Annotated in this window: 53 protein-coding genes and 6 tRNA genes (2 of these 59 running past the window's edge); 22 read left to right on the top strand and 37 right to left on the bottom strand. The window is 54.3% G+C overall.

Annotated features, from left to right (window positions below; genetic code table 11):
• From purF to pdxB, 9 genes are all read right to left on the bottom strand, one after another.
• Positions 1 to 1220, bottom strand: partial view of an amidophosphoribosyltransferase gene (purF, locus tag L466_RS14420; RefSeq protein WP_014171028.1) — the 5' portion only. Its footprint begins 298 nt before the window's first position; 1220 of the gene's 1518 nt are visible here — the first part of the coding sequence; it begins with the start codon at positions 1218 to 1220; its stop codon lies beyond the left edge, outside the window.
• 36 nt (positions 1221 to 1256) lie between these two features.
• A complete protein-coding gene (gene cvpA, locus L466_RS14425; RefSeq protein WP_000262116.1) occupies positions 1257 to 1745 on the bottom strand; it encodes a colicin V production protein in 489 nt (162 codons plus the stop codon).
• Between the two features lie 211 nt (positions 1746 to 1956).
• The gene (gene dedD / locus L466_RS14430) at positions 1957 to 2658 is read right to left on the bottom strand and encodes a cell division protein DedD (RefSeq protein ID WP_014171030.1); all 702 of its coding nucleotides are present in this window, start codon (positions 2656 to 2658) and stop codon (positions 1957 to 1959) included.
• On the bottom strand, positions 2648 to 3916 hold the full coding sequence (gene folC / locus L466_RS14435) for a bifunctional tetrahydrofolate synthase/dihydrofolate synthase (protein WP_032680548.1): 1269 nt from the start codon (positions 3914 to 3916) through the stop codon (positions 2648 to 2650). The genes dedD and folC overlap by 11 nt, the downstream gene beginning before the upstream one ends.
• A gap of 67 nt (positions 3917 to 3983) precedes the next feature.
• A complete protein-coding gene (gene accD, locus L466_RS14440; RefSeq protein WP_020883123.1) occupies positions 3984 to 4889 on the bottom strand; it encodes an acetyl-CoA carboxylase, carboxyltransferase subunit beta in 906 nt (301 codons plus the stop codon).
• A gap of 154 nt (positions 4890 to 5043) precedes the next feature.
• Entirely contained in the window at positions 5044 to 5703 is a 660-nt protein-coding gene (locus L466_RS14445; RefSeq protein ID WP_020883122.1) for a DedA family protein, read from the bottom strand.
• A gap of 28 nt (positions 5704 to 5731) precedes the next feature.
• Positions 5732 to 6544, bottom strand: coding sequence for a tRNA pseudouridine(38-40) synthase TruA (gene truA / locus L466_RS14450; protein WP_032680547.1), 813 nt, complete (start codon positions 6542 to 6544; stop codon positions 5732 to 5734).
• Positions 6544 to 7557, bottom strand: coding sequence for an aspartate-semialdehyde dehydrogenase (locus tag L466_RS14455; protein ID WP_014171035.1), 1014 nt, complete (start codon positions 7555 to 7557; stop codon positions 6544 to 6546). The genes truA and L466_RS14455 overlap by 1 nt, the downstream gene beginning before the upstream one ends.
• A 67-nt stretch (positions 7558 to 7624) precedes the next feature.
• Complete coding sequence (pdxB, locus tag L466_RS14460; RefSeq protein ID WP_025203570.1) at positions 7625 to 8761, bottom strand: 4-phosphoerythronate dehydrogenase PdxB; 1137 nt, start codon at positions 8759 to 8761, stop codon at positions 7625 to 7627.
• Between the two features lie 114 nt (positions 8762 to 8875).
• Between pdxB and flk the strand changes: the two genes are divergently transcribed.
• The gene (gene flk, locus L466_RS14465; protein ID WP_032680546.1) at positions 8876 to 9880 is read left to right on the top strand and encodes a flagella biosynthesis regulator Flk; all 1005 of its coding nucleotides are present in this window, start codon (positions 8876 to 8878) and stop codon (positions 9878 to 9880) included.
• A 76-nt stretch (positions 9881 to 9956) separates the two neighbouring features.
• Here the strand turns inward: flk and L466_RS14470 are convergent, their stop codons facing one another.
• Together L466_RS14470 and fabB are read right to left on the bottom strand one after the other, a co-directional pair.
• Positions 9957 to 11135 (bottom strand): MFS transporter, encoded by a 1179-nt coding sequence (locus L466_RS14470; RefSeq protein WP_032680545.1) that lies wholly within the window; start codon positions 11133 to 11135, stop codon positions 9957 to 9959.
• Between the two features lie 206 nt (positions 11136 to 11341).
• Positions 11342 to 12559, bottom strand: a complete 1218-nt coding sequence (fabB, locus tag L466_RS14475; protein WP_014171039.1) for a beta-ketoacyl-ACP synthase I — start codon at positions 12557 to 12559, stop codon at positions 11342 to 11344.
• A gap of 158 nt (positions 12560 to 12717) precedes the next feature.
• Between fabB and mnmC the strand changes: the two genes are divergently transcribed.
• Positions 12718 to 14715, top strand: a complete 1998-nt coding sequence (gene mnmC / locus L466_RS14480) for a bifunctional tRNA (5-methylaminomethyl-2-thiouridine)(34)-methyltransferase MnmC2/FAD-dependent 5-carboxymethylaminomethyl-2-thiouridine(34) oxidoreductase MnmC1 (protein WP_032680543.1) — start codon at positions 12718 to 12720, stop codon at positions 14713 to 14715.
• Positions 14716 to 14765: 50 nt separating this feature from the next.
• Here mnmC and L466_RS14485 read toward each other — a convergent pair whose 3' ends face one another.
• Genes L466_RS14485 through prmB form a run of 6 tightly spaced genes read right to left on the bottom strand, consistent with a single transcriptional unit; the run spans position 14766 to position 19317 of the window.
• Positions 14766 to 15044 (bottom strand): YfcL family protein, encoded by a 279-nt coding sequence (locus tag L466_RS14485; protein ID WP_020883115.1) that lies wholly within the window; start codon positions 15042 to 15044, stop codon positions 14766 to 14768.
• A 13-nt stretch (positions 15045 to 15057) separates the two neighbouring features.
• On the bottom strand, positions 15058 to 15603 hold the full coding sequence (locus L466_RS14490) for an elongation factor P hydroxylase (RefSeq protein WP_020883114.1): 546 nt from the start codon (positions 15601 to 15603) through the stop codon (positions 15058 to 15060).
• The gene (locus L466_RS14495; protein ID WP_014171043.1) at positions 15603 to 16412 is read right to left on the bottom strand and encodes a sulfite exporter TauE/SafE family protein; all 810 of its coding nucleotides are present in this window, start codon (positions 16410 to 16412) and stop codon (positions 15603 to 15605) included. Before L466_RS14495 ends, L466_RS14490 begins: the two co-directional genes overlap by 1 nt.
• Positions 16412 to 17236 (bottom strand): penicillin-insensitive murein endopeptidase, encoded by an 825-nt coding sequence (gene mepA / locus L466_RS14500; RefSeq protein ID WP_014171044.1) that lies wholly within the window; start codon positions 17234 to 17236, stop codon positions 16412 to 16414. The genes L466_RS14495 and mepA overlap by 1 nt, the downstream gene beginning before the upstream one ends.
• Positions 17237 to 17238: 2 nt before the next feature.
• The gene (gene aroC / locus L466_RS14505; RefSeq protein ID WP_032680542.1) at positions 17239 to 18324 is read right to left on the bottom strand and encodes a chorismate synthase; all 1086 of its coding nucleotides are present in this window, start codon (positions 18322 to 18324) and stop codon (positions 17239 to 17241) included.
• A gap of 60 nt (positions 18325 to 18384) precedes the next feature.
• Positions 18385 to 19317, bottom strand: a complete 933-nt coding sequence (prmB, locus tag L466_RS14510) for a 50S ribosomal protein L3 N(5)-glutamine methyltransferase (RefSeq protein WP_014171046.1) — start codon at positions 19315 to 19317, stop codon at positions 18385 to 18387.
• Positions 19318 to 19462: 145 nt separating this feature from the next.
• Between prmB and smrB the strand changes: the two genes are divergently transcribed.
• Positions 19463 to 20014 carry an endonuclease SmrB gene (gene smrB / locus L466_RS14515; protein ID WP_032680541.1) on the top strand — a complete coding sequence of 184 codons (552 nt, stop codon included), beginning with the start codon at positions 19463 to 19465 and terminating at the stop codon, positions 20012 to 20014.
• Between the two features lie 48 nt (positions 20015 to 20062).
• Here the strand turns inward: smrB and sixA are convergent, their stop codons facing one another.
• The 4 genes from sixA to L466_RS14535 form a co-directional block, all read right to left on the bottom strand.
• Positions 20063 to 20548 (bottom strand): phosphohistidine phosphatase SixA, encoded by a 486-nt coding sequence (gene sixA / locus L466_RS14520; RefSeq protein WP_014171048.1) that lies wholly within the window; start codon positions 20546 to 20548, stop codon positions 20063 to 20065.
• Between the two features lie 209 nt (positions 20549 to 20757).
• Complete coding sequence (gene fadJ / locus L466_RS14525) at positions 20758 to 22905, bottom strand: fatty acid oxidation complex subunit alpha FadJ (protein WP_032680540.1); 2148 nt, start codon at positions 22903 to 22905, stop codon at positions 20758 to 20760.
• Positions 22905 to 24215: an acetyl-CoA C-acyltransferase FadI gene (fadI, locus tag L466_RS14530; protein ID WP_032678623.1), complete on the bottom strand. Its 1311-nt coding sequence runs from the start codon at positions 24213 to 24215 to the stop codon at positions 22905 to 22907. Before fadI ends, fadJ begins: the two co-directional genes overlap by 1 nt.
• Before the next feature lie 239 nt (positions 24216 to 24454).
• Complete coding sequence (locus L466_RS14535; protein ID WP_014171053.1) at positions 24455 to 24739, bottom strand: YfcZ/YiiS family protein; 285 nt, start codon at positions 24737 to 24739, stop codon at positions 24455 to 24457.
• A gap of 372 nt (positions 24740 to 25111) precedes the next feature.
• On the opposite strand from L466_RS14535, the gene fadL reads away from it, so the two are divergent.
• On the top strand, positions 25112 to 26440 hold the full coding sequence (fadL, locus tag L466_RS14540; RefSeq protein WP_020883109.1) for a long-chain fatty acid transporter FadL: 1329 nt from the start codon (positions 25112 to 25114) through the stop codon (positions 26438 to 26440).
• Between the two features lie 63 nt (positions 26441 to 26503).
• Here fadL and mlaA read toward each other — a convergent pair whose 3' ends face one another.
• Positions 26504 to 27256 carry a phospholipid-binding lipoprotein MlaA gene (mlaA, locus tag L466_RS14545; protein WP_020883108.1) on the bottom strand — a complete coding sequence of 251 codons (753 nt, stop codon included), beginning with the start codon at positions 27254 to 27256 and terminating at the stop codon, positions 26504 to 26506.
• Positions 27257 to 27571: 315 nt separating this feature from the next.
• Here mlaA and L466_RS14550 point away from each other — a divergent pair, with 315 nt between their 5' ends.
• Both L466_RS14550 and L466_RS14555 read left to right on the top strand, forming a co-directional pair.
• Positions 27572 to 28501, top strand: coding sequence for a formate/nitrite transporter family protein (locus L466_RS14550; protein WP_032680539.1), 930 nt, complete (start codon positions 27572 to 27574; stop codon positions 28499 to 28501).
• A gap of 75 nt (positions 28502 to 28576) precedes the next feature.
• Positions 28577 to 28651: transfer RNA gene (locus L466_RS14555), tRNA-Arg, on the top strand.
• Here the strand turns inward: L466_RS14555 and L466_RS23025 are convergent.
• Positions 28611 to 29285 carry an ECs1377 family protein gene (locus tag L466_RS23025; protein WP_071993119.1) on the bottom strand — a complete coding sequence of 225 codons (675 nt, stop codon included), beginning with the start codon at positions 29283 to 29285 and terminating at the stop codon, positions 28611 to 28613. The genes L466_RS14555 and L466_RS23025 overlap by 41 nt on opposite strands.
• Positions 29286 to 29458: 173 nt before the next feature.
• On the opposite strand from L466_RS23025, the gene L466_RS14560 reads away from it, so the two are divergent.
• The 3 genes from L466_RS14560 (at position 29459) to ypdK (ending at position 31565) form a co-directional block, all read left to right on the top strand.
• On the top strand, positions 29459 to 29935 hold the full coding sequence (locus L466_RS14560) for a WbuC family cupin fold metalloprotein (protein ID WP_032680538.1): 477 nt from the start codon (positions 29459 to 29461) through the stop codon (positions 29933 to 29935).
• Positions 29936 to 30218: 283 nt separating this feature from the next.
• Entirely contained in the window at positions 30219 to 31139 is a 921-nt protein-coding gene (gene lpxP / locus L466_RS14565; RefSeq protein WP_086532242.1) for a kdo(2)-lipid IV(A) palmitoleoyltransferase, read from the top strand.
• Positions 31140 to 31493: 354 nt separating this feature from the next.
• A complete protein-coding gene (gene ypdK, locus L466_RS23615) occupies positions 31494 to 31565 on the top strand; it encodes a membrane protein YpdK (RefSeq protein WP_099458937.1) in 72 nt (23 codons plus the stop codon).
• Positions 31566 to 31617: 52 nt separating this feature from the next.
• Here ypdK and alaC read toward each other — a convergent pair whose 3' ends face one another.
• Positions 31618 to 32856 (bottom strand): alanine transaminase, encoded by a 1239-nt coding sequence (gene alaC, locus L466_RS14570; protein ID WP_014171059.1) that lies wholly within the window; start codon positions 32854 to 32856, stop codon positions 31618 to 31620.
• A gap of 386 nt (positions 32857 to 33242) precedes the next feature.
• Here alaC and L466_RS14575 point away from each other — a divergent pair, with 386 nt between their 5' ends.
• Both L466_RS14575 and L466_RS14580 read left to right on the top strand, forming a co-directional pair.
• A complete protein-coding gene (locus L466_RS14575; protein WP_025203510.1) occupies positions 33243 to 34940 on the top strand; it encodes a sensor histidine kinase in 1698 nt (565 codons plus the stop codon).
• 13 nt (positions 34941 to 34953) lie between these two features.
• A complete protein-coding gene (locus L466_RS14580; RefSeq protein ID WP_025203509.1) occupies positions 34954 to 35685 on the top strand; it encodes a LytR/AlgR family response regulator transcription factor in 732 nt (243 codons plus the stop codon).
• 32 nt (positions 35686 to 35717) lie between these two features.
• On the opposite strand, the gene glk is transcribed toward L466_RS14580, so the two are convergent.
• Positions 35718 to 36683, bottom strand: coding sequence for a glucokinase (gene glk / locus L466_RS14585; RefSeq protein WP_032680536.1), 966 nt, complete (start codon positions 36681 to 36683; stop codon positions 35718 to 35720).
• Between the two features lie 205 nt (positions 36684 to 36888).
• Here glk and L466_RS14590 point away from each other — a divergent pair, with 205 nt between their 5' ends.
• Entirely contained in the window at positions 36889 to 38124 is a 1236-nt protein-coding gene (locus L466_RS14590) for an ion channel protein (RefSeq protein WP_020883101.1), read from the top strand.
• Here L466_RS14590 and ipdC read toward each other — a convergent pair whose 3' ends face one another.
• A complete protein-coding gene (gene ipdC / locus L466_RS14595; RefSeq protein WP_032680535.1) occupies positions 38125 to 39783 on the bottom strand; it encodes an indolepyruvate decarboxylase in 1659 nt (552 codons plus the stop codon).
• A gap of 184 nt (positions 39784 to 39967) precedes the next feature.
• Here ipdC and mgrA point away from each other — a divergent pair, with 184 nt between their 5' ends.
• Complete coding sequence (mgrA, locus tag L466_RS14600; RefSeq protein WP_032680534.1) at positions 39968 to 40966, top strand: L-glyceraldehyde 3-phosphate reductase; 999 nt, start codon at positions 39968 to 39970, stop codon at positions 40964 to 40966.
• 127 nt (positions 40967 to 41093) lie between these two features.
• On the top strand, positions 41094 to 41441 hold the full coding sequence (locus tag L466_RS14605) for a DUF2502 domain-containing protein (RefSeq protein WP_014171067.1): 348 nt from the start codon (positions 41094 to 41096) through the stop codon (positions 41439 to 41441).
• A gap of 75 nt (positions 41442 to 41516) precedes the next feature.
• Here the strand turns inward: L466_RS14605 and L466_RS14610 are convergent, their stop codons facing one another.
• Positions 41517 to 42755 carry an Nramp family divalent metal transporter gene (locus tag L466_RS14610; protein WP_020883097.1) on the bottom strand — a complete coding sequence of 413 codons (1239 nt, stop codon included), beginning with the start codon at positions 42753 to 42755 and terminating at the stop codon, positions 41517 to 41519.
• Between the two features lie 350 nt (positions 42756 to 43105).
• Here L466_RS14610 and L466_RS14615 point away from each other — a divergent pair, with 350 nt between their 5' ends.
• Positions 43106 to 44293: a NupC/NupG family nucleoside CNT transporter gene (locus tag L466_RS14615; protein WP_014171069.1), complete on the top strand. Its 1188-nt coding sequence runs from the start codon at positions 43106 to 43108 to the stop codon at positions 44291 to 44293.
• Positions 44294 to 44337: 44 nt separating this feature from the next.
• On the opposite strand, the gene L466_RS14620 is transcribed toward L466_RS14615, so the two are convergent.
• The 3 genes from L466_RS14620 to L466_RS14630 form a co-directional block, all read right to left on the bottom strand.
• A complete protein-coding gene (locus L466_RS14620; RefSeq protein WP_025203504.1) occupies positions 44338 to 46527 on the bottom strand; it encodes a sensor domain-containing phosphodiesterase in 2190 nt (729 codons plus the stop codon).
• A gap of 213 nt (positions 46528 to 46740) precedes the next feature.
• Positions 46741 to 46816 (bottom strand) — tRNA-Ala (locus tag L466_RS14625).
• Positions 46817 to 46858: 42 nt separating this feature from the next.
• A tRNA-Ala gene (locus L466_RS14630) sits at positions 46859 to 46934 on the bottom strand.
• A 217-nt stretch (positions 46935 to 47151) separates the two neighbouring features.
• Here L466_RS14630 and L466_RS14635 point away from each other — a divergent pair.
• Both L466_RS14635 and L466_RS14640 read left to right on the top strand, forming a co-directional pair.
• The gene (locus L466_RS14635; RefSeq protein WP_032680532.1) at positions 47152 to 47514 is read left to right on the top strand and encodes a YfeC-like transcriptional regulator; all 363 of its coding nucleotides are present in this window, start codon (positions 47152 to 47154) and stop codon (positions 47512 to 47514) included.
• Position 47515: 1 nt separating this feature from the next.
• Positions 47516 to 47908, top strand: coding sequence for a YfeC-like transcriptional regulator (locus L466_RS14640; RefSeq protein ID WP_014171073.1), 393 nt, complete (start codon positions 47516 to 47518; stop codon positions 47906 to 47908).
• 44 nt (positions 47909 to 47952) lie between these two features.
• Here L466_RS14640 and gltX read toward each other — a convergent pair whose 3' ends face one another.
• Complete coding sequence (gene gltX / locus L466_RS14645; protein WP_014171074.1) at positions 47953 to 49368, bottom strand: glutamate--tRNA ligase; 1416 nt, start codon at positions 49366 to 49368, stop codon at positions 47953 to 47955.
• 258 nt (positions 49369 to 49626) lie between these two features.
• On the opposite strand from gltX, the gene L466_RS14650 reads away from it, so the two are divergent.
• The 3 genes from L466_RS14650 (at position 49627) to L466_RS14660 (ending at position 49899) form a co-directional block, all read left to right on the top strand.
• Positions 49627 to 49702, top strand: a tRNA-Val gene (locus L466_RS14650).
• 41 nt (positions 49703 to 49743) lie between these two features.
• Positions 49744 to 49819 (top strand) — tRNA-Val (locus tag L466_RS14655).
• Positions 49820 to 49823: 4 nt separating this feature from the next.
• Positions 49824 to 49899, top strand: a tRNA-Lys gene (locus L466_RS14660).
• Between the two features lie 49 nt (positions 49900 to 49948).
• Here L466_RS14660 and L466_RS14665 read toward each other — a convergent pair.
• The 3 genes from L466_RS14665 to xapA all read right to left on the bottom strand — a co-directional run bounded on the left by L466_RS14665 (position 49949) and on the right by xapA (position 53037).
• Entirely contained in the window at positions 49949 to 50836 is an 888-nt protein-coding gene (locus L466_RS14665) for a LysR family transcriptional regulator (RefSeq protein WP_032680531.1), read from the bottom strand.
• A gap of 68 nt (positions 50837 to 50904) precedes the next feature.
• Positions 50905 to 52161, bottom strand: a complete 1257-nt coding sequence (locus L466_RS14670) for a nucleoside permease (protein WP_032680530.1) — start codon at positions 52159 to 52161, stop codon at positions 50905 to 50907.
• Positions 52162 to 52212: 51 nt separating this feature from the next.
• Positions 52213 to 53037: a xanthosine phosphorylase gene (gene xapA / locus L466_RS14675; protein ID WP_014171078.1), complete on the bottom strand. Its 825-nt coding sequence runs from the start codon at positions 53035 to 53037 to the stop codon at positions 52213 to 52215.
• A 207-nt stretch (positions 53038 to 53244) separates the two neighbouring features.
• Between xapA and L466_RS14680 the strand changes: the two genes are divergently transcribed.
• Positions 53245 to 53586 carry a FlxA-like family protein gene (locus L466_RS14680; protein ID WP_032680529.1) on the top strand — a complete coding sequence of 114 codons (342 nt, stop codon included), beginning with the start codon at positions 53245 to 53247 and terminating at the stop codon, positions 53584 to 53586.
• On the opposite strand, the gene L466_RS14685 is transcribed toward L466_RS14680, so the two are convergent.
• A complete protein-coding gene (locus L466_RS14685) occupies positions 53583 to 54518 on the bottom strand; it encodes a LysR family transcriptional regulator (RefSeq protein WP_014171080.1) in 936 nt (311 codons plus the stop codon). The genes L466_RS14680 and L466_RS14685 overlap by 4 nt on opposite strands.
• A gap of 89 nt (positions 54519 to 54607) precedes the next feature.
• On the opposite strand from L466_RS14685, the gene L466_RS14690 reads away from it, so the two are divergent.
• The gene (locus L466_RS14690) at positions 54608 to 55603 is read left to right on the top strand and encodes a bile acid:sodium symporter family protein (RefSeq protein ID WP_032680528.1); all 996 of its coding nucleotides are present in this window, start codon (positions 54608 to 54610) and stop codon (positions 55601 to 55603) included.
• Here the strand turns inward: L466_RS14690 and L466_RS14695 are convergent.
• Together L466_RS14695 and ligA are read right to left on the bottom strand one after the other, a co-directional pair.
• A complete protein-coding gene (locus L466_RS14695; protein WP_014171082.1) occupies positions 55600 to 55815 on the bottom strand; it encodes a DUF3820 family protein in 216 nt (71 codons plus the stop codon). The two genes, L466_RS14690 and L466_RS14695, sit on opposite strands and share 4 nt — an antisense overlap.
• Position 55816: 1 nt before the next feature.
• Positions 55817 to 57671 carry the 3' portion of an NAD-dependent DNA ligase LigA gene (gene ligA / locus L466_RS14700; protein ID WP_025203500.1) on the bottom strand. It continues 161 nt past the right edge of the window, so only the last 1855 of its 2016 coding nucleotides appear in the window; its start codon lies off the right edge, out of view; the stop codon is at positions 55817 to 55819.

Raw genomic sequence — 57671 nt, 5'->3', positions numbered from 1 at the left:
CCGTACACGTTCGGGAAACGAATTTCCGGTGCGGCTGAGGCCAGATACACTTTCTTCGCACCCGCTTCGCGCGCCATCTCAATAATCTGTTCTGAAGTGGTGCCACGAACGATGGAGTCATCCACCAGCAGTACGTTTTTATCGCGGAACTCAGCGCGGTTTGCGTTCAGTTTACGACGCACGGACTTACGGCGCAGCTGCTGACCCGGCATGATAAAGGTACGACCAACGTAGCGGTTTTTCACAAACCCCTGACGGTATGGCTTGTCCAGAATGCGGGCGATTTCCAGAGCGATATCGCAGGACGTTTCCGGAATAGGAATAACGACGTCGATATCCAGATCGTCCCATTCGCGGGCAATCTTCTCGCCAAGTTTTGTCCCCATGTTCACGCGCGCGCTGTAAACGGAAATCTTGTCGATAAACGAGTCCGGACGGGCGAAGTAAACATATTCAAACAGGCACGGATTGCTCACCGGGTTGTCAGCACACTGGCGGGTGAACAGCTGGCCCTTCTCAGTGATATAGACCGCTTCGCCAGGCGCAACATCACGCAGGAACTCGAAGCCCAGGGTATCCAGCGCCACGCTTTCAGAGGCAACCATGTATTCGGTACGACCATCACCGAGATCGCGCTTACCGAGTACCAGCGGGCGGATGCCGTTTGGATCGCGGAAGGCAACCATCCCGTGGCCGATAATCATCGCCACGCAGGCATACGCACCACGGATCTGGCGGTTAGTCGCGGCAACGGCGGCAAAAATGTTGTCTGCTTCCAGCGGGTAGTGACGGAAGTTATCCAGCTCGCTGGCAAAGATATTGAGCAGAATTTCAGAATCAGAGGTAGTGTTAATGTGGCGACGTTTCTCTTCGAACAACTTCTTACGCAGCTCGTGCGCGTTGGTCAGGTTGCCATTGTGGGCAAGCGTGATGCCATACGGTGAGTTGACGTAGAAAGGCTGAGCCTCAGAGGCGCTGGAACTGCCAGCAGTAGGATAACGAACGTGACCGATCCCCATATTACCTTGCAGACGCTGCATATGGCGGGCTTCAAACACATCATTTACCAGACCATTCGCCTTACGTAAACGGAAGCAGTTGTTTGCATCAATGGTGATGATACCCGCAGCATCCTGCCCACGGTGCTGAAGCACCGTTAACGCGTCATAAATCGACTGGTTTACCGGCATGAAACCGGCGATACCGACAATACCGCACATTCGTCTTTTCCTCGTTAAGCCACATCTCAGAGCGCATTACGCTCTGGGCAAGAAACTCGACGAGCTTTGCAGATAGTCAAAGAACCATCTGATGATGAAACTGAACTCTGGAATGAGCTGCGATTTTTGCCAGTCTTCACTTTTGGAGAACCCGGTAAAGGTATCCAGGAAGAACAGGATCGCGGCCACAATCAGCACGCCTCGTAGTGCGCCGAAACAGATCCCGAGTACCCTGTCTGTTCCTGACAGACCGGTTTTCTCGACCAGCTGACCTATCACGTAATTTACGATAGCGCCGACAATCAGCGTCGCGATAAACAGCACCGCGATAGCTATTCCATTTCGGACCAGTTCATCTTCAAAGCCCGTGAACCAGACAGACAGGTAAGTGTAGTAATGACTGGCAACAAAGAAAGCACAACCCCAGGTTACCAGCGATAACGCTTCACGAACAAAGCCACGGATCAGGCTAACCAGACAGGAAAAACCAATCACCGCAATGATGGCGTAATCAATCCAGACCATATGTGTCCCACGATTTAACGCCCTGTCATCCAGTTCGGGGCGAATTCTAACAGAAAAAGAAAACGTTTGCGTAGGGATTTCCTTCCCGCGCGTAAATAAAAAAGGCGCTGAAAAAATGTTCAACGCCGTGGCTTTTTACGTCTCTGTGGACGTCTGCCGTCACTCTTCCCCCTACCCTCTCCTCATAGAAAGGATAAGGGTGAGGGAGGGGTTAGTTCGCGCTGTAGCTCATCACCACACCGCTCAGGCCGGAGATCTGCTTCAGCTCACCCAGCGATCCTTTAAGCTTATCTTTGGACGCTTCTGGCCCCACGAGAATACGGGTAATTTTACCCTGTACCGGCGTGGAAGGTGAAGTGTAAACACGATATCCCGCACTGCGCAGTTTACCCACCACCTCATTGACCTTATCGGCATTTTTCAGCGCCCCCAGCTGCACGACGTAGGCTTTGCCCGTCGGAGCGGCTTCCTGCTGAGCCGGTTTCGCCGGAGGCGGTGTCTCAGTCGCTGCGGCAAGCTGTTCGCTCGTTTTATCACGCTGCGGTTTCGGCTGCGTTTTTTCGACCGGCTTCGGTTTCTCAGCCGGTTTAGGCTGCACGACCGGAACCGGTACAGGATCGATATCGTTGGTGTTGCTCGCCGCCAGACGAGACGGATCAAGAGACGGCGCAGCCGCATCACCCGCGCGAACCTCTTCCGCTGCGCCTTCCGGCGGCTGAGCAGGAAGGGCCTGTGTCGCCGCAGGCAGCATATCCGGCTCGTCGCGATCGCCCGGTTTCGGTACCAGTGGAATGGCTGCAAACTCATCCTGATAGTGCTTTTTCTGCCCGTCGAGCAGGCCCGGGAGAATAATGACTCCCAGCGCCACCAGCACTATTGTTCCTGCTAAACGGTTCTGAAACTTACTCGCCACCGGTTCTCCCCGCGTCCATCACTTCCATGACATGTGCCACCGTGTGGAACGAGCCACACACCAGCACGGTATCTTCTGGTTTAGCATCCGCCATCGCGGCATGCCAGGCCTGAGCCACGCTATTATAGATTGCGCCTTTGCCGAGATGTTCCATCAACTGCTCAGCGGTCGCCCCGCGTGGCCCCTCCAGAGGAGCACAATACCAGCTATCGACCACACTCTCCATGCAGGCCAGCGTACCGCCAATATCTTTATCATGAAGCATACCGATAACCGCCAGCACGCGCCCGGTTTTTGGTAACGAATTGAGACGTCCCGCGAGATACGCCGCGGCATGCGGGTTATGCGCCACATCGAGGATCAGGCGCGGTGACTCGCTGACAATCTGGAAACGCCCGGGCAGGATCGCCCGCTCAATGCCCTCGCGAATCGCCTGCTCGCTCACCGCCAGACCGCTTGCGCGCAGTGCCGCCAGCGCGGTTGCCGCGTTAGGCTGCGGCACCTGCGGCAATGGCAGGTTGTCCAGTGCGCCCTGCGCATCGCTTAAGCGCCAGCCGTCTGCCTGAACCTCATACTGCCAGTCTACGCCACGGCGCAGCAGACGCGCCCCCGTCTCATTCGCCACCTCTGCAATGGTGTGCGGCATATCCGGCTCGCCGACCACGGCAGGTTTATTCGCCCGGAAAATCCCGGCTTTCTCGCGACCAATGCTTTCGCGATCCGGCCCCAGCCAGTCGGTATGATCCAGCGCAATGCTGGTCACGACGGCCACATCCGCATCCACCATGTTGGTGGCATCAAGACGCCCGCCGAGGCCGACTTCCAAAATCACCACGTCCAGCTGCGCCTGCTTAAACAACCACAGTGCCGACAGGGTGCCGTATTCAAAATAGGTTAATGAAATTTCACCGCGCGCAGCTTCAATTTCCGCGAAAGAGGCGGTATGCGCTGATTCCGGCAGCTCGCGATTTTGCACACGCACCCGCTCGGTATACCGCACGAGGTGTGGAGAGCTGTAAACGCCAACCTTATAGCCTGCTGCCATCAGGACAGATTCCAGCGTACGGCACGTCGTGCCTTTACCGTTCGTTCCGGCAACGGTGAACACAAACGGCGCTGGTTTCAGTACGTCGAGACGCGCGGCAACCTGGCTTACGCGCTCAAGCCCCATATCGATGGTTTTACTGTGCAGGTTTTCCAGATAAGAAAGCCACGCGGCCAGGGGCGACGTGGCTTGGGGAATGCTTTTATTTTCCATGATGCCCGGTCATTAACAGTTGAGAAAGCAAAAGGGCAGCGCCATCCGGCCCTGCCCTTTTCAGTTATCAGGCCTCGGGTTCCTGATCCGGTACCACCACGCCTTCGCGCGGCTCATCCGGGTTCGGCGCTGGCAGATTCATCAGCTTCGCCAGGATGCTTGCCAGTTTCAGGCGCATCTCCGGACGGCGGACGATCATGTCGATAGCGCCTTTCTCGATGAGGAACTCACTGCGCTGGAAGCCCGGCGGCAGTTTTTCACGTACGGTCTGTTCGATGACGCGGGGACCCGCAAAACCGATCAGCGCTTTCGGCTCAGCGATGTTCAGATCGCCCAGCATGGCAAAGCTTGCGGAAACGCCACCCATCGTCGGGTCGGTCAGCACGGAGATGTACGGCAAACCGCGCTCCTGCATTTTCGCCAGCGCAGCAGAGGTTTTCGCCATCTGCATCAGCGACATCAGCGCTTCCTGCATACGTGCACCACCGGAAGCGGAGAAGCAGATCAGCGGGCAGTTGTCTTCCAGCGCCTGCTCAACGGCACGCACAAAGCGCGCACCCACGACAGAGCCCATTGAGCCACCCATAAAGGAGAACTCAAACGCGGCAGCCACCACCGGCATCGTGTGCAGGGTGCCTTTCATGACGATCAGCGCGTCTTTCTCGCCGGTCTCTTTCTGTGCAGAGGCCAGACGGTCTTTGTATTTTTTGGAATCACGGAACTTCAGCACGTCTTTTGGCTCAAGCTCGCTACCCAGTTCTACCAGAGAACCTTCGTCCAGCAGGCTATGCAGGCGATTACGCGCCGTCATACGCATGTGGTGGTCACACTTCGGACACACCTCAAGATTGCGTTCCAGCTCTGCGCGGTACAGAACCTGGCCGCAGCTATCACACTTCGTCCATACCCCTTCAGGAATGCTCGCTTTACGAGTCGGGGTTATGTTGCTTTTAATTCGTTCAATCCAGCTCATTGATAACCTTTCTGCCTGAACCTGGTCGTATGCCAGTTTTGCTATAAGAGGCGAATAATGCCATTTTTGCCTCCAACAGACCATGAATGTTGCACATTAAAACATAACAGCCCGAAACTTTGGATAAAAAAGTGGTCGAACCGCCAGTATGCATTTACTTCGCTTGCTTTGCTGCCGCACGTCGGTGACGAATAATCTCAATAACGCCAGGCAGTACCGAAAGCACAATAATCGCTACAATCAGCAACTTAAGGTTTTCCTGGACCACCGGGAGATCGCCAAACAGGTAGCCGGCATAGGTAAACAGCAACACCCACAGCAGCGCGCCAACAACGTTATATGCCGCAAAGTGACGATAGGACATATGCCCCATTCCCGCCACAAACGGTGCAAATGTACGCACAATAGGCACAAAACGGGCAAGGATAATGGTTTTGCCGCCATGGCGTTCATAGAACGCATGGGTTTTGTCGAGATAGCTGCGACGGAAAATTTTCGAGTCCGGATTGCTGAAAAGCCGCTCACCAAACACCCGTCCAATCGTGTAGTTCACCGCATCACCAATAATCGCGGCGATAACCATCAACACAACCATCAGATGCACATTCAAATCGTTAGTCGGTAACGCGGATAATGCGCCGGCCACGAACAGCAGTGAATCCCCCGGCAGGAACGGGGTGACAACCAGACCGGTTTCACAGAACAGAATGAGGAACAGAATAGCGTAAACCCAGACGCCGTACTGCGCGACCAGCTCCGCCAGGTGAACATCAATATGCAGGATGAAATCAATCAAAAAACGTATTACGTCCATTTTGTCTAAGCCTTAATTGCACCTTTGATTAGTCCGCTAAAAACAGCGGGCCCATTGGCGGTTTCGGCAGGTCAAACCGATCCGGATAGTCTACCGAGACCAGATACAGCCCTTCCGCTTTCGCCGTGGCTGCCGCAAGCGTTCTGTCCTTCGCTGCCAGCAGTTCTGCAATCCAGCTCTCCGGCTGGTGTCCGGCACCCACTTCCATCAGGCTGCCCACAATATTCCGCACCATATGATGTACAAAGGCATTGGCTTTGATATCCACCACCACATACGCGCCATAACGGCTGACGTTTATGTGCATGACATTACGCCACGGCGTACGGGACTGGCACTGCACCGCACGGAACGAGGTAAAGTCATTTTCACCAATCAGACACTGCGCCGCACGATGCATACGTTCAGCATCAAGCGGTTCATAAAAATGCGTCACGCCCTGGCTTAACACCGCCGGACGTAGACGCTGATTGTAGATGACATAGCGGTAACGGCGCGCGGTGGCGCTGAAACGCGCATGAAAATCATCGGGAACATCTTTAACCCAACGAACCGCAATGTCTCCAGGTAAATTCGCATTCACCCCCAGCGTCCATGCGGCGTCCTTTCGCACAGCGGTGGTTTCAAAATGAACCACCTGCCCCGTGCCGTGAACGCCGGCATCCGTACGCCCGGCACAGAAAACGACTATCGGTTCGTTCGCCACCTGAGAGAGCGCTTTTTCCAGTTTTTCCTGGACGCTGCGCACCTCATTTTGACGCTGCCAGCCATAATACTTACTGCCATCGTACTCAATACCGAGGGCAATTTTATGAACAGGCTTGTGATCCACGTCTGACATCAGTACAGGTACTCCTGCACGAGTTTCTCCGCAATTTTCACCGCCATCAGCGCGCCGCCAAAGCGAACGTTATCGGCAACTGACCAGAACTGGATCTGCTCAGGCATTCCGTAATCGTTACGCACGCAGCCAACAGACAGATGTGCACTACCGGTCGCATCACCAACCTGCGTCGGGAACTCACTCTCTTCGGAGAGGGCGATATCCTCACCGCGACCAAACGCGTCACGCGCTTCTTCTGCGGCGAGCGGGCGCAGCGCTTCAAAACCGACCATCTGCGCGTGGCCGTAGAAGACAGGAGACTGCACGCAGCTGGCAGAGATCATCAGGCCGTCATCCTGCAGGATTTTGCGGACTTCATCGACAATACGGCGCTCTTCGCGCACGCTGCCTTCGCGATCCGGCAGCAGTGGCAGCATGTTAAACGCCAGCTGGCGACCAAAATAGTCGTCTTCATCAATCGGAACGCCGCTCAGCAATTTCGCGCTCTGCCCGGCCAGCGCGTTAACCGCTTGCTTGCCGTTGGCAGACGCAGACAGCAGGCTGGTGACGAAGATACGCGACAGGCCGCCTTCATCGATCAGCGGTTTCAGCGCGGTAAGCAGCTGACTGGTCAGGCTGTTCGGTACGGCGATAACGTTGCGGTTACGGTAGTCTGCCAGCACAAACGGGTTCACATCCGGCACCACCAGCGGCACATCCGGCTCAAGCGCGAACAGACCGCTTAAATCAATCACCAGACAACCCGAGTTGGTGGCCTCTTCAATGTAAGACGCCGTAGCCTCAGCACCGGCTGCAAAAAACGCCAGCTGCGCCTGAGTCCAGTCGAACCCGGCCGCATCCTGAACCATGACAGATTTACCGCCAAAACGCAGATGTTCACCCGCGCTATCTGTACGCGCCAGCGCATAGATATCACCCACCGGGAACTGACGCTCAGCAAGGGTTTCGAGCAGGGCTTCACCCACGGCACCCGTGGCACCTAAAATGGCAATGTTCCAGCCTTCAGACATGGTGGTTTACTCCAGAAATAAAAAAGCGTCCCTGTCGGAGTATCCAACAGGGAGCATTAAGAAGACATTAATGTGCCGGGTGATGAACGGCGTTAAAACCCAGTTTATGCAGCTGCGTCGCAGCCGTTGCGTCGTCGCAAATCACATACAGGGAAGACCACTCGCGGCGCTCAACATAGTTCTTGCGCAGCTTATCAAACTCACCCGGAATACCCGCCACTTTACGCAGCAGCGCGTCATCGCGGCGCACATCATACACCAAATGGACCAGTCGTTTCAGCGTTGCCTGATCGAGTGGCCCGTGCAGGGTAATGCGGCCAAATTCAGGCGCAGGCAGTAAGGTATCCAGCGCCACCTGCTGTGGATGGCCGATAAAGGCGCTATAGGCCTCAAAGACCTGCGTCGTGCCGCGGGCTTTTCCTTCAAGGGTATAACCGGCTATATGCGCCGTTGCGACGTCCACCTTGTTAAGCAGCGCAACGTTAAGCTCAGGCTCCGGCTCCCAGACGTCCAGCACCACGCTAAGCGCTTGCCCCTCGTCCAGACATTTCAGCAGCGCAAGGTTATCGACCACCGGGCCCCGGCAGGCATTTATCAGAATAGTGCCAGGCTTCAGACGACGGATCAGGGCTTCGTCAGCAAGGTGCAGCGACTTATAAGGCCCCTCTTTAAACAGCGGCGTATGGAAAGTGATCACATCGCACTGTGCAACCAGTTCATCCAGCGAACGGAAGTCGCCTTCATCACCGTTGTCTTTGCGCGGCGGATCGCACAGCAGGGTGCGAATGCCTAACGCCTCGAGACGTTTATGCAGGCGCCCGCCCACGTTGCCCACACCAACAATCCCGACGGTACGGTCCTGCAACGCAAAACCGTCGCGCTCTGCCAGCATCAGCAGGGAGGAGAAGACATATTCCACGACCGCAATGGCGTTGCAGCCCGGCGCGGCTGAAAAACCGATCCCCGCCTGCTTAAGCCATTTATCATCCACATGATCCGTCCCTGCCGTTGCGGTCCCGACAAATTTCACCGCTTTGCCGGAGAGCAACGCCTCATTTACTTTGGTTACCGAGCGCACCATCAGCGCGTCTGCATCATCCAGCTCGTTTACCGGGATCGGCCGACCCGGGACAGCCTTAACGTTGCCGAGGCGGCTAAAGAGCTCGCGGGCATAAGGCATATTTTCATCAACGAGGATTTTCACGTCTGAGTACCTGTTTGAGAGGAAGAAAACCCATCAAGTGTGCCATAATCTGGCCGCCAGGCATATACGTCTGCCAGGTTTACGCTGAGTTTTGACTTTAAGGATTTTTTGACGATGCAGCCCATTTCAGGTACGCCGCCGCGCCCTCCGGGTGAAGGCCCTGTCACGCCAAACGTTGCAGGCGAACAACCGCTATCCACACAACAGCGCACCGTGCTGGAGCGACTGATCACGCGTCTGATCGCGCTGACGTCGCAGCAAAACGCGGAAGTCTGGGCTGGGGTAAAGCACGATTTAGGTGTCAGGAACGACGCACCTTTGCAGTCGCGCCATTTCCCTGCTGCCGAGCAAAACCTGAACCAGCGGATTGATACTGCACAGCAGAATCACAGCACACGCCAGATTGTCTCGCAGCTGACCGAGCTGTTGGGCCATGGAAATAACCGCCAGGCGGTGAGTGATTTTATTCGCCAGCAGTTTGGTCAGACCGCCCTGAGCCAGCTGACCCCGGAACAGCTCAAAACCGTACTGACGCTGCTGCAAACCAATCAGCTGTCAATTCCACAGCCTCAGCAACGCCCTGCGACCGAGCGTCCGCTGCTGCCTGCCGAGCACAACACGCTCAAGCAGATGGTGACCAAGCTGGCCGCCGCCACCGGCGAACCGACGAAGCTTATCTGGCAATCAATGCTGGAACTCTCCGGCGTAAAAGCGGGCGAGCTGATCCCGGCGAAACAGTTTACGCATCTGGTGACCTGGCTACAGGCGCGTCAGACGCTCAGCACCCAGACCGCTCCAACCCTGCACACGGTTCAGGCGGCACTTAAGCAGCCGCTGGAGCCCAACGAATTTGACGCCATTCGTGATTACGCCCAGCAGACCTGGCAGGCCACACCGCAAACGGTACTGACCACCGCGCAGGTGCAGGATGTGCTCAACCAGATTTTCGTTCGCCGCGCCGAACGCGAAGGAGGCGTGCCGGAGGCACGAAACATACAGCCAATCTACAATCCGCTGTTTGCGCCGGTGGTGGAAACGTTCAGAACCCTCTCTGCCCGTCCAGGGTTGATGTTTATTGCGTTAATGATTGCACTGGCGATTTTCTGGCTGGTCGCATAACGGTTTCGCCCGGTGGCGCTACGCCTGCCGGGCCGACAGCACACCGGGGAAGGCTTGCCGCCCCGGCACTTAACCGCTAAGACTGACGAAACGCCACCAGCGTCACCACAATGCCCACAACCGCTGCAACCGCGCCCGCCAGGAAAACAGACGGATACCCGAACGACGTTGCTAAAAGACCTGCCAGCGGCCCGGTTACCCCGTATGAGATATCCTGAAACGCCGCATAGCCGCCAAGCGCCGTGCCACGCACCTGTGGGGCGACACGTTTTACCACCTCCACGCCCAACGCCGGGAAAATAAGCGAACATCCGCAGCCGGTCAACGCCGCGCCTAACAACGCTACGGACGCAACGGGTGCACTCCACAGTAACAGCAAACCCAGGGTTTCAATCACCAGTGACGCCACTGCAACCTTCACGCCGCCAAAACGATCCGGCATCCAGCCGAACAGCACGCGCATTAAGACAAATGCGCCACCAAAGGCGGTCAGCGTAAAACCTGCCATCGCCCAGCCGCGGCTCATAAAGTAGAGCGAGACGAACGTACCGATTACCGCAAAACCGACGCCCTGCAGGGCCAGGCCAAGGCCCGGCTGCCAGATTTGGCCCACCACGCTCCACAAAGACGGGCGCACCCCTTTATGGGCAGGGACTTTACGTACCGGACCGTTGAATGCCCATGCCAGCAGCGGCAGCATCAGGGTGGTCGCTGCCAGCGCGGCAAAGCCAAAGTGGCTGTGGATAAGCAACCCGAGCGGGGCGCCTGCGGCAAGCGCGCCATAAATGGCCATGCCATTCCAGGACATGACTTTGCCGGAGCGCGCAGGCCCCACCAGCCCCATACCCCATGTCAGCGTACCGGTCAGGAGCTGGCTTTCACCAAAGCCCAGGATTAAACGCCCCACGATCAGCAGCGAAAATTTATACGCAGCGTCAACCGGCAGGAGAGCGGCCAGCAGCCATGCACCTCCCGCCAGACCACAGGCAAACATGCCCTGTAACGCCGAGCGTTTTGCTCCGTGCTGATCCGCCAGACGTCCGGCATAACCGCGGGTTAATACCGTAGCCAGGAACTGAATACCCACGGCGACGCCGACCATGGTGTTGCCATAGCCCAGCTCCTGATGAACAAACAGCGGGATCACCGGCAGCGGCAGGCCGACGGTCATATAGGTCAGGAACACCGCAAACGCGATGCGAAACAGCGAGACGTTCGCTGAAGAGGTTGTTTCTGTTTGAGTGACTGCAGTCATGCTTTACTCCGAAATGAAGAGTAAGGCGGGGAAAAACCACGCCCCCTCTTCCTGATAACCAGGATTTAGGTGCGTTGGTTGACGTTGAACGCTTACGCATTATCGTGAGGATAATGTTGAGGTAGGAAGTTTGCCTGCGAGATCAGCCGCTTGTCAATGCATAAAAAAAGGGAGCCGTCAGGCTCCCCTTTTGAATCAGTCAGAACTTATGCGTTGTACTTACGCATCACCAGCGTGGCGTTAGTACCGCCGAAACCGAAGCTGTTGGACATGACGGTAGTCAGTGTCGCTTCTTTTGGCTGGGTCACGATGTTCAGACCTGCGGCCTGCTCGTCCATCTCGTCAATGTTGATGCTTGGGGCGATAAAGCCATTTTCCAGCATCAGCAGAGAGTAGATCGCTTCCTGAACGCCAGCAGCACCCAGAGAGTGACCGGTCATGGCTTTTGTCGCGGAGATAGCCGGGCTGTTGTCGCCGAACACTTCACGGATCGCACCCAGCTCTTTCACGTCGCCTACCGGAGTAGAGGTACCGTGGGAGTTCAGGTAGTCGATTGGCGTGTCAACGCCGTGCATCGCCATCTTCATGCAGCGCACTGCGCCTTCACCGGATGGAGCCACCATGTCAGCGCCGTCAGACGTTGCACCGTAGCCCACGATCTCAGCGTAGATGTGTGCACCACGTGCCAGCGCGTGCTCCAGCTCTTCAACCACAACCATACCGCCGCCGCCTGCGATAACGAAACCGTCACGGTGCGCATCATAGGTACGGGATGCTTTATCCGGAGTTTCGTTATATTTGGTGGACAGTGCACCCATTGCGTCGAATTCACAGGCCATTTCCCAGCCCAGTTCTTCGCCGCCGCCAGCAAACACGATGTCCTGTTTACCCAGCTGGATCTGCTCAACCGCATTACCGATGCAGTGTGCGGAGGTCGCACAGGCAGAGCTGATGGAGTAGTTAACGCCGTGGATTTTGAACGGGGTCGCCAGGCAAGCGGAAACCGCTGAACCCATGGCTTTAGTCACAACATAAGGACCTACCGCTTTCAGACCACGTGGGCTACGCATTGCGTCGGCACCAAAAACCTGCGCTTTAGATGAGCCACCGGAACCGGCGATCAGACCTACGCGTGGGTTGTTCTGGTAAACTTCCGCGCTCAGACCCGCATCCGCAATCGCTTCCTGCATGGAGAGATAAGCATAAATAGAGGCATCGTTCATGAAACGAACCACTTTACGGTCAATCAAACCGGTGGTGTCCAGTTTGACGTTACCCCATACGTGGCTACGCATACCTGAATCTTTAAACTCTTCAGAGAAAGTGATCCCGGAGCGTCCTTCACGCAGAGATGCCAGGACTTCCTGCTGGTTATTACCGATGCTGGAAACGATGCCCAGGCCAGTAATCACTGCACGTTTCATTCAATACCTCTGTAAGTCGCACTATATTAAGTTTCGAGTCGCACAATAGCGTACACTTGTACGCCGAACAAGTCCGATCAGACATTTTCTGCGGAAATTTGCACCGATGGACGCACATCGTTAAGATCGTGTCACTGCCTGTCAGACGAGTAACTTACGTGAAACAAAACGCTATACAACCCGCCAACCTCGAATTCAACGCTGAGGGTACACCTGTTTCCCGAGATTTTGATGACGTCTACTTTTCTAATGATAACGGACTGGAAGAAACCCGCTATGTTTTCCTCGACGGAAACCAGTTAAACGCCCGTTTCCCCACGCATCCGCGCAGTCTGTTCGTGGTCGCCGAGAGCGGGTTTGGTACCGGTCTGAATTTTCTCACCCTCTGGCAGATGTTCGATCAGTTTCGCGCTGCTCACCCTGACGCTACACTGCAAAGATTACATTTCATCAGTTTTGAAAAATTTCCGCTCACCGCGCATGACCTTCGTCTGGCACATCAACACTGGCCGGAACTTGCGCCATGGGCGGAGCAGCTTCAGGCGCATTGGCCGCCGCACCTCGGCGGTTGCCATCGTCTGCTGCTGGACGGCGGGCGCGTCACGCTGGATCTGTGGCTCGGCGACATCAATGAACTGACCGATAAGCTTGATGATTCAATGAATCAGAAAGTGGACGCATGGTTCCTTGATGGTTTTGCCCCCGCCAAGAATCCGGACATGTGGAGCCAGCATCTGTTTAACGCAATGGCACGCCTGGCGCGTCCTGGCGCAACGCTCGCGACCTTCACCTCGGCAGGCTTTGTCCGCCGCGGATTGCAGGAGGCCGGCTTTACCATGCAAAAGACCAAAGGTTTTGGTCGCAAGCGCGACATGCTGGTCGGAAGAATGGATCAGACGCTGGAGATCCCCGCTCAGACGCCCTGGTTTTCACGCAGCGCCAGCACATCACGAGAGGTAGCAATTGTCGGCGGCGGGATTGCCAGCGCCCTGCTTTCGCTCGCGCTTTTACACCGTGGCTGGCAGGTAACGCTCTACTGCGCCGACGACGCGCCGGCAAAAGGCGCTTCCGGCAACCGCCAGGGGGCGCTCTACCCACTGTTAAGCGCTCACGATCCGGCGCTGAGCCAGTTTTTCCCGGCAGCCTTTACCTTTGCCCGGCGCCTGTATGATGCCCTGCCTGTGGCGTTTGACCACGACTGGTGTGGCGTTACGCAACTGGGCTGGGATGAGAAGAGCCAGCAAAAAATCGCGCACATGTTGTCGCTGGGTCTGCCGCTCGAAATTGCCCGGGCGGCGAATGCGCAGCAGATAACCGAAACCGCGGGGGTCGATACGGGCTGCGACGGTATCCACTATCCGCTCGGTGGCTGGCTGTGTCCGGCAGATCTGACCACGGCAGCCATTGCGCTGGCGCAGTCGCGCGGGTTGACGGTGCACTATTCCCGCCAGGTCGCCTCACTTCACCACATGGAGCACTGGAACCTGCATTTCACCACCGGCGAAGAGGCGCAGCATACCTGCGTAGTGCTGGCCAACGGTCACCCTATCAGCCAGTTCATCCAGACGGAAAAGCTGCCGCTTTACCCTGTCGGAGGCCAGGTCAGCCATATCCCCACCTCGCCAGCGCTGGAAAAACTGCAGCAGGTACTCTGCTACGACGGCTATCTGACGCCACAAAATCCATCCAACGGCCACCACTGCATTGGTGCCAGCTACCATCGCGGTGAGACCGACATGCGCTACAGCGAAGACGATCAGCAGCAAAATCGCCAGCGCCTGCTCAACTGCTTCCCGCAGGCCGACTGGGCAAAAGAGGTTGATATCAGCGCCGGTGACGCGCGCTGTGGCGTACGCTGCGCCACCCGGGACCATCTGCCGATGGCGGGAAATGTGCCTGACTATGAAGCAACGCTTGAGGCCTATCAGGATCTTGCTGAAAACCGTGATACCGCGGTGAGTGCGCCAGTTTATCCGCAGCTGTTTATGCTCGGGGGGCTCGGTTCACGGGGATTATGCTCAGCGCCGTTGCTGGCCGAAGTGCTGGCGGCACAGATGAGTGATGAGCCCGTTCCGCTGGACAGCGTTACGCTTGCGGGGCTCAATCCCAACCGTTTGTGGGTACGGAAGTTACTGAAAGGAAAAAGGGTGAAGTAACGTGCGGGCCGATGTCCTCCCTCTCCCACCGGGAAAGGGAGGAGAAATGACTACCTGGCTTTTGCCTGCTGGAACAGGGTGTCCCACATACCCAGCACTAATGACTGGTCACGCGGAGAGAGTTCCCCTGCCTGGATCGCTTTCTCCAGGCTGCGGCTCACTTCATCATGAATGGCCTCGGCAGAGTGATCGTCCCCTGCTTCCAGCTCAGCGACAGCCAGCGTCAGGTGACCACGCAGATAACCGCTGGCGAACAGCTCATCATCACTGGCGTGTTCCACCATGTCATCAATTAACGCCAGAATGCGTGATTCAAATTCTGCGATCATCTTCTTTCCTCTGTTAAAGATCTTCCGGCCAAGGGAAGCATTCCGCCGTGATCTCCGGCGTGTGGTAATAATTCTGTAAGGCCTCGATCAGACGTGCCGGACGTTCCGGGATGCCTTTCTCAAGATACTCCATCACCTGCGCATGAACGCGGCGCTGGAAGACAATACGGTCTGGCTCGACCTCTCCTTCGAGGTTGTCACAGCTGACGTTAAACGGGAAACCTGCCGCCACACAGAATAACCATTCCAGCGCCTGCGGTTTCACCTCCACATCTTCAAACTGGCTCTGCGTGGCGGCGTCACGGCCGTCCGGACAATACCAGTAGCCGAAGTCCACCTGCTCACGACGCGCTTTCCCCGCAATACACCAGTGCGAAATCTCGTGTAACCCGCTGGCGTAAAAGCCGTGCGCAAACACGATACGGTTATACGGCACGTCCGCATCAGCAGGAAGATAGATCGGTTCGTCGTCGCCTTTAATCAGACGGGTATTAAAATCATCAGCAAAACAGCCATCAAAAATCTCAATCAGCTGTTCGTATTTATGGGTTGTGTTCATTAATTCATTCCCAGCCAGGTGAGGATCTCTTGTCCATGGCTGTCATAAAGCAGTTTGGCACTCATGACCGCTGAGACGACAACAATCATCGGGCGAATGAGCTTCTGTCCTTTGCTTAATACCAGACGCGAGCCCGCACGTGCGCCTAAAAACTGCCCTGCCATCATCACAAATCCGGTTGCCCAGATAACTTTGCCACCAATGATAAACAGCAGCAGGCCGCCGACGTTTGACGTCGCATTGAGCACTTTGGCGTGGGCGGTGGATTTAGCGAGGTTAAAGCCGGCCAGCGTCACGAACGCAAGGGCATAGAACGAGCCTGCTCCGGGGCCAAAGAAGCCATCGTAAAACCCGACGCAGCCACCCGCGATAAGAGCGAACGGCAGGCCATGCAGACGACGCTGCCGGTCTTCTTCCCCGAGCTTTGGCATCAACAAAAAGTAGAGACCGATGCAGATAACCAGAATGGGGAGGATCTGGCGCAGAATATCGGACTGTACATGCTGAACCAGCAGTGCACCCGAGGTCGAACCAATAAAGGTCATCAGAATATTGAGCTTCTGGTCAGCCAGACTGACGACCTTACGGCGAATAAAATAGAGTGACGCGGAGAGCGAGCCACCGCAGGCCTGAAGCTTGTTAGTGGCGAGCGCCTGTGCCGGGCTCATGCCCGCGGCCAGCAGCGCCGGTACGGTTAACAAACCACCGCCGCCCGCCAGAGCATCAATAAACCCGGCCAGCATCGCCACAAAGAAAAGCACAACCAGCAGAAGCGGCGACACCATAAACAGTTCGACGAAATTATCCATTAAAGTACATGCTCATCCAGTAGCGCCTGGCAGGAAGGCGGCAACGGAGGCGGTGTCTTCTTCTCAGGCTTAGAGGTTCCAGGTTTTGCCGGCTCAAACCAGCTCTGCAGTTCCGCACCACAGCCATCGCCTGGCGGGGGTAACGGCTGATCTTCACATTCCAGGCTGTTTGCCGGGCAGCGCAGACGAACGTGCATATGTGCACGATGCTGGAACCACGGACGCACTTTACGCAGCCAGTCGCGATCGGTGCCGGCATCCAGGCAGAGCTGCTGCTTGATGGCCGGGTTCACGAAAATCCGCGTGACATCGTTATCTTTCGCCGCCAGCTTAATCATGCTGAAGACGTCCTGCGTCCACAACGATGGCACGACGTTTTTACCGTCACGCGCCACCAGATCCAGCGCCTGCGGTTTCAGCAACTGGGCTGAACTCCAGCGCGCTTTCGGCAGTTGCAGGAAGATATCGACATCGAGACCGGTCTGGTGACTGGCGTGTCCGCCGTTGAACCGACCGCCGGCAGGCATCCCCATATCGCCAATCAGCATCGTGCCCAGCCCCAGGTTATGCACCTGGTTTCCCAGACGCTGGATAAACAGCACCAGATCCGGGTGGCCAAAATAACGACGCTGGTCGGTACGCATCACCTGATAGGTATCGGACTGCAGCGGAAGTTCCTGTGCCCCAACGATACAGCCGTTCGAGAACGCGCCAATAGACTGCGCGCTGCCCGCCACAGGATGGGTAATTTTCTGCCATGGCGTCGCGGCCAGACTGGCTCCACTGGCAAGCAGTGCCAGCAGAGCAATGACGGTTTTTTTCATGTTTACCAGCGTGGAATGGTGGTCGTCACATCCGCATTCTGCGCGCGCTGGCGCAGGAAGTGATCCATCAGTACGATCGCCAGCATCGCTTCTGCGATCGGCACCGCACGGATCCCCACACAGGGATCGTGACGTCCTTTAGTGATCATCTCAACTTCTTCGCCAGAGCGGTTAATCGTGTGGCCTGGCACGGTAATGCTGGAGGTCGGTTTCAGCGCAATATTGGCAATAATCTGCTGACCGCTGCTGATACCGCCGAGGATGCCGCCCGCGTGGTTGCTCTGGAAACCGTCTTTGGTGATTTCGTCGCGGTTCTGGCTGCCCCGCAGCGCAACGACGTCAAAACCGTCACCAATTTCTACCCCCTTCACCGCGTTGATGCTCATCAGCGCGTGAGCGATGTCCGCATCAAGACGATCAAATACCGGTTCACCCCAGCCTGGCGGTACACCATCAGCCACGACGGTGACTTTGGCACCAATAGAGTCGCCCTCTTTTTTCAGGCCACGCATCAGTTCGTCCAGCGCTTCCAGCTTATCTGCATCGGCACAGAAGAACGGATTTTGCTCGACCAGATCCCAGTCTTTGATAGCCAGTGGAATATCGCCCATCTGGGTCAGACACCCGCGGATCGCAATGCCAAATTTCTGCTGCAGGTATTTTTTGGCGATAGCCCCTGCCGCAACGCGCATCGCGGTTTCACGGGCAGACGAACGTCCGCCGCCGCGATAATCACGGAAGCCATACTTTTGTTCGTAGGTGTAATCGGCGTGTCCGGGACGGAACACATCTTTGATGGCGCCGTAATCCTGCGAGCGCTGATCGGTATTTTCAATCAGCAACCCGATGCTGGTGCCGGTGGTGCGGCCTTCGAAAACGCCGGAAAGAATTTTGACCTGGTCCGGCTCGCGACGCTGCGTGGTGTAGCGAGAAGTCCCCGGACGACGACGGTCGAGGTCGTGCTGTAAATCGGCTTCGGTCAGTTCGATGCCTGGCGGTACGCCGTCAACGATACAGCCCAGTGCCAGCCCGTGCGATTCACCAAAGGTGGTCACCCGGAATAATTGTCCAATACTGTTTCCTGCCATCACGGCTCCGATGTCGTTATTTGTGTTTGAGCGTTGTGAAACGGGCCGAAGCCCGCTGGATTAATCTTTGTAAATGCTGAAGTATTCGCGCGCGTCAAGCAGCTGCGCTTTGGTCAGCATAAAGACGCCGTCACCGCCGTTATCGAACTCAAGCCAGGTGAACGGCACATCCGGGTACTGCTCTATCAGATGTACCATGCTGTTGCCCACTTCACAAATCAGAACACCGTCGTCGGTCAGATAATCCGGCGCGCAGGCCAGAATGCGACGGGTAAGCTTCAGGCCATCAGAGCCTGACGCCAGACCCAGCTCCGGCTCGTGGCGATATTCGTTTGGCAGATCGGACATGTCTTCCGCATCAACATACGGCGGGTTGGTGACGATCAGATCGTACTGCAGCGTTGGCAGATCGCGGAACAGATCGGAGCGGATTGGCGTAACGTGATGGATCAGACCGTGCTCTTCAATATTGTGCTCGGTCACAGCCAGCGCATCGGTGGAGATATCCACGGCATCCACTTCCGCTTCCGGGAAGGCGTACGCACAGGCAATCGCGATACAGCCGCTGCCGGTACACATATCAAGAATATGCTCTGGCTGATGGTTAATCAGGCCTTCAAAGTGGTTGTTGATCAGTTCGCCAATCGGCGAGCGCGGCACCAGAACGCGTTCATCAACATAGAACTCGTGACCACAGAACCAGGCTTTGTTGGTCAGATAGGCAACCGGAATGCGCTCGTTAACGCGGCGGATAACACGCTCCACGATACGGTGCTTTTCGCTGGAGGTCAGGCGTGCGGTACGCATGTCTTCCGGAATATCGAGCGGCAGGTAGAGGGACGGCAGCACCAGTTGAACGGCCTCATCCCACGGGTTATCGGTACCGTGCCCGTACCAGATATTTGCGGCGCTGAAGCGGCTAACCGACCAGCGCAACATGTCCTGTATGGTATGCAGCTCGTTTACTGCTTCATCGACAAAAATTTTATCCACTCTTTCCTCCAGGGCATGCTCGCATAATTTTCGGCGGCTAGTTTGCCATGAAGACGGCGATAAATCAGCAATGACGCGTCGCGCTTGAGGTTAAAAAATGCGTTTAGTCGGGTACACTGTCGGAAATACGAGATGAGAATGACCCATGAAAAAGAAAACATCCCTTAGCGAGGAGGATCAGGCGCTCTTCCGTCAGCTGATGACCGGGACGCGTCAAATCAAGCAGGACATCATTGTCCACCGTCCGATGCGCAAAAAAATCACGGAAGTCCCGGTCAAGCGATTGCTCCAGGAGCAGGCGGATAATAGCCACTATTTTTCAGATGAATTTCAGCCGCTGCTCAATACGCAGGGCGCGGTGAAGTACGTACGGGAAGATGTCAGCCACTTTGAGCTGAAAAAATTACGCCGGGGGGATTACTCGCCCGAGCTGTTTCTTGATCTGCACGGTTTGACGCAGATGCAGGCGAAGCAGGAGCTGGGCGCGTTGATTGCCGCCTGTCGTCGCGAACATGTTTTCTGCGCCTGCGTGATGCACGGCCACGGCAAACATATCCTGAAGCAACAAACACCGCTGTGGCTGGCTCAGCATCCCCATGTGATGGCGTTTCATCAGGCACCCAAAGAGTACGGCGGAGATGCCGCATTACTGGTGTTGATTGAAGTAGAAGAGTGGCAGGCGCCAGAATTACCCTGACAGGACGGCGGGAGGCATGTTCTGCTCCCCGCCATATCGCACGTCACATCAGATAGCTTTTGCCATCTTCAGATTGCACGGACTCATTTGCCAGTTGAAGACTCCTTTGCCCGTTTCGTCGAGAGCGACGTTGGCAATGGCGGAAGTCGTGAACATCGGCGGCGTCTCGCCCGGGCACAGCTCAGATACCAGATAGCCAACCAGTGGCAGGTGGGAAATGACCAGCGCGGAAGCGACACCTTCATTGCACAGCGCCTGAAGATAAGCGCTGACAAGGCCGACATCACCGCACGGGGTGAGTTCCGGGAGAACATCCACACTGGCTGGCAGGTTCATACACTCCCCCACCACTTCCAGCGTCTGTTCTGCACGCAGGAACGGACTCACCAGAACGCGTTCGATGTCCACTTTTTGACCTTTAAGCCAGGTCGCCATCAGACGAGATTCGTCGCAGCCACAGACGGTCAAAGGACGTACTGAGTCACTGGCGGCATCGAGTGCCGCGTCGCCGTGACGCATGATAAAAACTTGCATATTGCACCGCTTTTGTTAACCAGAATCACCGGCGTTGACTACCCGCGATTACCGCTCCGAGGTAGAAAACCCGATGGTCGGGCATTGTGCCTGATCCATTCGGTGAATGAAACGCTGTTTTTTACCTCAATGGCGTAAGTATAGTCAATCTCTGTTTACAAAATCGCCAAAACAGGTTCATACACTTCAGGATTTACCCTTTTTTGACCTCAACTTACGAGGACAGTTTCCCTTGAAGGCCAAAATGTCTGGCCCCGTTCCGCCATCTGCAATAATTCGTCACACGGTGTAAACCGCGGACCGTATTGCGAGGCCAGACGTTGCAGGATTGCAACCACTTCACCCGCACCGAGAGTGTCCATGTAACGGAACGGGCCGCCGAGGAACGGCGGGAAACCAATGCCAAATACCGCACCGATGTCACCATCGCGCGCGCTTTTAATCACCTGCTCACCAAAGCAGCGTGCCGCTTCATTAAGCATCATCATCACACAGCGTTCAGCACACTGAACGGGTGACAGTTTCCCCTGACCGGTTGTCGGAATAAGCCCATAAACCGAAGGGTCGACCTGTTTCTTGCTTTTACGCCCTTTCGCGCCGTAAAGATAGAAACCGCGTTCATTTTTTCTGCCTTTGCGATCGTCCTTCAAAATTGCAGAAACAATGTTTGCAGGCGGGCTAAAACGATCTCCATAAGCATCTTCCAGCACAGGTATAATTTTAGTGCCGGTGTCAATTCCCACCTCATCCAAAAGTTGGATTGGGCCAACGGGGAACCCAAACTTCACCAGCGCCTCGTCGACGTGTTCGATCTTCTCCCCTTCCGTCAGAAGCCGCATCGCTTCATTTATATAAGGCGCCAGAATGCGGTTAACGTAAAAGCCGGCTTTGTCCGCCACCACTATCGGTGTCTTACCCTGCATTTTGGCCAGTTTAACCACGGTAGCAACGGTTTGCGGGCTGGTACTGGCGTGTGGGATAACCTCCACCAGCGGCATTTTTTCAACCGGACTGAAATAGTGCAGGCCAATCACCTGCTCCGGACGCTGGGCTCTGGCCGCAATATCGCCAATGGGCAATGACGAGGTGTTCGACGCAAAAATGGTATGGGGTGCGCAATGTTGCTCAACGTCAGCCACCATCTGCTGCTTAAGCGCCAGGTCTTCAAACACCGCTTCAATCACCAGATCGCGATGGGCAAAACCGCTGTAGTCTGTCGTGCCGGAGATCAGTGCCAGGGTTTTATCACGCTCATTGGCCTTGATATGGCGGCGTTTAACCTTTTGATCAAGGTTCTGCCAGCTGTACTGCAGCGCGTGATTGATTCCTTTCGCATTGATGTCTTTGATACGTACAGGCAATTTGCCTTTGCTGGCGGTAACAAAAGATATTCCGCCCCCCATCAGCCCGCCACCCAGTACGCCAATGGCATGCAGCGGGGCAGGTTGCGCCTCGCTGCCGGGGTCTTTTTTTACCTCTGTACTGGCAAAAAAGATGTTACGTAGCGCCTGAGACTGCGGCGTCATCGCCAGCTCACCAAAGGCTTTTGCTTCTGCGGCATAGCCGCTGCTGCTGCCCTGAGATAAGCCCACTTCAATAACCTCAAGGATACGTTTCGCCGCCGGGTAGTTGCCTTTAGTTTTTTGTTCGGTTTTCTTGCCCGCCATGCTGAACAGGAGTGTGCGGCCCAGTGGCCCGGCCAGCACGCGCTCACGCACCGGCAGAGGACGTTTTGCCTGCCGTCCTTTGAGCGCCAGCTCAACCGCCGCCTCAAGCAAAATGGCGTGAGGAACCACCTCGTCGACCAGGCCGGCTTTCAGCGCCTGACGGGCACGCAGTTGTTTGCCGGTTAATATCATTTCCAGCGCAGTGCTGACCCCAACCAGACGCGGCAGACGCTGCGTTCCGCCGGAGCCTGGCAGGAGGCCTAACTGCACTTCAGGCAGGCCCAGAACGGTTTTCGCATCGTCGGTACAAATGCGGCTGTGACAGGCCAACGCCAGCTCCAGCCCACCGCCCAGACAGGCACCGTGGATCGCCGCGATGACCGGGATAGACAGCGCATGGATCTCCGCCATGACCTGTTGCCCCTGACGCGCCAGCTCTTCGGCTTCCTGTGCGTTTTGCGCCCGGGCAATCATGTTGATATCGGCTCCGGCAATAAAGTTGTCCGGTTTCGCTGAGATAAACACCAGGCCGCGAATCGCTTTGTTCTCGCGGATCTGCTTTAGCATCGCGCGCACCTGAACGCCGAACTCGGCTTTCAGGGTGTTCATCTTCTCGTTGGGAACATCGACAGTAATAACGGCGACGTTATCGAGGCGTACCGTCAGATTAAATGCAGATGGCATATCCATTATTCAGCCTCCAGAACCATTGCCGCGCCCAGACCACCCGCTGCGCAGGCGGTTACGAGACCAAAACCACCGCCCCGGCGACGTAACTCATGTAATGTCTGAGTGATCATCCTCGCCCCCGTCGCCGCAAATGGATGACCGTAGGCGATGGAGCCACCCAGGACGTTAAATTTGCTCTGATCCACTTCGCCAGTGGCATGCGCCCGGCCAAGAACATCGCGCGCGAAACGTTCACTCGCCAGCAGTTGTATGTTTGCCAGGGTCTGTGCAGCAAAGGCTTCGTGCATATCAATGAGGGTTAAATCCGCGAGGGTCAGTCCCGCGCGTTCCAGCGCCAGCGGAGTGGACCACGCCGGCCCTAACAACATGTCCTGCCACACATCTATCGCCGTGAAGGCGTAGCTGCGCAGGTAGCCCAGCGGTTTTATGCCCAGCTCTTTGGCACGGGATTCCGTCATCAGGATCACCGCGGCGGCACCGTCCGTCAGCGGAGTACTGTTGGCAGCCGTGACGGTACCGTGTTTGCGGTCAAATGCCGGACGGAGCCTGGCGTAATCCGCCATCGTCGAGCTGCCGCGAATATTGTTATCTTCTGAGAGCGGTTCACGGTATGGCGGGATGTACGCCGTCATGACTTCATCAGCCAGTTTGCCTTCCGACCAGGCTTTCGCCGCCAGCTGATGTGAGCGATGAGCCAGCGCATCCTGCTGCTCACGGGTGATCCCGTAAGTTTTTGCCATCTGCTCGGCGGTATCGCCCATTCTCAGACCGGTGGAATACTCCGCCACTGCGGGCGGTACAGGCATAAGGTCACGCAGGCGTAAGCGTGAGAAAAGTTTGAGTTTCTGACCGACGGTACGGGCTTTGTTGGCGTCAACCAGGATCCGGGCCAGCTTTTTACTGACCCCAATCGGCAGAACCGAAGAGGAGTCCGCCCCGCCGGCGATCCCAGCGCGAATGGTACCTGCCATCAGGCTTTCAGCCACGTTAGCCACCGCCTGGAAACTGGTAGCACATGCCCGGCTGACGCTGTAAGCATCAGTATGGACATTCATCCCCGTACCGAGGACGATTTCGCGTGCAATATTGGGTGCTTCAGGCATCTGCACAACCTGGCCAAAAACCAGCTGCTCGATGACCTCAGGCGGAATTTCGCTGCGAGCCAGCATCTCCCCCACCACCATTTTCCCCAGATCGACAGCCGGTATGCCATGAAACGCTGTCGCCTGACGTGCAAATGGCGTACGTAATCCACTGACAATGGCAATGCGATCGCCCTGACGGGTAATAAGCGGTAACGCCTGACTCATAACCTTCCCCTGTAAAATTTTTTACTCAAACATAAAGTGGTCTGACCTGATAACAGTCTTAACCATTTTTTTACATTCAGCCAATCAGGGAAACGAAAAAGTGCGAGCTAAGGCACAGAGAAGAAAAAGAAAATGTCTCTGCGAAAACAAAAGCAAAACGGTAACCCGAAGGTTACCGTTTTAGTGTGCACCCTCTACTGAGAGAGAGGGGCCAGGATGAGGGCATTACGCCGTTGAGGTTAGCGCAGACCCAGCTGGAAAATCAGCGTTTCCGCCTCGCAGGCGAACACAAAGTCGATATCCAGCTTCACACCGCCGTCCACGTCAGTAAAGGTGGATTTGATTTCGCACGGATCGGATTCGACCTCACGTGCACGTTTGCTCAGCGCGGCCAGGGTTTCTTCCGCTTCGGCGCGGTTGCTGAATACACGGCTGTAAGAGGCGGTGCAATCGGAGTTGTCCATGATGGTACCAACATCCATACAGCAGCAAACCGGGGTTTCATCAGCACTGCATTTACTCATAGCTCAATTTCCTCTGTATTCGCGCAAGGCGCGAGATAAACACGATGCTGCTATTTTACGCCCCGGGGCTGGCTCTCTCCAGCCGTTAATGGCGCAAAAGCGGATAAGTGACCAATATCACACTAAAAAATGATCTAGAACAAAAATCACCCTTTCAGACGATTCGCAATGGTCACAATTTTGCCAACCAGATCTCGTTTCAAGAAACATGTTTGAAAATATTAATAAACAAACTTGCAACATTCTGGCTGGTCAGACCTATACTCTCGCCACTGGTCTGATTTGTATGTCATACCTCAGACCCTACACTTCGCGCTCCTGTTACGGTATGTAACAATTATTGAATAAAAATAACTCAATGAGGTTATGGTCATGAGCCAGAAAACCCTGTTCAAAAAGACTGCGCTGGCAGTCGCAGTGGCAATCGTCTCTACGTCCGCCTGGTCCGCGGGCTTTCAGTTAAACGAATTTTCTTCCTCTGGCCTTGGCCGTGCGTATTCCGGGGAAGGCGCAATTGCTGATGATGCGGGCAACGCGAGTCGTAACCCTGCACTGATCATGATGTTCGATCGTCCGACCTTCTCTGCTGGTGCAATCTTTGTTGATCCGGGTGTTGATATCTCGGGCCGCTCGCCAACAGGCGCCAGCCTGAAGGCAGACAACATCGCGCCAACAGCCTGGGTGCCAAACCTCCACTTCGTTGCGCCAATTAATGACCAGTTCGGCTGGGGCGCTTCCGTGACGTCTAACTACGGTCTGGCAACCGAGTTTAATAATAACTACGCCGCAGGGGCGTATGGCGGTAAAACCGACCTTGAAACCCTGAACCTGAACCTGAGCGGTGCTTACCGTCTGGATAACCACTGGAGCTTCGGCGTCGGCTTTGATGCGGTTTATGCTAAAGCGAAGATCGAGCGCTACGCGGGTGACCTGGGTAAAGTCGTTGCTGGCTCAGGCGCTCTGCCGCCGATTCCGGGTCTGGCACAGCAGGTTGCAGGTATTCCGGCAGATACCCAGATTGCTTACCTTAAGGGTGACGAATGGGGCTTTGGCTGGAACGCCGGTATCCTTTATGAAATCGATAAAAATAACCGCTATGGTTTAACCTACCGTTCCGAAGTGAAAATTGACTTCGATGGCGATTATAAGAGCAGCCTGCCTTCAGCCTATAACCAGATTCTGGGTAGCTTCGGCCTGCCAATGGGCACCGACGGCCGTACCACTGGCGGTTCTCTGAGCCTGCACTTGCCAGAAATGTGGGAGCTGTCGGGTTATAACAAAGTGGCGCCGCAGTGGGCGGTTCACTATAGCCTGACCTACACCAGCTGGAGTCAGTTCCAGGAGCTGAAAGCGACCAACAGCAATGGTGACACGCTCTTCTATAAAGATGAAAGCTTCCGTGATGCCTACCGTATCGCGCTGGGTACCACCTACTATATGGATGACAACTGGACATTCCGTACCGGTATTGCCTTCGATGATAGTCCTGTACCGGCTGACAAGCGTTCCATCTCCATTCCGGACCAGGACCGCTTCTGGCTGAGCGCAGGTGCAACCTATGCCTTCAATAAAGATGCTTCTATCGATGCGGGCATCTCTTACATGCACGGTCAAAAAGTTAACTTTAAGGAGGGGCCGTATGAGTTCTCTTCTGAAGGTAAAGCCTGGCTGTATGGCATGAACTTCAACTACGCGTTCTAATCGCGCAGGGATTAAAAAAGGTGAGCATGGCTCACCTTTTTTCTTTATTCCGGGTCGATATCTTTATTCCGAGTCGATATCTTTTAATTCGTTCTCGATTGCTTTCGCGTTCGGATTCTCTTCCGGCTTCAGCTTGCCGCCATTGGCAATAAAGTCGTGATTCTGGAAGTAAGCTTCGCGGACCATAATATACGGGTCAGAAGACTGACGCAGCAGACCGTCCGAATCAAGCAGTTGCGCACGCGTCTCGATCCCTTCCACCGTCCATTTCCCTACCGACAGCGGCCAGGTCAGCCACGACAGAACCGGATACAGCGTATCCACCATGTCGCCGCCGTCATCACGTACGGTGAAACTGCCGTAGAATGGCAGATGAACATACGGACCATAACCCACGCCATAATGCCCCATCGTACTGCCGAAACGGTGCGGCTGCTCACGCTGAAGTTTCGGGTTCGCCATACCGGCAACATCGATGAAGCCCCCCATCCCCAGCAATGAGTTCAGGAAGAAGCGGGTAAAGTGCACCATACCCTGATACGGATCGCCCTGCAGGAAGTAGTTCACCATCACCGCAGGTTCTTCCAGGTTACTGGTGAAGTTACTCAACCCGTTACGCGCAGGTTGTGGAACATAATCACGCCATGCAACTGCCACCGGGCGAACCACATACGGGTCCAGCACGTTGTAGTTGAAGCTGTACATTGAGCGGTTAAATCCTTCGAGAGGATCGGAGCGTCCCGTTTGCTCTCCAGAGCTGGCGCAGCCCACAAGCATCGTCGCGCCCAGCGCAAGCGCCGACAGCCGAAGTTTCATAAATATCTCCCTGTTCAGTATGGCTATCGTTGATTGCCATCCGTAACGGAGCATGGGTTGCTCCGCCTGTAAACGTGCAAGTGATTGTAACAGCACGTTTACCGATGTCTACGAGCACAATTACGGGCAGTAACCACCGTCACTCTGATCTCAGCATAGCCTGGCTTTTGGAATTCGTTTCGCTGGCAATTTTATAATGTCTTTTAATGAGATGTATCGCCTTTGTTGCCATTGCCGCCAATTTAAGAGCATCCCCACGGGCATTTCATTAAAAGCCGCTACGCTTTATAGAAAGATCATCGTGTTGGAGTGGCTATGAAAGAAGTGGGCGAAGAAAAAATTGGCGAGAGTAATGAGGAAATTGAAATTGAAAGCGAGGAAAAAGAGCGCGGTGAGGAGATAGAAATCAATGAAGATCGCCTTCCTTCCCGTGCGATGGCGATCCATGAACATATCCGACAGGATGGCGAAAAAGAGATGGAGCGTGATGCCATGGCTCTGTTTTGGTCGGCCATCGCGGCAGGCTTGTCGATGGGCGCCTCACTCCTCGCCAAGGGCATATTTCATGTGCAACTGGAAGGGGTACCCGGTGGATTTTTACTTGAAAATCTCGGCTACACCTTTGGCTTTGTGATTGTCATTATGGCGCGCCAGCAGCTGTTTACTGAAAACACCGTTACCGCCGTTCTCCCGGTGATGCAAAACCCTACCCTCGGTAATTTCGGTTTACTGATGCGTTTATGGAGCGTGGTGCTGCTGGGGAATATCATCGGTACAGGCGTGGCGGCATGGGCATTTGAATATATGCCGATATTCGATGAGCCCACCCGGGATGCCTTCGTGAAAATCGGTATGGACGTAATGAAAAACACGCCGTTCGAAATGTTCTCGAATGCCATCATCTCCGGCTGGATAATCGCGACCATGGTGTGGATGTTTCCTTCCGCGGGCAGTGCCAAAATTGTCGTGATCATATTAATGACCTGGCTGATAGCGCTGGCTGACACCACGCACATCGTGGTCGGAACCGTTGAAATCCTCTATCTGGTCTTTAATGGTACGCTTCACTGGAGCGATTTTTTCTGGCCGTTCGCCCTGCCGACGCTGGCAGGCAATATCTGCGGCGGAACGTTTATCTTCGCACTGTTAAGCCATGCGCAAATCCGTAACGACATGTCTAATAAGCGCAAGGCCGAACAGAAAGCGCGGGAAAACGATGATAAATCTGCAAAAAAATCGGCCTGAATGGTGACTCTTTGAGCAGTCAGGCGGCGATGAGCTTAACGCAAAGTGTAAATGAGGCTATACTCGTGCCGCCTTGTCCCCTTAGTTAAATGGATATAACGAGCCCCTCCTAAGGGCTAGTTGCAGGTTCGATTCCTGCAGGGGACACCATGCTCTCATCGGCGCACCGATACACCGGCACAAGGCGAGTGGTTCCGGTAAGATTATCAAATACCTGTTTTTCCGCAGTGGTAATTCTCATTCCGGCCTTTCTCAGACGCGACACCTCAGCAGCAATCCGCTGGATCCCAAACCAAAACAGCGCATCGAGTGCGGTTACCTCCAGACCACTTAACAGAGCACGCTTCAGACGTTCCGTGGGGGGCTTAATTTCTTTGGCTATCTGCAGAAAAGGTTCCGCGGTCAATTGTGTCGCTTCCATTCGCCGTATACGTGTGGACAGATGATATTGAAAAACGTCAGGTACATCGCTCAAATCGGACTTCACGCTCCAGACACAGCCAAACCGTTTCCCGTTAAAAATGACATTCTTCTGGCTGAGCTGCAGTTCATCACGCAAGCCGGCAATTAACTGAGGTGTCCGCACGAGCAGCAGGCGGAAAGGCAGCTCAAAGCTGGTAACGTAATCGACATTGGTCAGGGCAATACGCAGACGCGCCTCGGCCCCGGCCTGGATCGCCTTGCACTCGCTTAAAACGTCGGCCCACTGACGGGTAAGACGCGGAGGTTCATTCGCCTCGGTAAATCTGTATTTTTCAATCTGATAATCGATTTGCTCTGTCACCCGCTTTTCCCTGTCAGTCACGTTTTAGCCGCTAAAGAGAATTTAGCAGCACAGGTTATTATGCTCCAGAGGTGATGTGCAGTGATTGAACCCTCATTTATATGGGTTATGTTATTCCGTATTACAATTCCACTGCTTTACTCCACAGGCCCTCTTCTCTTTAGGCAACCATCATGAAACAAATCACGCTCTCCGATTTGAAGCAACAAAGTGAAGCGGCGGCTAACGCCCCGCGTTTACGCGCGCATCGTAACTTTCATTCTGAACTGAGCGACCCGGTTCAGCGGCTGGCCATCGCGATGGAACCTGGCACCTATGTTCGCCCTCATCGTCATCCGCATACCTTTGAGCTGTTACTTCCCCTTCGCGGGCGTTTTGTCGTGCTGAATTTTGACGACCAGGGCGTCGTCACCCGTCGCGTCGTATTAGGTGAAGCGTGTATGGCGCTGGAGATGGAGGCGGGAACCTGGCATGCCGTGCTGTCACTGGATCACGGCGGCGTTATTTTTGAAGTTAAACACGGTGGCTATCAACCGGTGGCTGATGAGGATTTCGTTACCTGGGCCCCCGCCGAGGGAGAGCCCGGTACAGCCGCGCTGATGGCATGGTATAAACAGGTACAGCCTGGCGATGCGGCCTGGAAAGCATAGCGACTGCTTTCAAAATATCCAAACAGATGCCGTCGCGCATCTGTTCTGGTTTATAAAAACAGAAAAATCAAAGACCTTTCGAATTGCCGCTTTTTTAATCAAGAACGAGTAATAGCACATACCGTATAAAGGGTGCTACATTATACCGCCCACCCAACGTCAGCAATGGCCAGGCAACGCCGTAAAGATCGGTAAAGCCTGCAACCATGACCTTGTACTACGGTCTAACAGGTACGTGGTTACGCAATGCGTGACTTTCACCGACTTTATATAGGTTCCCATTATTTTGTCACAATCCAAATTCAAACGCGCGTTTCTGCACCCGCGTTACTGGTTCACATGGTTTGGTCTTGGCGTGCTCTGGTTACTGGTTCAGCTTCCTTATCCCGTAATCCGCATTCTGGGCTCCAGGCTTGGCAGCGCATCGCGCCACTTCCTTAAACGTCGTGAGTCTATTGCGCGTAAAAATCTCGAACTTTGCTTTCCACAGTACAATGCGGAACAGCGCGAAAAACTGATTGCTGAAAACTTTAAATCTATCGGCATGGCTCTGCTTGAAACCGGTATGGCATGGTTCTGGTCTGATGAACGTGTTCGTAAATGGTTTGATGTGGAAGGCCTGGATAACCTGAAACGTGCCCAGATGCAAAACCGCGGCGTGATGGTGGTCGGCGTTCACTTTATGTCTCTGGAACTGGGGGGTCGCGTCATGGGGCTTTGCCAGCCGATGATGGCAACCTACCGTCCGCACAACAGCGCTGTGATGGAATGGGTGCAGACACGTGGTCGTATGCGCTCGAATAAGGCGATGATCAGCCGTAACAACCTGCGCGGCATGGTTGGCGCACTGAAAAAAGGTGAGGCCGTCTGGTTCGCACCGGACCAGGATTATGGGCGTAAAGGCAGTAGCTTCGCTCCGTTCTTTGCAGTGAAAGATGTCGCCACGACCAATGGTACCTTTGTGATTTCACGCCTTTCCGGTGCCTCCATGTTGACCGTCACGATGGTCAGAAAAGCGGATAAATCAGGCTATCGCCTGCATATCTCCCCTGAGATGGCTAACTATCCGGAAAACGAAGGCGAAGCCGCTACGTTCATCAATAAAGTTATCGAAATGGAAATCATGCGTGCGCCTGAGCAATATCTCTGGATGCATCGCCGTTTCAAAACACGCCCTCTTGGCGAAGCCTCGCTGTATATCTAAATTCCAGAAGGTTAGTTTCGTTAAGAAACTAACCTTTTCAATGACCTGTAATCACGCTGTGTACTGTCTTTCTTTGCGTCGCTCAAAGTGAATTTATTGCGTTCTGAAATCAAACTGTCGCCGTTCCACGACACCCGTAAGTGACGGAAATTATTTAAAAAAATCCCTCTTGTCACCCCCCATTTTTAGGCGTACATTAGCGCCGTCTGGCAACAGGAAAGTACAGAATTCTGAGCGGGAGTCGGCGGTATTACGGGAAAAATCTTATTTCCGCTATAAGCCAACTTCAGCTCTCTATAATCAGGTGGACTCTGTTTTTAAATGCGTACCACAAGATACGCGGAGCGATGAAACGTGAAATATTTCTTTATGGGCATTTCGGTGATTGTTTTAGTCTGGGCCGGAACGTTTGCCCTGATGATCTAGTGAAGAACATGCAGTCAAAAAAACAGGAGCCGATGGCTCCTGTTTTTTTATGTCATGATGACGCGTGAGGTTCGGTGACGCTTTTCGATGAGAGAAGTCCGTCGGCGCGGAACATACTCTTGATGCCCCTCACCGCCTGGCGGATGCGGTCACTGTTTTCAATCAGAGCGAATCGCACATGGGTGTCGCCATAATCACCAAAGCCAATGCCCGGCGAGACACATACCTTCGCGTCCTGCAGCAGCTTTTTGGCAAACTCCAGCGATCCCATTGCCGCATACGGCTCCGGAATTTTAGCCCAGACGTACATGGACGCTTTCGGCATGTCCACCATCCAGCCCGCTTCATGCAACCCTTTGACCAGCACATCACGGCGACGCTTATACTGCGCAGCAATCTCATGCACACACTGCTGATCGCCTTCCAGTGCTGCAATAGCTGCGACCTGAAGCGGGGTAAAGGTACCGTAGTCGTGATAACTCTTGATGCGCGCCAGGGCATTCACCAGCGTCTTGTTGCCCACCATAAAGCCGATGCGCCAGCCAGCCATGTTGTAGCTTTTCGACAGCGTAAAGAACTCAACCGCCACATCGCGTGCACCAGGAACCTGCATAATCGAAGGGGCTTTCCAGCCGTCATAGACAATATCGGCATAGGCTAAATCATGCACCACCAGCACGTCGTAACGTTTAGCCAGGGCGACCACTTTTTCAAAGAAATCGAGCTCTACGCACTGCGCCGTCGGGTTCGACGGAAAACCGAGGATCATCATCTTAGGTTTCGGATAGCTTTCGCGAATCGCACGTTCCAGTTCGTTAAAGAAATCGACCCCTTCCACCAGTGGTACGGAGCGAACCTGCGCTCCGGCAATCACTGCGCCATAAATGTGAATCGGGTAGCTCGGATTGGGCACCAGTACGGTATCACCATGATCCAGTGTCGCCAGCATCAGGTGCGCCAGCCCCTCTTTTGAGCCGATGGTGACAATCGCCTCGCTTTCAGGGTCGATATCGACCTGGTAGCGATCCTGATACCAGCGAGAAATTGCACGACGTAATCGAGGAATACCGCGAGAGGTGGAGTAGCCGTGCGTATCCGGACGCTGAGCAACCGTACATAATTTCTCAACAATATGCGGCGGTGTTGGGCCGTCAGGGTTACCCATGCTGAAATCAATAATGTCTTCGCCGCGCCGACGCGCAGCCATTTTCAGTTCAGCAGTGATGTTGAATACATAAGGGGGGAGACGATCGATACGCGTAAAACGGCGTTCAGGACTGAATTCAGCCATAGATTCCTCAGATTAACGTTAGCGCCCGGACCGTCCGAGCGACGCTGCCACCGATGTGGCATGTTTAGAAAATAACCTGAAAAAAATCATGCTGTCGAGAGGGAAATGAAAAAAAAGAGTGTGCGCTAAAATCGGAACCCTGCTGCATTGAAAAGCGGAAGCGTCCGAAGTGACAGCCTCTTTCTGATATCTGTTGTGTAACACGATGATATCAAAACCGTTACCTGCTCAGGCGTTATCACAAAAAAATCGGGAGACTTCAGCCCTCTCCTGATAATCCCCTTTGAAAAACAGGGTTTTTCCCCATTTGATAAACCTGACGGATAGCTGGTCAATACGCGCCAGGTTTTTTATCATGGTCCTTTCCCGTTTTCCCTGGTCTCCTCGTGCACGAAATATTCAATATGCTGCTGGCGGTTTTTGACCGTGCGGCATTAATGCTGATTTGCCTGTTTTTCCTCATCCGCATTCGCCTGTTCCGCGAGCTTTTGCACAAGTCTGCGCACTCGCCAAAAGAGCTGCTGGCCGTCACCGCGATCTTCTCGCTGTTCGCGTTGTTCAGCACCTGGTCCGGCGTGCCGGTCGAGGGATCGCTGGTTAACGTGCGTATCATTGCCGTCATGTCCGGCGGGATTTTGTTTGGCCCGTGGGTCGGCGTCATCACCGGACTGATTGCCGGTACGCACCGTTACCTGATTGATATCGGTGGCGTGACGGCAATTCCCTGTTTTATTACCAGTATTATTGCCGGGGTACTGTCAGGATGGATTAACCGCAAGATCCCGAAAAAGCAGCGCTGGCGCGCCGGGATCATCGCCGGCATGGTGTGCGAAACGCTGACCATGATCCTGGTGGTGGTGTGGGCCCCCACTATCGCACTGGGGCTGGATATCGTTTCGAAAATCGGTATTCCCATGATCCTCGGCAGCGTCTGCATCGGTTTTATCGTGCTGCTGGTACAAAGCGTTGAGGGAGAAAAAGAGGCCAGTGCCGCGCGTCAGGCGAAGCTGGCGCTGGATATCGCCAACAAAACGCTGCCACTCTTCCGCCATGTGAACGCGGAGTCGTTACGTCAGGTCTGCGATATAATCCGCCGCGATATTCATGCCGATGCGGTCGCCATTACCAATAACGACCACGTACTGGCTTACGTCGGCGTCGGGGAACACAATTACCGCGATAATGACGATACCATTAGCCCCACCACCCGACAGGCGATCAACTACGGTAAAATCATCATTAAGAACAATGATGAAGCTCACCGAACGCCGGAAATCCACTCCATGCTGGTGATTCCGCTGTGGGAAAAAGGCGTGGTAACGGGCACACTAAAAATCTACTACTGCCACGCGCACCAGATCACCTCCACGCTTCAGGAGATGGCCATCGGCCTGTCGCAAATTATCTCTACCCAGCTGGAAGTTTCCCGTGCAGAACAGCTGCGCGAGATGGCAAATAAGGCAGAGCTGCGCGCGCTTCAGAGCAAAATCAATCCTCATTTTCTGTTTAACGCGCTGAACGCCATCTCGTCCTCCATCCGGATGAATCCGGACACCGCGCGTCAGCTTATATTCAATCTGTCGCGCTACCTGCGCTACAACATTGAACTGAACGATGACGAGCAGATCGACATCAAAAAAGAGCTGTATCAGATCAAGGACTATATCGCGATTGAGCAGGCCCGTTTTGGCGACAAGCTCACGGTGATTTACGATATCGATGAAGAGGTCAACTGTGTGATCCCAAGCCTGCTGATCCAGCCGCTGGTGGAAAACGCGATTGTTCACGGCATTCAGCCGTGTAAAGGTAAAGGCGTGGTCACCATCAGCGTAACCGAAAGCGGTAACCGCGTGCGCATTGCCGTGCGCGATACCGGCCACGGCATTGATCCAAAAGTCATTGAGCGCGTGGAGTCTAACGAAATGCCGGGCAATAAAATTGGACTGCTGAACGTGCACCATCGGGTCAAGCTGTTGTTCGGCGACGGACTGCACATTCACCGTCTCGAACCCGGCACCGAAATTGCTTTTTACGTCCCGAATGAACGCTCCCCCGTTCATGCGGCGACATCACTGTTGCCATAGGCCGGAGTAATCAATGAAAGTCATCATCGTGGAAGATGAAATTCTGGCTCAACAGGAGCTGAGCTGGCTTATCAAAACGCACAGCCAGATGGAGATTGTGGGTACCTTTGAGGATGGTCTGGACGTGCTCAAGTTCTTGCAGCATAACCGGGTCGACGCCATTTTTCTGGATATCAACATTCCATCACTGGACGGTGTATTACTGGCGCAAAATATTAATCAGTTTGCTCATAAGCCTTTTATTGTTTTCGTCACCGCCTGGAAAGAGCACGCCGTAGAAGCCTTCGAACTGGAAGCGTTTGACTATATTCTGAAGCCTTACCAGGAATCGCGTATTGTCAGCATGCTGCAAAAGCTGGAAGCCGCATGGCAACAACAGGCCACGCCTGCTAACGCAAGCCCGGCGATACGTGAAAACGACACCATAAATCTGGTCAAGGATGAACGCATCATCGTGACGCCTATTGACGATATCTACTATGCCGAAGCGCACGAGAAGATGACATTTGTCTATACACGGCGTGAATCGTACGTGATGGCAATGAACATCACCGAGTTTTGCAACAAACTGCCGGCGGCACACTTTTTCCGCTGCCACCGTTCGTTTTGCGTCAATCTAAACAAGATCCGCGAGATCGAACCGTGGTTTAACAACACCTATATTTTGCGTCTGAAGGATCTTGATTTTCAGGTCCCGGTGAGTCGCAGCAAGGTGAAAGAGTTCCGCCAGCTGATGCATCTGTAAAAATCCCCTCTCCCGCAGGAGAGGGATAGTCGTCAGAGGATTTGACCCAGTACCTGACGCAGGTGCGCGCCCGAGCCAAGCAGGCCAGGGTTATCGTGCACAATCAGGTACACAGGAATGTCCTGCACATAGCTTCTGAAGCGACCTTTGTCTTCAAACGCACCGCGGAAGCCTGAGGCTGTAAAGAAGTCGAGGAAACGCGGTACGATCCCGCCCGCGATATAGACTCCCCCGAAGGTACCCAGCGTCAGCGCCAGGTTGCCGCCAAACCGTCCCATGATCACACAGAACAGCGACAGCGCACGGCGACAGTCGATGCAGCTGTCCGCCAGCGCGCGCTCGGTCACATCTTTTGGCTGCAGATTCTCCGGCAGACGGCCGTCTGATTTTACAATCGCCCGGTACAGATTCACCAGACCCGGACCGGAAAGCACGCGCTCGGCGGAGACATGGCCGATTTCAGCGCGCAGCTCTTCGAGGATAATGCCCTCTTCTTCGCTGTTGGGCGCAAAGTCCACGTGACCGCCCTCACCCGGCAGGCTTACCCAGCGCTGGTCGACGTGAACCAGATGTGAAACGCCAAGACCGGTACCGGCACCGTAGACCGCAATCGGCTTACCTTCTACTGGCTCTGTACCGCCAAACTGAATCAGATGCTCTGGCTTCAGCATCGGGATCGCCATGGACACGGCAGTAAAGTCATTGATGATTTCAAGATGCGAAAAACCCAGGTTTTTTTTCATCTCAGCGATGGAAAATGCCCAGACATGGTTGGTCATCGCCACCCAGTCACCGGTAATCGGGCAGGCAATGGCGATACATCCGTCTTCGATGCTCACCTGTTGCTCTTCAAGATAGACCCGAACAACGGCCTCAAGACTTGGATAATCCAGCCCTGAATAGGTTTTCGCCCGGGAAATTTCACCGCTATTTACATCGCATAGGGCAAGGCGAGCATTCGTGCCGCCCACATCGCCTACCAAAGCATACTTTGTCATTCTTCTACTGCTCCGCTAAAGTCAGAATAAATCTTTGGGACACTGTAAGTTCAAGGCGTGATAACAACAACGACCGGAAGGTGAATGCCCGTGGATTATCGATCTTCGTCACAGAATAACTTTACCGTTTCAGCACCTTTTGCACTATTGCCATAAAGCTGATTGTGCAAAGTAACGTAATAGCGTTTTGTACAAGGAAATCATCATGCTCCATCCGCGAGCCAGAACCATGCTCTTACTGGCAATACCGGCGCTGATCATTGGCGTTGCCTCAAGTCTGGTGCTCATTGTCGTGATGAAAGTCGCGTCGGTGTTGCAGGCGATGTTATGGACGGCGCTTCCTGCACAACTGGGCGTCAGCGTGGATTCGCCGGGATGGATCATGTTGATGCTGACGCTCACCGGCGTTGCGGTGGGTCTGGTGATCCGCTTTAGCCCCGGGCACGCCGGGCCGGACCCGGCGCTTGAGCCACTGATCGGTGCGCCCGTTCCCCCCTCGGCGCTGCCGGGGCTGATTATCGCGTTGATCCTGGGTCTGGCGGGCGGTGTCAGCCTTGGTCCTGAACATCCCATCATGGCGGTAAACATTGGTATGGCGGTCTTTCTCGGTTCGCGCATTTTACCCCGGGTCGGTGCGCTGGACTGGACCATCCTCGCCTCTGCAGGCACCATCGGGGCGCTTTTCGGCACGCCCGTTGCCGCCGCCCTTATTTTTTCTCAGACGCTTACCAGCAATAACGACGTCCCGCTCTGGGATAAACTCTTTGCGCCGCTGATGGCCGCTGCGGCTGGCGCGCTCACGACCAGTCTTTTTTTCCATCCTCATTTCTCACTCTCTCTGCCCCACTACGGTCAAATGCATATTGCCGATATTTTCAGCGGTGCCATCGTCGTCGCGATCGCCATTGCACTCGGGATGATTGCGGTATGGTGCCTTCCGCGCCTGCACCGTCTGATGCACCGGCTGAAGCACCCGGTGCTGATTCTGGGGGCGGGTGGTCTGATGCTGGGCGTATTAGGGGCTATCGGCGGAACGGTAACGCTGTTTAAAGGCCTTGATGAAATGCAGCAGTTGGCTTTCAGCCAGGTGTTCAGCGTGTCTGATTACCTGCTGTTTGCGCTGGTTAAACTGGCGGCGCTGGTGGTGGCTGCAGCATGTGGGTTCCGCGGTGGGCGTATCTTCCCGGCGGTGTTTATCGGCGTGGCGCTGGGGCTGATGCTGCATGAACATGTGGATGCGGTGCCGGCAGCGATAACGGTCTCTTGCTCAATTCTGGGGCTGGTGCTGGTGGTGACGCGCGATGCGTGGCTGAGCCTGTTTATGGCGGCGGTAGTGGTGCCGGATTCAACGCTCTTCCCCCTGCTCTGTATCGTGATGTTGCCCGCCTGGCTCCTGCTGGCGGGCAAACCGATGATGATGGCCTGGCGAAACGACAAGTAATCAGGCGTTATTACGCGCTTCCAGAGCTTTGGTAAGCGCCCCGAGCAGCGGCGGGATATCCGCTTTCGGGAGCATCACCTCAATCAACGAGAGCCGCTCGTGGTGCGCCACTTTTTCAAGTACGTCCGCCAGCTGTTCCGCTTCACTGACCCGCCAGCACTCAGACTGAGGATCGAGGCTCAACGCCTGTGGAATGTGCGTCCAGTTCCATAAAGCAATGTCGTTATACCGCTGCTCCGCCCCGTGGATAGCCCTTTCAACCGTGTAGCCTTCGTTGTTGAGCACCAGAATAATGGGGTGCTGTTTATCACGCAGCATCGAGCCTAGTTCCTGAATGGTGAGCTGGGCCGCGCCATCCCCCGTCAGCACAATCACGCGCCGGTTCGGGCATGCGGTTTGTGCACCAAACGCCGCCGCCAGCGTGTAACCAATCGAGCCCCACAGCGGCTGGACGATAAAGTTAACATCAGCCGGTAAACGCAGATCAATCGCACCGAAGGCCGATGTTCCCTGGTCGGCAAGGATAATGTCCCCCGGGCGAATAAAGGTTTGCAACGTTCTCCAGAAATTCTCCTGGGTAAGCGAACCGTCCGGCTGCGGGAACGGTATTGCGCCGGATGATGACGACATAAGGCCAGCATGCACATGCTGTTTGCAGAGTTCGACAAGCGTCTCAATCGCCTGGTTCATTGGGATGCCGGTAAACCAGACATCCCCGACGCGTGCGGCATGCGGCTGGACTTCAATGGTTTGCGCCGGGGTAAGCTGGTGCGTGAACCCGGCCGTCAGGGTATCGGTAAAACGCGTGCCAACACACAATACCGTGTCAGCCCCTTCAATCGCCTCTTTTACTGCGCCAGTGCTGGCTGAACCACTGTATGTGCCGTAAAAACCCGCCTGACGCTCGTCGAATATCCCTTTCCCCATCAGCATGGTGGCATGGGCCATCGGTACCTCTTTCACCCACTTCTGTAGCGCACGCTTCAGGCCATGGCGCAGAACAAGGAAGTCGGCCAGCAGCGCGGTACGTTTGCTCATCGCCAGTTTGTTCTCAGCAGCATCCCGGAACGCTTTCAGGCAGGCGCTATCGGCATGAGCCTGCTTATGAGTGAGAGCGTTTACAGGCGGCGTGGCGGCTTTTTTTGCCACATCGGCGGGTAACATCAGATAACCGGGGCGGCGTTCCCGAAGCATGGTTGTCAACACACGGTCGATTTCATAACAGGCATTTTGTTCGGTAAGGACCGCCTGTGCGACGGTGATCGGCTCGCTCATATGATAAAAGTGACGGAACTCCCCATCCCCCAACGTATGATGCAGCAACTCTCCCCTTTGCTGTGCCGCCGTACCCGGCGCCCCCACAATATGTAAAACCGGGACATGCTCGGCATAGCTGCCGGCAATGCCGTTCATGGCACTTAACTCCCCAACGCCGAATGTGGTCAGCAGCGCGGCAAAGCCCTTACATCGGGCGTATCCGTCAGCGGCATAGGATGCGTTCAGCTCATTGGCACAGCCCACCCAACAAATATCCGGGCTGTCTATTACGTGGTCGAGAAACTGCAGGTTATAGTCGCCCGGCACGCCAAACAGATGATCGGCACCACAATCTGTAAGACGGTCCAGCAGGTAATCGGCGACGCAGTATGGGGTTCGCATAACAGGTGTCCTTCTGACGTTGACCTCACTTTGAGTATTAAAGAAGCGTGATGGCTGTCCAGAATTGGTCGTAAGAAGGGCATGGAAAGAATGCTTTACAAAAAAGGCTGCGCTATGCTCTTTTTTTTCATGTAAATGTAAACGTATACACTGATTTTTCCTTTCAGCGCCAGAGGGCATCAGAATGGGTTACCAGCCGGACAAAAATCGTTATCAGACAATGCAGTATCGCCGCTGCGGGCAAAGCGGACTCAGGTTACCCGCTATCTCACTCGGGTTGTGGCACAATTTTGGCGACGCCACGCTTGTCGAAAACAGCCGTCAACTTTTACAACGCGCGTTCGATCTGGGTATTACGCATTTCGACCTTGCCAATAATTACGGTCCTCCTCCCGGCTCAGCCGAACGTAATTTCGGTCGCATTTTGCAGGAAGATTTCCTGCCATGGCGCGACGAGCTGATCATCTCGACCAAAGCGGGTTATACCATGTGGGATGGCCCCTACGGCGACTGGGGGTCACGCAAATATCTGGTTGCCAGCCTGGATCAAAGCCTGATGCGTATGGGGCTGGAATATGTGGATATCTTCTATCATCACCGTCCTGACCCACAAACGCCACTGCTGGAAACCATGAAAGCGCTTGACCATGTGGTGCGCCAGGGAAAAGCCCTTTACGTCGGGTTATCAAATTACCCTGCAGAACAGGCCCGCAAGGCTATCGATATCCTGAACGACCTTGGGACGCCGTGTCTGATCCACCAGCCGAAATATTCGATGTTTGAACGTGCGCCAGAGGAAGGCCTGCTGGACGTGCTGCAGGAAAAAGGCGTCGGCTGCATTCCCTTCTCGCCGCTGGCGGGGGGACAGCTGACTAACCGCTACCTGAACGGTATTCCTGCAGACTCGCGTGCGGCAAGCGGCAGTAAGTTCCTTAACCCCGATCAGATCACCGAAGAGAAGCTGGAGAAGGTTCGTCAACTGAACGCGCTGGCGGAAAACCGCGGCCAGAAACTGTCACAGATGGCGCTGGCGTGGATTTTACGCCACGAGTCGGTAACGTCAGTGCTGATTGGGGCCAGTAAAACTGCCCAGATTGACGATGCCGTGACCATGCTGGAAAACCGCCATTTCTCGGCGGAAGAACTGGCAATCATTGATGGGATCCTGAACAGCTCAAAATAAAATCACTTTTAGCAAAAAGTGCTCTCATTCATGAATTAGGAGTTGAGGCGATGAAACGAGCCTTTACCAACTCGTAATATTGCGTTAACAGGCCCCACAAAGGCCCCGATCGTGAAGGAGAAAGAGTATGTTCAGGTCACTGATTCTTGCAGCGGTATTACTGGCTTCGGCCCCGCTGATCGCCACTGCGGGCGAAATCACCCTGTTGCCATCAGTTAAATTACAAATTGGCGATCGTGACGACTACGGCAGATACTGGGACGGTGGCTACTGGCGCGACCGTGATTACTGGAACCGTCACTATGAGTGGCGCGGCGACCGCTGGCGCAGACATGATAATGGCCTGCATCGCGGCTGGTACAAAAACAACGCCTATGAGCGTGGTTACCGTGAAGGCTGGAACGATCGTGACGACCGCCGCGGTGGCTGGGGTCACGGTGGCAGAGGACACGGTGGTCACGGCCATCATCACTAATGCGTCATCAGTAATGCATCATCAGTAATGCAAAAAGGAGCCTCCCGGCTCCTTTTTCTTTGGTTCAACGCGACGCTATAACCCCAGAGCAGTGCCGACCAGGAGCCACAGATTCAACGACACCACTACCGCCACAATGACCCAGCCGGTTCGTTTCACCAGCGTGCTATTCACCAGTTCGCCCATCAGGCTTTTGTCACTGGTAAAGATCAGCAGCGGCACCAGTGCAAGCGCGATACCAAAACTCAGCAGTACCTGGCTCATGACCAGAATTCTCGTAGGATCCAGCCCCATCAGAATCACAACAAAGGAGGGCAGCATGGTCACGGAGCGACGAACCCAAAGCGGAATGTGGAAACGGACAAAGCCCTGCATCACCACCTGCCCTGCCAGCGTCCCCACAACCGTTGACGAGAGACCGGCCGCCACCAGGCTCAGCCCGAATATCGTGGCAGCAGCGTGGCTCAGTAACGGCTCCAGCGTAAGGTATGCCTGGTCGAGATCGGCAATACCGGTGTGACCGTTAAAATGGAAAGCGGCGGCAGCGGTCGCCATCATCGCCAGGTTCACAAAACCGGCAATGGTCATGGCGATCGCCACATCCCATTTCGTCGCAGAGTAACGCTCTTTGCGCGTCCCGCCGTGCAGGTGCTGAGTCAGCGAGGAATGCAGGTAAATGACATGCGGCATGATGGTTGCGCCCAGCACCCCGGCGGCCAGGAACACCGCTTCAGAGGTTGGCAGGCTCGGGATAATCATCCCTTTGCTGAGCTGTGCCAGATTCGGCTGAGAGAAAATCAGCTCGACGATATAGGCCGCCGCCACAAACAGCAGCAGCCCACCGATAACTTTTTCCAGCGGTTTTTGACCGCGACGCTGCAGCATCAGGATCAGGAAAGTGGCAATCCCGGTGAGCACCGCGCCCTGAAGCAGCGAGACGCCGAGGATCAATTTAAAACCAATCGCGGCCCCGATGAATTCGGCGAGGTCGGTTGCCATGGCGATAATTTCCGCCTGAACCCAGTAAAGCCATACCGCCGGACGCGGATAGTGATCGCGAATTTGTTCAGCCAGGTTTTTGCCCGTGGCAATCCCCAGCTTCGCGGACAGCATCTGAATCAACATGGCCATCAGGTTAGCCCACACGACCACCCAGAGCAGCTTATAGCCGAAGCTGGCCCCGGCCTGAATATTGGTCGCAAAGTTACCTGGATCGATATAGCCGATGGCAGCAATGAACGCAGGTCCCATTAACGCGAACCGCAACTTGCGCGCTGCTCTGCCACTGCTACCCTCTACACGACTGTTTGTCATTTCTGCCTCTGGAAATATAGCCTTTGCTATGTTTAATGCTATCAAAATGAGAATGATTATCAAGATCATTTAGTGAGTTTATAGTGATTTCTCTGATAGCTTTGAACAATAGACGGGCGGGTAAGGTGGGGCGATCTAACAAAACCTGCAATCGCGCACGCTTTTGTGAAGACTAGCACACAAACTTAACTTTTCACGCATTTACCTAACATAACAAAAATGTATTGTGGATCACTAATTTTGAGACTCGTCACAGGATGTAACTATAGTGTGTCCTTGATCTCGTTTTCTTTTCGCTTGTTACATAGAATGTGCACGAAAATTAAACCTGCCTCATATTTGGAGCAAATATGGACCGCGTCCTTCATTTTGTCCTGGCACTCGTTGTCGTTACTGCGCTTGCGTTACTGGTCAGCCATGACCGTAAAAAAATCCGCATCCGCTTTGTTGTTCAGCTTCTCGTTATTGAAGTTTTGCTCGCGTGGTTCTTCCTGAACTCCAACGTGGGGCTTGGCTTCGTAAAAGGCTTCTCCGAAATGTTCGAAAAACTGCTCGGATTCGCCAACGAAGGGACGAACTTTGTCTTCGGTAAAATGAACGACGAAGGTCTGGCGTTCTTCTTCCTGAAGGTACTGTGCCCTATCGTCTTCATCTCTGCGCTGATCGGTATTCTGCAACACATTCGTGTTCTGCCCGTTGTTATCCGCGCCATTGGTACCGTACTCTCCAAAGTTAACGGCATGGGTAAACTGGAATCGTTCAACGCCGTCAGCTCCCTGATCCTGGGTCAGTCTGAGAACTTCATCGCCTATAAAGATATCCTCGGTAAGATGTCCCGCAACCGCATGTACACCATGGCAGCCACCGCAATGTCTACCGTCTCCATGTCTATCGTGGGTGCGTATATGACGATGCTGGAACCTAAATACGTGGTTGCCGCGCTGGTCTTGAACATGTTCAGTACCTTTATCGTTCTCTCTCTGATCAACCCGTACCGTGTTGACGAAGGCGAAGAGAACCTGCAGATGGCAAATCTGCATGAAGGTCAGAGCTTCTTCGAAATGCTGGGTGAGTACATTCTGGCTGGTTTCAAAGTGGCGATTATCGTTGCGGCGATGCTGATCGGCTTTATTGCCCTGATTTCTGCCCTGAACGCCCTGTTCGCAGCGGTTCTGGGTATCTCCTTCCAGGGCATTCTGGGCTACATCTTCTACCCGGTTGCCTGGGTGATGGGTGTTCCTGCACATGAAGCGCTGCAGGTAGGCAGTATCATGGCGACTAAACTGGTCTCTAACGAATTCGTTGCGATGATGGATCTGCAGAAAATTGCCAGCACGCTCTCGCCACGCGCGGAAGGCATCCTGTCCGTGTTCCTGGTCTCCTTCGCTAACTTCTCTTCCATCGGTATTATCGCCGGTGCGATTAAAGGTCTGAATGAAGAACAGGGTAACGTGGTTTCTCGCTTCGGTCTGAAGCTGGTTTACGGTTCTACGCTGGTGAGCGTACTGTCTGCCTCTATTGCGGCACTGGTACTGTAACACCTGCAGCGAAATAAAAACCGGGAGCTCAGCTCCCGGTTTTTTTATGTCCGTAGTTCATTAAGCGGTTTGGGTTTACCAATCAGGTAACCCTGCAGATAGTCGACCCCGAAGTGAAGCAGCTTCTCCCGCTGTTCCGGCGTTTCAACATATTCGGCCACCACACTCAGTGATTTCGTCTTCGCCAGGTTGCAAATCGACTGCACGATCATCGCATCCATATCGTCGGTACAGATATCTTTTACAAAGCACCCGTCAATTTTGATGATGTCCGCCTGCAGACGTCTGAGACGTTCGTAGTTGGCATATCCGGTGCCGAAATCATCAATCGCGATCCGGAAACCGCAGTCCCGCAACTGCTGAATGTTTTTGATACTGCTGCCCGAATTAGAGAAAGCCTGCTCTTCGGTGATCTCAATCACCACCGCCTGTGGTGCAACCCCATAGCGTTCAAAGAGCGAGCAAATCTCGATGGCCACCTCTTTTTGCATCAACGTCAGGGGCATCAGATTGACAGAAAAACGCACACCGGCATGCGTCGCTGGATGATCGCGCAGCCACACCAGTAATTTTTCCATCACGCACATGTCGAAGCGGTGGCTCAGGTTAAACTGGGCAATCAGCGGTATAAAGCGGTCTGGGGTGATGATCTCGCCCTCGCTTTCCATGCGCGTCAGTATTTCGTAATACCCGCTACCATCTGCCTTCTGGATTGGCTGGGCGTATAAATGAAACTGTCCGGCATCCAGAGCATGTTTAATGCGCGCTAACATCAAAACCCGCTCGGTTGTTTGTCCTGATGCCACCTCGAGGCTATTGGTGAGCGCCAGTACATTATGCGCTCCGCAAGATTGCTCAGCCAGCCAGCTGAGCTGCCCCAGCGTATGGTGTAACTTCTCACCGTTCTCAACCATTCCCCAGGAAGCGCCAAATTCAATATCCAGCCCGGTGTTGTTCCAGACAATCTTACGGCTGTTCAGCTGATCGACCATATGCTGCAGGCGCTCAGCGGTTCCCGGCCCCAGCAATACCAGCACCAGTTCGCTGCCCGGGAGCTGGAAAAGCCGCTCATCTTTTTGCAAAAATGGCTGCAGCGAGGTGGTCACCATCCGTTTGCAATGTACCCGCATAAGAATGCCGTAGTGACGACTCAAGAACTCGAGGTTGTCCATTCGCAGACAGCACACTTTGGCATCAGGGTGGTCCTGCAAAAAATCTTCCAGTGCACGAATGTTCGGTAAACCGGTCAGCGGATCGGTTAGCGCCCTGTCCTGCCAGTCCTGCTTCAGCCACTCGCTGCGCTGATAAATCCGCGACATGTAGAGCAAACAGATGGCGAAAGAGATAAGGACAGACAAAATAAAGGAGAGCGAATGGCCTGACTCCACACCATTGAGGAAATTATAGTTATAGGTCAACAGCAGAAGTGCGGATGCCGCCCAGAAAAGAGAAATGAGCGCGTAGCTCAGGCGACTGATCCCTAACGTAAAGAGAATAAAAATCACTGGCATTAAATAGCCCGCAATAATAGGTGACTCAAAAGGAGCACATAAAATTGCGAGGATGACGATTAAAAGCATCAGCCAGACTAATATATATAGCGATTTCTTTTGAAAAAACACGGGTTTCACACTGCGTCGCCAGAAGGTGATGGCATAACGTGGATTAATTATCATTCTTAACGGGTAATAGAACATCATGGTAAATATCAACGCCGCGCAGATCAGACTTTGTATATCGACTACGTTATAAATTGCGGTACCTTCACCGAAGAAGGTTGAGATAGTAACCGGGAAATGGAACAAATAACCTGCCAGGTACATCGACACTTTTATGCCTATCGGTACCATAAAGCCGAGCCAAAATATCCGTAACCCAATATGCTTGTTCGGCACGCAGTAGCGCCAGCGCTTGCCCAGTATAATCCTGAGGATGCCGCACCCCGCAAACACCGAGAACGTCTGACAGAACAATAAAACTGAATATTGTAGCGGTGCTAAATCAATGCTGAATATATTAGTGATAGTAAAACTTAACAGAACAGGAATAACCGCCCGACGCCCAAATACCAGAATAACCGCCAGCATTACGCTTAAAGGCAGCCATGCTAAATATACGTCATGACCATTAACAACAGCGCGCGGAGAGATATAACGGGAGAATGGCACCGCAACCAGGCAAAGCGCCAGGGCAGTTATAAATATCTTTACATTATTGTAAGTTTTTCTATTCATTAAGTTAGATAATCTATTTTCCATTCGTATCATTGACCGGATGGATAATAGGTTTATTAATTGCGCGAATCAAGTTGAAGTCTATTTATAGACCGCTTTATTGATTTTGATTGAGGTGAGGTACAAAAATACCTCTATTTCAGCAACAAATTAGGGTGAAGAGTTTTACAAAAGCATAAAAAAACCCCCGTCTTTCGACGAGGGTTCAAATTTTGGTGGAGCTAAGCGGGATCGAACCGCTGACCTCTTGCATGCCATGCAAGCGCTCTCCCAGCTGAGCTATAGCCCCACATGTTGACTTTACTGACCGCACTCTGTTGGGTTCAGAGTGTGGTGGAGCTAAGCGGGATCGAACCGCTGACCTCTTGCATGCCATGCAAGCGCTCTCCCAGCTGAGCTATAGCCCCATCGTAAAGCTGTCATGTTGACGGGCGGCATAATATGAATTCCGCTGCGGAGTGTCAACGGCAAAATCAATGACGGCGGTTCAATCGCCGAAAAATCATGCAAATGAATCACTTTGCGAGTCTGCTCGCAGTCATGAGTTAAGCCTGTCACATTTTCCTCTAAAACGGTGCTATAAAATGAGCCGTTAATTAACCCCACGAATATTCAGGAAATTGCATGATCAAGGAACGAATGACGCCAGAAGAGTTAGCCCTGCTCACTGGCTATAGCCGCCAGACCATCAATAAATGGGTACGCAAAGAGGGTTGGATTACATCGCCAAAACCAGGAGTCCAGGGCGGCAAAGCGCGTCTGGTGCACGTTAATGAAAAAGTGCGTGAGTTTATCCGCAGCGCGCGCCGGGCAAGTGAAACGGCTGAGATACCAGAAAGTGCCAGCCATGATGGCTCGCTTCACTCCCTGCTCCTGACGCTGGCAAATGAAATGACGCCGGAAGAGCAAAGGCAGATGACATCACTGTTACTGCGGGAAGGGATTACCGGATTGTTGCAACGTTTAGGGATACGCGACCAGAACTGATATGAAAAGATTCCGTAGCAAAATGACCACCGAAGAGCTGGCAGAAAATTTGGGTGTTGCACGGCAAACGGTGAACCGCTGGATACGCCAGCAGGGATGGAAAACCGAGGGCGTCAATGGGGTGAAAGGCGGACGTGCACGGCTGATTCACATTGATGCCCGCGTGAAGGAGCACATCATGAGCCTCCCGGCTGTCCGTAACCGTCAGGCGGTGTACCATCTGGCGGAGGTGACATCGTTGTACAGTGACCCCTCCTCTACTTTGCGTCCTGGGATCATCGAGACGCTGGAGAATATGACGCACCTTGAGCAGGAGCGTCTGGATGCCTTACTAAAGCGTGAAGGGATACGCGGCTTTCTTGCACGTCTCGGCATTGCTGAATTTAATGCATAAAAAAACGGCAGGTTTCCCTGCCGTTTTTCATGGTTCAGGCGTTATTACTGCTGATTTTCGCGCTCAGTAATAAAATCCAGCGCCTTGTTAATGCGCGCTACGCTGCGTGATTTACCAATGGCATGAACGGTAACATCGAGTGCCGGAGACTGACCCGCACCGGTGACTGCCACACGCAGTGGCATACCCACTTTGCCCATACCAACTTCCAGCTCATCTGCCGTCGCCTGAATGGCATGATGCACATTCTCGGCAGTCCAGTCAGTCATCGCCGCCAGTTTGTCACGCACCACTTCGAGTGGCTGACGCGCAACCGGACGCAGGTGCTTCTTCGCCGCGTCCGCGTCGAACTCGTCAAACTCTTCATAGAAGTAGCGGCAGCTTTCAGCGATCTCTTTCAGCGTTTTGCAACGCTCGCCGAGCAGTTTCACCAGTTCCGCCAGTTCAGGGCCAGTACGAGTATCAATATTTGCCTGCTCGATGTGCCACTGCAGGTATGTCGCCACATATTCCGGCTGCATGGTATTGATGTAGTGGTGGTTCAGCCAGAGCAGCTTATCAGTGTTAAACGCGCTCGCAGATTTGCTCACCGCGCCCAGAGAGAACAGATTGATCATCTCTTCACGGCTAAAGATCTCCTGATCGCCGCTGGACCAGCCCAGACGCACCAGATAGTTCAGAAGCGCTTCCGGCAGATAGCCGTCGTCGCGGTACTGCATGACGCTGACCGCACCGTGGCGTTTAGACAGTTTTTTGCCGTCGTCGCCATTGATCATGGACACGTGCGCATAGACCGGAACAGGGGCGTTCAGCGCTTTCAGTATGTTGATTTGACGTGGGGTGTTGTTGATATGGTCTTCGCCACGGATAACATGCGTGATTTCCATATCCCAGTCGTCAACCACAACGCAGAAGTTATAGGTTGGGGAACCGTCGGTGCGGCGGATGATCAAATCGTCCAGCTCCTGGTTGCTGAATTCGATCGGGCCACGGATCTGGTCGTCAAAAATTACCGAGCCGTCCTGCGGGTTAGCAAAACGCACCACGCACGGTTCATCAGCAGCATGCTCGCTATGGTCATGGCGGCAGCGGCCGTCATAACGCGGTTTTTCACCCTTCGCCATCTGATCTTCACGCAGCGCATCAAGGCGTTCTTTGGAGCAATAGCATTTATACGCTGTACCCGCGACCAGCATCTCATCAATCACGGCGTTGTAGCGGTCAAAACGTTTGGTCTGGAAATACGGGCCTTCGTCCCACTCCAGATTCAGCCAGTTCATACCATCCATAATGGCTTCAATTGCTTCCGGCGTGGAGCGCTCAAGATCGGTGTCTTCAATACGCAGTACGAACTCACCTTTGTTGTGGCGTGCAAAAAGCCAGGAATAGAGAGCGGTACGTGCACCACCGACGTGCAGATAGCCTGTCGGGCTCGGCGCGAAGCGAGTTTTGATTTTCATGAAATGGCCTTACGTTATAAAGATGCCGGCAATCGGCAAATCCTGGGAAAAAAACAATGGGCAATATTCTATCACTGTGGGGGGATTCCTCAATGTTGATCCCTTTATCGTGAGGGAGTTTGCGATTTTTGTTTAGAAATCATGCGTCATCGCCCGTTTCGCGATCGTTTTGTTTAATTTTACGACGAACGAATAAAAACTTTAGAAAATGCGTTGACTCATTTTCAACTCTCCCTATAATGCGACTCCACACAGCGGGGGTGATTAGCTCAGTTGGTAGAGCATCTCCTTTACACGGAGGGGGTCGGCGGTTCGAGCCCGTCATCACCCACCATCTACTTAAGTAGACTCGCAGTGTAGATAAGTATTGAGATTGGGCGATTAGCTCAGTTGGTAGAGCATCTCCTTTACACGGAGGGGGTCGGCGGTTCGAGCCCGTCATCGCCCACCATTTCGGGTCGTTAGCTCAGTTGGTAGAGCAGTTGACTTTTAATCAATTGGTCGCAGGTTCGAATCCTGCACGACCCACCAATGTAAGAAAGCGCCCTAAAGGCGCTTTTTTGCTATCTGCGGTATAACATCACTCTTCCGTCAACGTTGCTATCAACGACTTAATCGCCGGTGTCGCCTGCTTCTCGTCATACACCACATACAAATCTGCCGGTATACGTACCTGTAATGGACGAAATACCACACCGGGCCACTGCATTTGCGCATAGCTGTCAGCAGCTAACGTAATCCCCATTCCCATGCTGATCATTGCCAGCACCGTCTGCGGTTCATCGGCTTCACGCACTATCATCGGTGAAATACCGGCCTGCTGACACACTCGCTGTAAGAACGACCAGTCAGAATGCGCAGACGGCATAGTAACAAAGTACTCATTCTGCAGTTCGGTGAGCGCAATTGCGCTTTCCCCCACCAGCCGGTGATCCTCCGGCAGCGCAACCAGAAATGCCGCATCCCGTAAGCGGATACTGGTAAATCCTGCGGTGGGCTCGGTTGCCATTCGCCAGATCCCGACATCCAGCTCCCGACGCTCCAGCAGCGCCATTTGCATTACCGGCGACTTTTCGCGAAAGACGACATCAACGTTCGGATGCTCTTTCAAAAATGTGCGCATGACCGTGCGCACTTCGCTCCACATGGCGGTACCGACAATGCCCAGCGCAATCCGCCCCGCCTCACCCCGTCCAATTTGTTCGACCCGCGCCAGTGCCTGGTTTGCGCTGGCAAGCAGTCGACGGGACTCTTCCATCAATACTTTACCCGCATGGGTCAAGGCGACGCTTCGTGAGTGGCGAATAAACAGTAAGGTACCGAGCTGACTTTCCAGCTCTTTTATATGCAGGCTCAACGGCGGCTGCGACATATTGAGACGGGCCGCAGCCCGTCCAAAATGAAGTTCCTCAGCGACGGCCAGAAAATAGCGCAGCAGCTTGAGGTCGGTTCGGTAGACGCGTTCCATCAACACATATCCTGGCGATAACACTTATGCTCCCACCTTAAAGCCTTTCACCGCCTGCCGGGAAAACTTTAATGCGCAACTGTGCGCAACTCGCTGTTTTTACTGGTGTGGCGATAGTTAAAGCTGAAATAAAACACTACGGCGAGCACCAACGCATACGCCGCAAATACCAGCCAGATGGTCTGCCAGTCTTTCACCCCATCCACGGAGAAATAATCTACCGCCGCGCCGCTCAATACCGATCCGAAATAAGCACCGATACCGTTAACGGTCGTCATAAACAGCCCTTGCGCGCTGGCGCGGATATCAGCGCTTACCTCCTGTTCGACAAACACCGAGCCGGAGATGTTGAAGAAGTCGAACGCGCAACCATAGACCAGCATTGACAGCATCAACAGCCCGACGCCTGTCGCGGAAGGATCGCCATACGCAAAGAGTCCAAACCGCAGCATCCAGGCCACCATGCTCATCAGCATCACGGTTTTTATGCCAAAACGTCGGAGGAAGAAAGGAATGGTCAGGATGAACAGCACCTCTGACATCTGCGAGACGGAGAGCAAAATAGAAGGATATTTAACGATAAAGCTTTCCGCATACGCCGGATTACGCGCAAAATCATGCAGAAAGGGGCTACCGAAAGTATTGGTGATTTGCAGCACGGCGCCCAGCAGCATCGCAAACAAAAAGAACACCGCCATTCGGGGCTGTTTAAACAGGACGAACGCATTCAGGCCAAGTTTGCTTGTCAGCGACGATGAGGTTTTATTCTTCACCACCGGAATGGCCGGTAACGTCAGTGAATAGAGCGCCAGTACCAGCGATGCGGCAGCAGCAATGTAGAGTTGAATGTTGGTTAACTCTGCACCCATCAGGCTTATGGCCCACATCGCCACAATGAAGCCTACCGTGCCATAGACCCGCACCGTTGGAAAATGGGTCACCGTGTCCAGCCCTGCCTGCTCAAGACAGGAGTAGGAAATGGTATTCGAAAGCGCAATGGTTGGCATAAAGGCCATGGCATTAACCAGCATGACCCAGAACATCAGCCCCGGTTCATTGACCTGCGCGGCATAGCAAAGCGCAACGGCACAGACGAGATGGCAAATCACATATGCACGATCTGCCCGCAGCCACTTATCGGCAATAATGCCCACCAGCGAGGGCATCACGATCGCGGCAAGCCCCTTCGAGCTGTAGACCATCCCCACGTCAGAGCCGGAAAAACCCAGGGTGTTAATCATGTAAGCGCCGAGAGTAACGAGCCAGCTTCCCCAGATAAAATATTGCATAAAGGACATCATCTTTAAGCGCGTCGTGATGTTCATACCCGATTCCTTATGGCAGAGTGGCCCTCACGGGCCACGATGTTGTTTCGCTCAGGCAAGCTGGCGCAGAAAACCGCAGATAAGATCGATGAAGTTCTGGCGAGAGAGTTCGGCGGCGGCAAGCGTTTGTTCATGCGACAGTTTTACATCGCTCAAACCTTCAGCAAGGTTGGTTATGGCCGAAACGGCGACCACCTTCAGGCCACAGTGGCGCGCCGAGATCACTTCCGGCACCACTGACATTCCCACCACATCTCCGCCGATGATCTGCATCATGCGGATCTCAGCCGCGGTTTCGAAGTTAGGGCCTGGATAAGAGACAAACACCCCTTCATGCAATGGAAAGCCCTTCTCGCTCGCCACGGTCTGCAGCAGGGCACGGCAATCTGCATCATAAGCATTGGCCAGCGAGAAAAAACGGTCGCCAAAACGGTCATCGTTCAGCCCGACCATCGGGGTACCCGGCAGGGTGTTGATGTGGTCGCTGAGGGCAACCAGGCTTCCCGGTTCAACCTCCGGACGTAATGAACCGGCGGCATTGGTACTGAACAGCAGTTCGCAGCCCAGCAGTTTGAAGGTGCGGATTGCATCGGTCATGACGGCGATGCCGCGGCCCTCATAGAAGTGACCGCGCCCTTTCATACAGGCGACCGGAACACCGGCAAGATGCCCCAACACCAGCTCACCGGCGTGACCGTGAACGGTGCTCACCGGGAAGCCCGGCAGTTTTTCATAGCTCAGTACCACAGCATCAACAATCTGCTCGGCGAGCGCACCAAGACCTGAGCCGAGAATAAACGCAACCCGCGGAGTGAAATCAGGTTTAGCGGCACGAATGATGTCGGCAGAGAACCAGGGATTATTCGAGAGGGTCATAAAAGCTCCTTGAGAATTAAGATCGCGATATCACCGATCGCATGACCTTAGTCTTATATCTGGAGCCTGCGGGTTACCTCCAATACACTTTCTCTGCACCATCAATACTGATTTGGTATCAATACCTTTCCCTGGCAGATATGGCAGTTTTGCTCAAGCTAATTGCGTTGGCGCCGATACCTCTGTTTTACAGCGAGAGGAAAAAGTATGACGACCATTCAGGCTACAACCCAGCCCATTCAAACCAGCGGTGGCGGGAGTCGTTCTTCCGGCGGCAACGATATCGCTGCCCAGATCAGCCGTATCACTGACAAGATAACCAAGCTGACTCAACAGTTAAAAGAGGTTGCGAACGGTTCCGGCAGTGCGGAAGAGAAGAAGAAACAGCAAGAGCTTATCCAGGTGCAAATCAAAGTGCTGCAGGCACAGCTCGCACAGCTGCAGCGCCAGCAGGCGGAAGAAGCTCAGAAGAAACAAGAGCAAAGTCTGGTCAACGTGGAAGACCCGAAGAACGCATCAGACAATCATCAAATAGACATCTACGTCTAACGCTCTGTTGAGTTAAACAGTGGATCGCGTATACGGGCCTCGGTTAATCGTTGCGCCTGGATACGCACCACTTCCCAGATAGCCTGCGCAGCCCCGGAGAGTGAACGGTTTTTTCGCCGTACCAGCATCAGTTTTCGCTCAATAGCAGGCGTCAGTCGCTTCACGACCAGACGGCTTCCCTGCGGCAAAGGGAGCGCCAGGGCGGGTAATACACTGATCCCTATGCCGGCCTCCACCATGGGAAACAGCGTTGCCGGGTGTCCAATCTCCTGCACAATGGTCGCCTTAACGCCCTGCGTCACCAGCGCAGAATCAATCAGCGGACGGCTGCCTGAGGCATAATCCTGTAATACCAGGTTCGCTCCCTGCAGCGCCTGCCAGTGAACAGACGGCTGCGCGGCTAGCGGATCGTCGTCCCGGCAAAGCAACAGAAATGGCTCAGACAGCACAATTTCACACTCCAGGTCACTCACCTGACCGGGATCGATAACAATACCAAAATCCACATCACCCTGACGGATGCTCTCCAGCACCCACTGCTGCGGCCTGTCATGCAAAACAAAATCGATATCCGGATAGCGATGATTACCCTCTGCAATACACTGCGGGATAAGGTGCGCGGATATCGTCTGGCTGGCCGCAACCCGCACGGTACCCGACAGCTGCTGTCCCAGTCGACCTACATCTCTGAGCGTACTGTTGAGTTCGTCCAGCAGCCGTTCAAGGCGCTGAGCCAACTGCTGTCCGGCTTCCGTGAGCACGACTTCACGCGTGGTGCGATCAAGCAGCCGGACACCCGTCTGGCTCTCCAGCTCTTTCACGCTGTGGCTTACCGCGGACTGGCTCAGGCCGATGATCTCCCCTGCCCGGCTGAAGCTGCGGGCATGGGCTACGGTGACGAAGATGCGAAGCTGGCGTAAGGAATAATTCATCTGTTTAATTCATGAATGAATGCAATAAATCAATTTTATTTCTCAAACAGAAAAAAGCACAATAGCGATATCTGTTTTCAGGAGTCATTATGAAACTATTTCGTATTCTTGATCCGTTTACGCTTACTCTGGTTGTCACGGTATTACTGGCCTCCTTCTTCCCTGCGCGGGGCGGGTTCGTTCCTTTTTTTGAAGGACTGACGACCGCGGCCATCGCGCTGTTGTTCTTTATGCACGGCGCAAAGCTCTCACGCGAAGCCATTATTGCGGGGGGGAGCCACTGGCGACTGCACCTGTGGGTGATGTGCAGCACGTTCATCCTCTTCCCTATACTCGGCGTACTGTTCGCATGGTGGGCGCCGGTGAATGTCGACCCGGCCCTTTATACCGGCTTCCTGTATCTGTGCATTCTGCCGGCCACCGTGCAGTCCGCTATCGCGTTTACCTCTCTGGCGGGCGGTAACGTCGCAGCCGCAGTCTGTTCAGCGTCGGCATCCAGCCTGTTAGGGATTTTCGTTTCGCCGCTGCTGGTGGGTCTGCTGATGAACATGCACGGCGCGGAAGGTAACCTGGAACAGGTAGGTAAAATCTGTCTGCAGCTGCTGTTACCGTTTGTGCTGGGTCATCTCTCTCGTCCGTGGACGGGCGCGTTTGTTGCAAAGCACAAAAAATGGATCTCAAAAACCGACCAGTCATCGATTCTGCTGGTGGTCTATTCAGCCTTCAGTGAAGCGGTTGTGAATGGCATCTGGCATAAGGTGGGCGCAGGCTCGCTGCTGTTTATCGTGGTGGTCAGCCTTGTTCTGCTGGCGATTGTGATTGGCGTAAACGTCTTTGTGGCCCGCAAGTGCGGCTTCAACAAAGCCGATGAAATTACCATTGTCTTCTGTGGCTCGAAGAAGAGCCTGGCGAACGGCATTCCTATGGCAAACATTCTCTTCCCGACCTCAATGATAGGGATGATGGTACTGCCACTGATGATTTTCCATCAGATCCAGCTGATGGTCTGCGCGGTGCTGGCGCGTCGTTACAAACGCCAGACGGAAAAACAGGCGCAGGAAGAGACCCGCGCCGCGAAAGCTTAAGGACGTTTCAGGGGCTGAACCAACTGCGTCAGCCCCTCGGTTTTAATCAGTAACGTGATAGCCATCAGCTCACCCAGTCGTCCGGCCGGGAACCCATCTTTGCGGGCAAACCACAGCAAATAATCTTCCGGTAAATCAATCAGCCTGCGGCCCTTATATTTACCGAATGGCATCTCCGTGTTGGCGATCTCAACGAGCTGCTCTTTCTCCACGTTACTCTCCTAACAGGCGCATCATTTCCGCTTCGTCGATAACCTCAATGCCCAGCTCCTGAGCTTTAGCAAGCTTCGAACCGGCGGCTTCCCCGGCAATAACCAGGTCGGTTTTCTTCGACACGCTGCCAGCCACTTTTGCGCCCAGCGCAACCAGTCGCGCTTTAGCATCATCACGTGAAAGCTGGCTCAGGCTGCCGGTCAGCACGACCGTTTTGCCGGCAAACGGGCTGTCGATCTCGTCAGCGTTGACCACGACCGGAGCCGGCCATCTGATGCCCTCTTCCAGCAGCTTGCCGATCACCTCGCGGTTGCTCTCTTCGGCAAAGAAGTTAAAGACATGCGTCGCGACGACAATCCCCACGTCCGGGACTCTCTGCAGTTCGTCAATACTCGCTTTTTCCAGAGCTTCCAGCGTACCGAAATACGCCGCCAGCCCCGCCGCCGTGGCTTCGCCCACTTCGCGAATACCGAGCGCATAAAGGAATCGGGCAAAAGTCGTCTCTTTGGCAGCATCCAGGGCATTAACCACATTCTGGGCCGACTTCGGTCCCATGCGATCAAGACCCGTGAGTTTACCCGCGGTCAGTTTGAAGAGATCTGCAGGCGTATGAACATATTCTTTCTCTACCAGCTGATCGATAATTTTGTCGCCCATTCCGTCGACGTCCATCGCCCGACGGGAAACGAAGTGCTTCAGTGACTCTTTACGTTGTGCCCCGCAGATTAAGCCACCCGTACAGCGAGCCACCGCTTCACCTTCAACGCGCTCAACGTCAGATCCGCATACCGGGCAATGCGTCGGGAACACGATGGCGCGCGTATCGTCAGGACGCTCTGACTCAACCACGTTCACCACCTGCGGGATAACATCGCCCGCGCGACGAATCACCACTTTGTCACCAATGCGCAGGCCGAGACGTTCAATTTCATCGGCGTTATGCAGCGTGGCGTTACTCACCAGCACGCCGGCAACCTGCACCGGCTCCAGACGGGCAACCGGGGTAATCGCGCCCGTACGGCCCACCTGGAACTCCACGTCACGGACAAAGGTCATCTGCTCCTGCGCCGGGAATTTAAACGCCACAGCCCAGCGTGGCGCGCGCGCCACAAAGCCTAACTGCTCCTGCAGCGCAAGTGAGTTAACCTTGATAACCACGCCATCAATATCAAAACCAAGCGTCGGGCGGTCTTCTTCCACTTTGTGGTAGAACGCCAGCACGGCTTCCGGGGAGTCGCACAGCTGAACGCGGTTACTCACCGGCAGGCCCCACGCTTTAAACTGCAATAAACGTCCAAGATGGGTATCCGGCAGTTCACCGCCTTCCAGAATCCCGACGCCATAGCAGAAGAAAGTAAGCGGTCGCTTCGCAGTGATACGGGGATCAAGCTGGCGCAGGGAGCCTGCCGCCGCATTACGCGGGTTAGCAAACACTTTCCCGCCGGTACGGCGCGCCTCTTCGTTGATTTTCTCAAAGCCCGCCTGCGGGAGGAATACCTCACCGCGCACTTCCAGTCGGGCTGGAATATTATCCCCTTGCAGCTTCAGCGGGATCGCACGGATGGTGCGTACGTTGGTGGTAATGTCTTCACCCGTCGTACCATCACCCCGCGTCGCGGCACGCACCAGCACACCGTTTTCATAGAGAAGGCTGACCGCCAGACCATCCAGCTTCAACTCGCAGCACCAGGTCAGGGAGTCGCTGCTTTTGAGGCGATCCTGCACGCGCTTGTTAAACGCGAGGAAGCTCTCTTCATCAAAGACGTTGTCCAGAGACAACATTGGCACTTCATGACGTACCTGACTGAAAGCACCCAGCGGCTCCGCACCCACGCGCTGCGTGGGTGAGTCGGGC

This window comes from Enterobacter sp. BIDMC 30 (assembly GCF_000534355.1).
In the GTDB taxonomy this organism is placed as follows: Bacteria; Pseudomonadota; Gammaproteobacteria; order Enterobacterales; family Enterobacteriaceae; genus Enterobacter; species Enterobacter ludwigii.
The sequence above is the reverse complement of the archived record's forward strand: the minus strand, read 5'-3'. Positions and strand labels throughout refer to the sequence as shown.

Coding starts and splice junctions, on each gene's coding strand:
- cvpA (WP_000262116.1), bottom strand. CDS start 1,745: ATGGTCTGGATTGATTACGCCATCATTGCGGTGATTGGTTTTTCCTGT.
- folC (WP_032680548.1), bottom strand. CDS start 3,916: ATGGAAAATAAAAGCATTCCCCAAGCCACGTCGCCCCTGGCCGCGTGG.
- accD (WP_020883123.1), bottom strand. CDS start 4,889: ATGAGCTGGATTGAACGAATTAAAAGCAACATAACCCCGACTCGTAAA.
- L466_RS14445 (WP_020883122.1), bottom strand. CDS start 5,703: ATGGACGTAATACGTTTTTTGATTGATTTCATCCTGCATATTGATGTT.
- truA (WP_032680547.1), bottom strand. CDS start 6,544: ATGTCAGACGTGGATCACAAGCCTGTTCATAAAATTGCCCTCGGTATT.
- L466_RS14455 (WP_014171035.1), bottom strand. CDS start 7,557: ATGTCTGAAGGCTGGAACATTGCCATTTTAGGTGCCACGGGTGCCGTG.
- flk (WP_032680546.1), top strand. CDS start 8,876: ATGCAGCCCATTTCAGGTACGCCGCCGCGCCCTCCGGGTGAAGGCCCT.
- L466_RS14470 (WP_032680545.1), bottom strand. CDS start 11,135: ATGACTGCAGTCACTCAAACAGAAACAACCTCTTCAGCGAACGTCTCG.
- fabB (WP_014171039.1), bottom strand. CDS start 12,559: ATGAAACGTGCAGTGATTACTGGCCTGGGCATCGTTTCCAGCATCGGT.
- L466_RS14485 (WP_020883115.1), bottom strand. CDS start 15,044: ATGATCGCAGAATTTGAATCACGCATTCTGGCGTTAATTGATGACATG.
- L466_RS14490 (WP_020883114.1), bottom strand. CDS start 15,603: ATGAACACAACCCATAAATACGAACAGCTGATTGAGATTTTTGATGGC.
- L466_RS14495 (WP_014171043.1), bottom strand. CDS start 16,412: ATGGATAATTTCGTCGAACTGTTTATGGTGTCGCCGCTTCTGCTGGTT.
- mepA (WP_014171044.1), bottom strand. CDS start 17,236: ATGAAAAAAACCGTCATTGCTCTGCTGGCACTGCTTGCCAGTGGAGCC.
- aroC (WP_032680542.1), bottom strand. CDS start 18,324: ATGGCAGGAAACAGTATTGGACAATTATTCCGGGTGACCACCTTTGGT.
- smrB (WP_032680541.1), top strand. CDS start 19,463: ATGAAAAAGAAAACATCCCTTAGCGAGGAGGATCAGGCGCTCTTCCGT.
- sixA (WP_014171048.1), bottom strand. CDS start 20,548: ATGCAAGTTTTTATCATGCGTCACGGCGACGCGGCACTCGATGCCGCC.
- fadJ (WP_032680540.1), bottom strand. CDS start 22,905: ATGGATATGCCATCTGCATTTAATCTGACGGTACGCCTCGATAACGTC.
- fadI (WP_032678623.1), bottom strand. CDS start 24,215: ATGAGTCAGGCGTTACCGCTTATTACCCGTCAGGGCGATCGCATTGCC.
- L466_RS14535 (WP_014171053.1), bottom strand. CDS start 24,739: ATGAGTAAATGCAGTGCTGATGAAACCCCGGTTTGCTGCTGTATGGAT.
- fadL (WP_020883109.1), top strand. CDS start 25,112: ATGAGCCAGAAAACCCTGTTCAAAAAGACTGCGCTGGCAGTCGCAGTG.
- mlaA (WP_020883108.1), bottom strand. CDS start 27,256: ATGAAACTTCGGCTGTCGGCGCTTGCGCTGGGCGCGACGATGCTTGTG.
- L466_RS14550 (WP_032680539.1), top strand. CDS start 27,572: ATGAAAGAAGTGGGCGAAGAAAAAATTGGCGAGAGTAATGAGGAAATT.
- L466_RS14560 (WP_032680538.1), top strand. CDS start 29,459: ATGAAACAAATCACGCTCTCCGATTTGAAGCAACAAAGTGAAGCGGCG.
- alaC (WP_014171059.1), bottom strand. CDS start 32,856: ATGGCTGAATTCAGTCCTGAACGCCGTTTTACGCGTATCGATCGTCTC.
- L466_RS14580 (WP_025203509.1), top strand. CDS start 34,954: ATGAAAGTCATCATCGTGGAAGATGAAATTCTGGCTCAACAGGAGCTG.
- glk (WP_032680536.1), bottom strand. CDS start 36,683: ATGACAAAGTATGCTTTGGTAGGCGATGTGGGCGGCACGAATGCTCGC.
- L466_RS14590 (WP_020883101.1), top strand. CDS start 36,889: ATGCTCCATCCGCGAGCCAGAACCATGCTCTTACTGGCAATACCGGCG.
- ipdC (WP_032680535.1), bottom strand. CDS start 39,783: ATGCGAACCCCATACTGCGTCGCCGATTACCTGCTGGACCGTCTTACA.
- mgrA (WP_032680534.1), top strand. CDS start 39,968: ATGGGTTACCAGCCGGACAAAAATCGTTATCAGACAATGCAGTATCGC.
- L466_RS14605 (WP_014171067.1), top strand. CDS start 41,094: ATGTTCAGGTCACTGATTCTTGCAGCGGTATTACTGGCTTCGGCCCCG.
- L466_RS14610 (WP_020883097.1), bottom strand. CDS start 42,755: ATGACAAACAGTCGTGTAGAGGGTAGCAGTGGCAGAGCAGCGCGCAAG.
- L466_RS14615 (WP_014171069.1), top strand. CDS start 43,106: ATGGACCGCGTCCTTCATTTTGTCCTGGCACTCGTTGTCGTTACTGCG.
- L466_RS14620 (WP_025203504.1), bottom strand. CDS start 46,527: ATGAATAGAAAAACTTACAATAATGTAAAGATATTTATAACTGCCCTG.
- L466_RS14635 (WP_032680532.1), top strand. CDS start 47,152: ATGATCAAGGAACGAATGACGCCAGAAGAGTTAGCCCTGCTCACTGGC.
- L466_RS14640 (WP_014171073.1), top strand. CDS start 47,516: ATGAAAAGATTCCGTAGCAAAATGACCACCGAAGAGCTGGCAGAAAAT.
- gltX (WP_014171074.1), bottom strand. CDS start 49,368: ATGAAAATCAAAACTCGCTTCGCGCCGAGCCCGACAGGCTATCTGCAC.
- L466_RS14665 (WP_032680531.1), bottom strand. CDS start 50,836: ATGGAACGCGTCTACCGAACCGACCTCAAGCTGCTGCGCTATTTTCTG.
- L466_RS14670 (WP_032680530.1), bottom strand. CDS start 52,161: ATGAACATCACGACGCGCTTAAAGATGATGTCCTTTATGCAATATTTT.
- xapA (WP_014171078.1), bottom strand. CDS start 53,037: ATGACCCTCTCGAATAATCCCTGGTTCTCTGCCGACATCATTCGTGCC.
- L466_RS14680 (WP_032680529.1), top strand. CDS start 53,245: ATGACGACCATTCAGGCTACAACCCAGCCCATTCAAACCAGCGGTGGC.
- L466_RS14685 (WP_014171080.1), bottom strand. CDS start 54,518: ATGAATTATTCCTTACGCCAGCTTCGCATCTTCGTCACCGTAGCCCAT.
- L466_RS14690 (WP_032680528.1), top strand. CDS start 54,608: ATGAAACTATTTCGTATTCTTGATCCGTTTACGCTTACTCTGGTTGTC.